The organism is Micromonospora sp. URMC 105 (assembly GCF_051386295.1).
Lineage (GTDB): Bacteria > Actinomycetota > Actinomycetes > Mycobacteriales > Micromonosporaceae > Micromonospora.
In genome coordinates, this window is sequence record NZ_JBPQTL010000032.1 from 1 (window position 1) to 55,134 (window position 55,134).

Annotated in this window: 55 protein-coding genes, 3 tRNA genes and 1 pseudogene (1 of these 59 only partly in view); 25 read left to right on the forward strand and 34 right to left on the reverse strand. The window is 73.4% G+C overall.

Translation table 11 applies throughout. The annotated features are described in order from the left end of the window. Nucleotides 1-722, forward strand: a 722-nt coding sequence (locus ACSNN7_RS13220) for a hypothetical protein (protein WP_436681038.1), incomplete at its 5' end; no start/stop codon positions are given. A gap of 132 nt (nucleotides 723-854) precedes the next feature. Continuing rightward, complete coding sequence (gene purD / locus ACSNN7_RS13225; RefSeq protein ID WP_436681039.1) at nucleotides 855-2,108, forward strand: phosphoribosylamine--glycine ligase; 1,254 nt, start codon at nucleotides 855-857, stop codon at nucleotides 2,106-2,108. Nucleotides 2,109-2,130: 22 nt separating this feature from the next. Here purD and ACSNN7_RS13230 read toward each other — a convergent pair. From ACSNN7_RS13230 to ACSNN7_RS13250, 5 genes and pseudogenes are all read right to left on the reverse strand, one after another. Then, nucleotides 2,131-3,478 (reverse strand): annotated as a pseudogene (locus ACSNN7_RS13230) (MFS transporter). A gap of 346 nt (nucleotides 3,479-3,824) precedes the next feature. After that, nucleotides 3,825-5,000 carry a serine hydrolase domain-containing protein gene (locus ACSNN7_RS13235; protein WP_436681040.1) on the reverse strand — a complete coding sequence of 392 codons (1,176 nt, stop codon included), beginning with the start codon at nucleotides 4,998-5,000 and terminating at the stop codon, nucleotides 3,825-3,827. Nucleotides 5,001-5,086: 86 nt separating this feature from the next. Continuing rightward, complete coding sequence (locus tag ACSNN7_RS13240; protein ID WP_436681041.1) at nucleotides 5,087-6,649, reverse strand: AMP-binding protein; 1,563 nt, start codon at nucleotides 6,647-6,649, stop codon at nucleotides 5,087-5,089. Nucleotides 6,650-6,813: 164 nt separating this feature from the next. Further along, nucleotides 6,814-8,028, reverse strand: a complete 1,215-nt coding sequence (locus ACSNN7_RS13245) for an acyl-CoA dehydrogenase family protein (protein ID WP_436681042.1) — start codon at nucleotides 8,026-8,028, stop codon at nucleotides 6,814-6,816. A 1-nt stretch (nucleotide 8,029) separates the two neighbouring features. After that, the gene (locus tag ACSNN7_RS13250; RefSeq protein WP_436681043.1) at nucleotides 8,030-8,482 is read right to left on the reverse strand and encodes an SCP2 sterol-binding domain-containing protein; all 453 of its coding nucleotides are present in this window, start codon (nucleotides 8,480-8,482) and stop codon (nucleotides 8,030-8,032) included. A 78-nt stretch (nucleotides 8,483-8,560) separates the two neighbouring features. Here ACSNN7_RS13250 and ACSNN7_RS13255 point away from each other — a divergent pair, with 78 nt between their 5' ends. Beyond that, on the forward strand, nucleotides 8,561-9,199 hold the full coding sequence (locus ACSNN7_RS13255) for a TetR/AcrR family transcriptional regulator (protein ID WP_436681044.1): 639 nt from the start codon (nucleotides 8,561-8,563) through the stop codon (nucleotides 9,197-9,199). A 133-nt stretch (nucleotides 9,200-9,332) separates the two neighbouring features. Here the strand turns inward: ACSNN7_RS13255 and ACSNN7_RS13260 are convergent, their stop codons facing one another. The 7 genes from ACSNN7_RS13260 to ACSNN7_RS13290 all read right to left on the reverse strand — a co-directional run bounded on the left by ACSNN7_RS13260 (nucleotide 9,333) and on the right by ACSNN7_RS13290 (nucleotide 16,501). Next, nucleotides 9,333-9,950 carry a DedA family protein gene (locus ACSNN7_RS13260; RefSeq protein ID WP_436681045.1) on the reverse strand — a complete coding sequence of 206 codons (618 nt, stop codon included), beginning with the start codon at nucleotides 9,948-9,950 and terminating at the stop codon, nucleotides 9,333-9,335. 48 nt (nucleotides 9,951-9,998) lie between these two features. Next, nucleotides 9,999-11,309, reverse strand: coding sequence for an adenylosuccinate synthetase (locus tag ACSNN7_RS13265; RefSeq protein WP_436681046.1), 1,311 nt, complete (start codon nucleotides 11,307-11,309; stop codon nucleotides 9,999-10,001). Beyond that, nucleotides 11,306-12,265, reverse strand: coding sequence for a hypothetical protein (locus ACSNN7_RS13270; RefSeq protein ID WP_436681047.1), 960 nt, complete (start codon nucleotides 12,263-12,265; stop codon nucleotides 11,306-11,308). The genes ACSNN7_RS13265 and ACSNN7_RS13270 overlap by 4 nt, the downstream gene beginning before the upstream one ends. A gap of 8 nt (nucleotides 12,266-12,273) precedes the next feature. Further along, nucleotides 12,274-13,242: a serine/threonine protein kinase gene (locus tag ACSNN7_RS13275; RefSeq protein ID WP_436681048.1), complete on the reverse strand. Its 969-nt coding sequence runs from the start codon at nucleotides 13,240-13,242 to the stop codon at nucleotides 12,274-12,276. Next, nucleotides 13,239-13,991, reverse strand: coding sequence for an NUDIX hydrolase (locus tag ACSNN7_RS13280; protein ID WP_436681049.1), 753 nt, complete (start codon nucleotides 13,989-13,991; stop codon nucleotides 13,239-13,241). Before ACSNN7_RS13280 ends, ACSNN7_RS13275 begins: the two co-directional genes overlap by 4 nt. A gap of 81 nt (nucleotides 13,992-14,072) precedes the next feature. Beyond that, a complete protein-coding gene (locus tag ACSNN7_RS13285) occupies nucleotides 14,073-15,131 on the reverse strand; it encodes a MaoC/PaaZ C-terminal domain-containing protein (RefSeq protein WP_436681050.1) in 1,059 nt (352 codons plus the stop codon). Continuing rightward, the gene (locus ACSNN7_RS13290) at nucleotides 15,131-16,501 is read right to left on the reverse strand and encodes a 3-oxoacyl-ACP reductase (protein ID WP_436681051.1); all 1,371 of its coding nucleotides are present in this window, start codon (nucleotides 16,499-16,501) and stop codon (nucleotides 15,131-15,133) included. The genes ACSNN7_RS13285 and ACSNN7_RS13290 overlap by 1 nt, the downstream gene beginning before the upstream one ends. A 56-nt stretch (nucleotides 16,502-16,557) precedes the next feature. Between ACSNN7_RS13290 and ACSNN7_RS13295 the strand changes: the two genes are divergently transcribed. Both ACSNN7_RS13295 and purB read left to right on the forward strand, forming a co-directional pair. Then, entirely contained in the window at nucleotides 16,558-17,850 is a 1,293-nt protein-coding gene (locus tag ACSNN7_RS13295; protein WP_436681052.1) for an acetyl-CoA C-acetyltransferase, read from the forward strand. 88 nt (nucleotides 17,851-17,938) lie between these two features. Further along, a complete protein-coding gene (gene purB, locus ACSNN7_RS13300) occupies nucleotides 17,939-19,363 on the forward strand; it encodes an adenylosuccinate lyase (RefSeq protein WP_436681053.1) in 1,425 nt (474 codons plus the stop codon). 94 nt (nucleotides 19,364-19,457) lie between these two features. On the opposite strand, the gene ACSNN7_RS13305 is transcribed toward purB, so the two are convergent. After that, nucleotides 19,458-20,024, reverse strand: coding sequence for a YbjQ family protein (locus ACSNN7_RS13305; protein ID WP_436681054.1), 567 nt, complete (start codon nucleotides 20,022-20,024; stop codon nucleotides 19,458-19,460). A gap of 23 nt (nucleotides 20,025-20,047) precedes the next feature. Further along, nucleotides 20,048-20,731: a S1 family peptidase gene (locus tag ACSNN7_RS13310; RefSeq protein ID WP_436681055.1), complete on the reverse strand. Its 684-nt coding sequence runs from the start codon at nucleotides 20,729-20,731 to the stop codon at nucleotides 20,048-20,050. Nucleotides 20,732-21,195: 464 nt separating this feature from the next. Between ACSNN7_RS13310 and purS the strand changes: the two genes are divergently transcribed. From purS to ACSNN7_RS13330, 4 genes are all read left to right on the forward strand, one after another. After that, nucleotides 21,196-21,459 carry a phosphoribosylformylglycinamidine synthase subunit PurS gene (purS, locus tag ACSNN7_RS13315; RefSeq protein ID WP_088959474.1) on the forward strand — a complete coding sequence of 88 codons (264 nt, stop codon included), beginning with the start codon at nucleotides 21,196-21,198 and terminating at the stop codon, nucleotides 21,457-21,459. Beyond that, a complete protein-coding gene (gene purQ / locus ACSNN7_RS13320; protein ID WP_436681057.1) occupies nucleotides 21,456-22,139 on the forward strand; it encodes a phosphoribosylformylglycinamidine synthase subunit PurQ in 684 nt (227 codons plus the stop codon). Before purS ends, purQ begins: the two co-directional genes overlap by 4 nt. A 70-nt stretch (nucleotides 22,140-22,209) precedes the next feature. Continuing rightward, nucleotides 22,210-24,963 carry a phosphoribosylformylglycinamidine synthase subunit PurL gene (gene purL / locus ACSNN7_RS13325; protein ID WP_436681058.1) on the forward strand — a complete coding sequence of 918 codons (2,754 nt, stop codon included), beginning with the start codon at nucleotides 22,210-22,212 and terminating at the stop codon, nucleotides 24,961-24,963. Between the two features lie 4 nt (nucleotides 24,964-24,967). After that, nucleotides 24,968-25,723: a 2-phosphosulfolactate phosphatase gene (locus ACSNN7_RS13330; protein ID WP_436681059.1), complete on the forward strand. Its 756-nt coding sequence runs from the start codon at nucleotides 24,968-24,970 to the stop codon at nucleotides 25,721-25,723. Between the two features lie 62 nt (nucleotides 25,724-25,785). Here ACSNN7_RS13330 and ACSNN7_RS13335 read toward each other — a convergent pair whose 3' ends face one another. Continuing rightward, on the reverse strand, nucleotides 25,786-27,741 hold the full coding sequence (locus ACSNN7_RS13335; RefSeq protein ID WP_436681060.1) for a carboxypeptidase-like regulatory domain-containing protein: 1,956 nt from the start codon (nucleotides 27,739-27,741) through the stop codon (nucleotides 25,786-25,788). Between the two features lie 152 nt (nucleotides 27,742-27,893). Here ACSNN7_RS13335 and ACSNN7_RS13340 point away from each other — a divergent pair, with 152 nt between their 5' ends. The 5 genes from ACSNN7_RS13340 (at nucleotide 27,894) to amcA (ending at nucleotide 32,606) form a co-directional block, all read left to right on the forward strand. Then, nucleotides 27,894-28,247, forward strand: a complete 354-nt coding sequence (locus ACSNN7_RS13340; protein ID WP_436681061.1) for a sterol carrier family protein — start codon at nucleotides 27,894-27,896, stop codon at nucleotides 28,245-28,247. Nucleotides 28,248-28,417: 170 nt separating this feature from the next. Continuing rightward, nucleotides 28,418-29,956, forward strand: coding sequence for an amidophosphoribosyltransferase (gene purF / locus ACSNN7_RS13345; protein ID WP_436681062.1), 1,539 nt, complete (start codon nucleotides 28,418-28,420; stop codon nucleotides 29,954-29,956). 58 nt (nucleotides 29,957-30,014) lie between these two features. Further along, the gene (gene purM / locus ACSNN7_RS13350) at nucleotides 30,015-31,169 is read left to right on the forward strand and encodes a phosphoribosylformylglycinamidine cyclo-ligase (protein WP_334456329.1); all 1,155 of its coding nucleotides are present in this window, start codon (nucleotides 30,015-30,017) and stop codon (nucleotides 31,167-31,169) included. Between the two features lie 128 nt (nucleotides 31,170-31,297). Next, nucleotides 31,298-32,401, forward strand: a complete 1,104-nt coding sequence (gene amcB / locus ACSNN7_RS13355) for a cyclophane-forming radical SAM peptide maturase AmcB (RefSeq protein ID WP_436681090.1) — start codon at nucleotides 31,298-31,300, stop codon at nucleotides 32,399-32,401. After that, nucleotides 32,370-32,606, forward strand: coding sequence for a multiple cyclophane-containing RiPP AmcA (gene amcA / locus ACSNN7_RS13360; RefSeq protein WP_436681063.1), 237 nt, complete (start codon nucleotides 32,370-32,372; stop codon nucleotides 32,604-32,606). Before amcB ends, amcA begins: the two co-directional genes overlap by 32 nt. 141 nt (nucleotides 32,607-32,747) lie before the next feature. Here amcA and ACSNN7_RS13365 read toward each other — a convergent pair whose 3' ends face one another. Both ACSNN7_RS13365 and ACSNN7_RS13370 read right to left on the reverse strand, forming a co-directional pair. Further along, nucleotides 32,748-32,963, reverse strand: coding sequence for a DUF3073 domain-containing protein (locus ACSNN7_RS13365; protein WP_088976875.1), 216 nt, complete (start codon nucleotides 32,961-32,963; stop codon nucleotides 32,748-32,750). A 292-nt stretch (nucleotides 32,964-33,255) separates the two neighbouring features. Next, nucleotides 33,256-34,338 (reverse strand): Glu/Leu/Phe/Val family dehydrogenase, encoded by a 1,083-nt coding sequence (locus ACSNN7_RS13370; RefSeq protein WP_436681064.1) that lies wholly within the window; start codon nucleotides 34,336-34,338, stop codon nucleotides 33,256-33,258. Nucleotides 34,339-34,512: 174 nt separating this feature from the next. Here ACSNN7_RS13370 and ACSNN7_RS13375 point away from each other — a divergent pair, with 174 nt between their 5' ends. Further along, entirely contained in the window at nucleotides 34,513-35,352 is an 840-nt protein-coding gene (locus tag ACSNN7_RS13375) for a hypothetical protein (protein WP_436681065.1), read from the forward strand. 252 nt (nucleotides 35,353-35,604) lie between these two features. After that, nucleotides 35,605-35,814 (forward strand): BldC family transcriptional regulator, encoded by a 210-nt coding sequence (locus tag ACSNN7_RS13380; RefSeq protein ID WP_007073996.1) that lies wholly within the window; start codon nucleotides 35,605-35,607, stop codon nucleotides 35,812-35,814. 97 nt (nucleotides 35,815-35,911) lie between these two features. On the opposite strand, the gene ACSNN7_RS13385 is transcribed toward ACSNN7_RS13380, so the two are convergent. Then, nucleotides 35,912-36,292, reverse strand: a complete 381-nt coding sequence (locus ACSNN7_RS13385; protein ID WP_436681066.1) for a PPOX class F420-dependent oxidoreductase — start codon at nucleotides 36,290-36,292, stop codon at nucleotides 35,912-35,914. A gap of 54 nt (nucleotides 36,293-36,346) precedes the next feature. On the opposite strand from ACSNN7_RS13385, the gene ACSNN7_RS13390 reads away from it, so the two are divergent. Continuing rightward, nucleotides 36,347-37,126: a class I SAM-dependent methyltransferase gene (locus ACSNN7_RS13390; RefSeq protein WP_436681067.1), complete on the forward strand. Its 780-nt coding sequence runs from the start codon at nucleotides 36,347-36,349 to the stop codon at nucleotides 37,124-37,126. 40 nt (nucleotides 37,127-37,166) lie between these two features. Here the strand turns inward: ACSNN7_RS13390 and ACSNN7_RS13395 are convergent, their stop codons facing one another. After that, entirely contained in the window at nucleotides 37,167-37,472 is a 306-nt protein-coding gene (locus tag ACSNN7_RS13395; RefSeq protein WP_436681068.1) for a hypothetical protein, read from the reverse strand. A gap of 159 nt (nucleotides 37,473-37,631) precedes the next feature. Between ACSNN7_RS13395 and ACSNN7_RS13400 the strand changes: the two genes are divergently transcribed. Together ACSNN7_RS13400 and ACSNN7_RS13405 are read left to right on the forward strand one after the other, a co-directional pair. Next, the gene (locus tag ACSNN7_RS13400) at nucleotides 37,632-38,510 is read left to right on the forward strand and encodes a 3-hydroxyacyl-CoA dehydrogenase family protein (RefSeq protein WP_436681069.1); all 879 of its coding nucleotides are present in this window, start codon (nucleotides 37,632-37,634) and stop codon (nucleotides 38,508-38,510) included. Further along, nucleotides 38,507-39,250 carry an enoyl-CoA hydratase/isomerase family protein gene (locus tag ACSNN7_RS13405; protein WP_436681070.1) on the forward strand — a complete coding sequence of 248 codons (744 nt, stop codon included), beginning with the start codon at nucleotides 38,507-38,509 and terminating at the stop codon, nucleotides 39,248-39,250. The genes ACSNN7_RS13400 and ACSNN7_RS13405 overlap by 4 nt, the downstream gene beginning before the upstream one ends. Nucleotides 39,251-39,306: 56 nt before the next feature. On the opposite strand, the gene ACSNN7_RS13410 is transcribed toward ACSNN7_RS13405, so the two are convergent. Continuing rightward, nucleotides 39,307-40,662, reverse strand: coding sequence for an ABC transporter substrate-binding protein (locus tag ACSNN7_RS13410; protein ID WP_436681071.1), 1,356 nt, complete (start codon nucleotides 40,660-40,662; stop codon nucleotides 39,307-39,309). Nucleotides 40,663-40,828: 166 nt separating this feature from the next. On the opposite strand from ACSNN7_RS13410, the gene ACSNN7_RS13415 reads away from it, so the two are divergent. Beyond that, on the forward strand, nucleotides 40,829-41,218 hold the full coding sequence (locus ACSNN7_RS13415; protein WP_436681072.1) for a hypothetical protein: 390 nt from the start codon (nucleotides 40,829-40,831) through the stop codon (nucleotides 41,216-41,218). Between the two features lie 39 nt (nucleotides 41,219-41,257). Here the strand turns inward: ACSNN7_RS13415 and ACSNN7_RS13420 are convergent, their stop codons facing one another. Beyond that, nucleotides 41,258-41,671, reverse strand: coding sequence for a hypothetical protein (locus ACSNN7_RS13420; protein WP_436681073.1), 414 nt, complete (start codon nucleotides 41,669-41,671; stop codon nucleotides 41,258-41,260). Nucleotides 41,672-41,790: 119 nt separating this feature from the next. Between ACSNN7_RS13420 and ACSNN7_RS13425 the strand changes: the two genes are divergently transcribed. Then, entirely contained in the window at nucleotides 41,791-42,495 is a 705-nt protein-coding gene (locus ACSNN7_RS13425; RefSeq protein ID WP_436681074.1) for a DUF2786 domain-containing protein, read from the forward strand. Nucleotides 42,496-42,528: 33 nt separating this feature from the next. On the opposite strand, the gene ACSNN7_RS13430 is transcribed toward ACSNN7_RS13425, so the two are convergent. Then, nucleotides 42,529-43,044, reverse strand: coding sequence for an SRPBCC family protein (locus ACSNN7_RS13430; RefSeq protein ID WP_436681075.1), 516 nt, complete (start codon nucleotides 43,042-43,044; stop codon nucleotides 42,529-42,531). A 172-nt stretch (nucleotides 43,045-43,216) separates the two neighbouring features. Between ACSNN7_RS13430 and ACSNN7_RS13435 the strand changes: the two genes are divergently transcribed. Further along, on the forward strand, nucleotides 43,217-44,173 hold the full coding sequence (locus ACSNN7_RS13435) for a hypothetical protein (RefSeq protein ID WP_436681076.1): 957 nt from the start codon (nucleotides 43,217-43,219) through the stop codon (nucleotides 44,171-44,173). 36 nt (nucleotides 44,174-44,209) lie between these two features. Here the strand turns inward: ACSNN7_RS13435 and ACSNN7_RS13440 are convergent, their stop codons facing one another. Further along, nucleotides 44,210-44,905 carry a cation diffusion facilitator family transporter gene (locus ACSNN7_RS13440; protein WP_436681077.1) on the reverse strand — a complete coding sequence of 232 codons (696 nt, stop codon included), beginning with the start codon at nucleotides 44,903-44,905 and terminating at the stop codon, nucleotides 44,210-44,212. Further along, a complete protein-coding gene (locus ACSNN7_RS13445; protein ID WP_436681078.1) occupies nucleotides 44,902-45,261 on the reverse strand; it encodes an ArsR/SmtB family transcription factor in 360 nt (119 codons plus the stop codon). Before ACSNN7_RS13445 ends, ACSNN7_RS13440 begins: the two co-directional genes overlap by 4 nt. A 110-nt stretch (nucleotides 45,262-45,371) precedes the next feature. Here ACSNN7_RS13445 and ACSNN7_RS13450 point away from each other — a divergent pair, with 110 nt between their 5' ends. Continuing rightward, nucleotides 45,372-45,707, forward strand: a complete 336-nt coding sequence (locus ACSNN7_RS13450; RefSeq protein ID WP_436681079.1) for a hypothetical protein — start codon at nucleotides 45,372-45,374, stop codon at nucleotides 45,705-45,707. Between the two features lie 77 nt (nucleotides 45,708-45,784). Here the strand turns inward: ACSNN7_RS13450 and ACSNN7_RS13455 are convergent, their stop codons facing one another. From ACSNN7_RS13455 to ACSNN7_RS13500, 10 genes are all read right to left on the reverse strand, one after another. Beyond that, a complete protein-coding gene (locus ACSNN7_RS13455) occupies nucleotides 45,785-46,558 on the reverse strand; it encodes a hypothetical protein (RefSeq protein ID WP_436681080.1) in 774 nt (257 codons plus the stop codon). Beyond that, a complete protein-coding gene (locus ACSNN7_RS13460) occupies nucleotides 46,543-47,109 on the reverse strand; it encodes an RNA polymerase sigma factor (RefSeq protein ID WP_436681081.1) in 567 nt (188 codons plus the stop codon). The genes ACSNN7_RS13455 and ACSNN7_RS13460 overlap by 16 nt, the downstream gene beginning before the upstream one ends. A 217-nt stretch (nucleotides 47,110-47,326) precedes the next feature. Then, nucleotides 47,327-47,400, reverse strand: a tRNA-Phe gene (locus ACSNN7_RS13465). A 102-nt stretch (nucleotides 47,401-47,502) separates the two neighbouring features. Further along, nucleotides 47,503-47,579, reverse strand: a tRNA-Asp gene (locus ACSNN7_RS13470). 33 nt (nucleotides 47,580-47,612) lie between these two features. Continuing rightward, a tRNA-Glu gene (locus ACSNN7_RS13475) sits at nucleotides 47,613-47,685 on the reverse strand. A 154-nt stretch (nucleotides 47,686-47,839) separates the two neighbouring features. Then, complete coding sequence (locus ACSNN7_RS13480) at nucleotides 47,840-48,622, reverse strand: polysaccharide deacetylase family protein (RefSeq protein WP_436681082.1); 783 nt, start codon at nucleotides 48,620-48,622, stop codon at nucleotides 47,840-47,842. Between the two features lie 74 nt (nucleotides 48,623-48,696). Continuing rightward, on the reverse strand, nucleotides 48,697-49,638 hold the full coding sequence (locus ACSNN7_RS13485; protein ID WP_436681083.1) for a MerR family transcriptional regulator: 942 nt from the start codon (nucleotides 49,636-49,638) through the stop codon (nucleotides 48,697-48,699). Beyond that, nucleotides 49,628-50,233, reverse strand: a complete 606-nt coding sequence (idi, locus tag ACSNN7_RS13490) for an isopentenyl-diphosphate Delta-isomerase (RefSeq protein WP_436681084.1) — start codon at nucleotides 50,231-50,233, stop codon at nucleotides 49,628-49,630. Before idi ends, ACSNN7_RS13485 begins: the two co-directional genes overlap by 11 nt. 76 nt (nucleotides 50,234-50,309) lie before the next feature. Further along, nucleotides 50,310-51,791, reverse strand: coding sequence for a phytoene desaturase family protein (crtI, locus tag ACSNN7_RS13495; protein ID WP_436681086.1), 1,482 nt, complete (start codon nucleotides 51,789-51,791; stop codon nucleotides 50,310-50,312). 28 nt (nucleotides 51,792-51,819) lie between these two features. Continuing rightward, nucleotides 51,820-52,974, reverse strand: coding sequence for a polyprenyl synthetase family protein (locus ACSNN7_RS13500; RefSeq protein WP_436681087.1), 1,155 nt, complete (start codon nucleotides 52,972-52,974; stop codon nucleotides 51,820-51,822). Nucleotides 52,975-53,039: 65 nt separating this feature from the next. Between ACSNN7_RS13500 and ACSNN7_RS13505 the strand changes: the two genes are divergently transcribed. After that, nucleotides 53,040-53,957, forward strand: coding sequence for a phytoene/squalene synthase family protein (locus ACSNN7_RS13505; protein WP_436681088.1), 918 nt, complete (start codon nucleotides 53,040-53,042; stop codon nucleotides 53,955-53,957). Beyond that, on the forward strand, nucleotides 53,954-55,134 hold the 5' portion of the coding sequence (locus ACSNN7_RS13510) for a cryptochrome/photolyase family protein (RefSeq protein WP_436681089.1). It continues 142 nt past the right edge of the window; only the first 1,181 of its 1,323 coding nucleotides appear in the window; the start codon lies at nucleotides 53,954-53,956; the stop codon falls past the right edge of the window. The genes ACSNN7_RS13505 and ACSNN7_RS13510 overlap by 4 nt, the downstream gene beginning before the upstream one ends.

The following is a 55,134-nucleotide window of genomic DNA, read 5'->3' on the forward strand; positions in this document are numbered from 1 at the left end:
GGGCGGCGGTCACCAGCCTCGGCGCCGGCGCGTTCGCCGTCCTCGACACCGCTGCCGAACTGCATCGCATCGGGGGGCTCCGGCCGAACCCGGCCGTCCACGTGTCGGTGCCGGTGGAGCGTCCGCGCCCCCAGCGCCCCACGGACCCGGATCTCGTCGTGCACCAGCTCACCGTCGACCGGGGCGACATCTGTCGGGTCGCCGGGGTGCCCGCCACCACCCCGCTGCGGACGCTCGCCGACGTCATCCTCCGGGCGGACCGCTATGCCGCCGTGAGCGCGCTGGACTCCGCGCTGCACCGGCAACTCGTCACCGATGCCGACCTCTCGTCGATCCCCGCCCTCATCGCAGGCCGCCGGGGTGCCATCGTGGCTCGGAGCCACCTCGCGGAGGCGGACGGACGGGCGCAGTCGCCGCTGGAGACCCGGACCCGGCTGCGCTGTGTCGACGGTGGGGTCCCGCCCGACGCGCTGCAGTTGGAGGTACGCGACCACGACGGCTACCTGCTCGGCATCGGCGACCTCGGCTGGCGGGCTGCACGGCTGATCGCCGAGGCGGACGGCCGCGACCCGCACCGCACCCCGCAGGCGCTCTACGAGGACCGGGCGAGACAGAACCGCCTGATCAACGCCGGCTGGCGGATCCTCCGCTTCACCTGGGCCGACACCCTCCGCCCCGACTACATCCCGTACACGATCAAGGCCGCCCTCCGCACCCGCTGACCCACCCCGACGGCCGGCCTCGGCCAAGGGTCTCCGTTGTTGACCAAGAAGTTCTGGTCTGCGGAAGCCGAATTTGAGACGCAAACTTCTTGATCAACAGGGGTGGGGGGAGGGTCGGTAGGATGCGGGGTCGTGCGGGTTCTTCTTGTGGGTGGTGGCGGGCGGGAGCATGCGCTCGCGCTGGGGCTGGCTGACGATCCGTCCGTCGAGGCGGTGATCGCGGCGCCGGGGAATCCGGGGATCGCTGCCGTCGCCGAGCTGCGCGACGTGGCGGCCGCCGATCCGGGGGCCGTGGCGGCGCTCGCGGTCGAGGTGCAGGCCGACCTGGTGGTGATCGGGCCGGAGGCCCCGCTGGTGGCGGGCGTCGCCGACGCGGTGCGGGCCAAGGGCATCGCGGTGTTCGGGCCGTCCGCCGAGGCCGCCCGGCTGGAGGGTTCCAAGACCTTCGCCAAGGAGATCATGACCGCGGCCGGGGTGCCGACCGCGCGGGCGTACACCTGCACGGACGCGGAGAGCACCGCGAAGGCGCTCGACGACTTCGGGGCACCGTACGTGGTGAAGAACGACGGGCTGGCCGCCGGCAAGGGCGTGGTCGTCACCGACGACCGGGACGCCGCGCTGGCCCACGCCCGCGACTGCGGCCGGGTGGTGATCGAGGAGTACCTCGACGGTCCGGAGGTCTCGCTCTTCGTGGTCACCGACGGGGAGGCGGCGGTGCCGCTGCTCCCGGCGCAGGACTTCAAGCGGATCGGCGACGGCGACACCGGCCCGAACACCGGCGGCATGGGGGCGTACGCCCCGCTGCCCTGGGCGCCGGCCGGCCTGGTCGACGAGGTGATGGCCGACGTGGTGCACCCGACGCTGACCGAGCTGCGCCGCCGGGGCACCCCGTTCGCCGGGCTGCTCTACGTCGGGCTGGCGCTGACCGCCGCCGGTCCCCGGGTGATCGAGTTCAACGCCCGCTTCGGTGATCCCGAGACCCAGGTGGTCCTCGCCCTGCTGGAGACCCCGCTGGCCGGGCTGCTGCACGCCGCGGCGACCGGCACGCTGGCCGCGCACCCGCCCCTGCGCTGGCGCGACGGTGCCGCCGTCACCGTCGTGGTCGCCGCCGAGGGCTACCCGGCGTCGCCGCGTACCGGTGATGTGATCACCGGCGCGGACCGCGCCGGGATCATCCACGCCGGCACCCGGCGGGGCGCCGACGGCGCGTTGCTCTCCGCCGGAGGCCGGGTCCTCTGCGGTACGGCCACCGGCCCCGACCTGGCCGCCGCGCGGGACGCCGCCTACGCCCTGGTGAGCGGCGTCGAGCTGGCCGGTTCGCAGCACCGTACCGACATCGCCGCCGCCGCGGTCGACGGCCGGATCACCGTTCCTGCCGGCGGCTGACCGGCCCGGCCCGGCACCCAGGTCAGGAAGCGGCCCCCGACTCGCCGGGTGGGTCGCGGTGGGCCGCGGGGGCCCACTGCTCGCCGAGCGGTACCGGCCCCCTCGGTCCGGCCGGTGGTGCCGCCCGGCGGCGCGGGCGGGTGCAGCGGCGGCGCGTTGAGCAGCCGCAGCACCGGCAGCGGGGCGGCGACCAGGGCCGCCACCAGCAGCGCACCGGCGAGCACCAGGAAGGCCGGTCGCAGCCCCACGCCCTCCGCCAGCGGACCGGCGAGCAGGTAGCCGGCCGGACCGGCGGCGTACGCCAGCGAGGTCATCACGCCCACGACCCTGCCCCGCAGCCGTTCCGGGGTGCGGGTCTGCATGGCGTAGTTGGAGAGCGGGTTGACCGGCCCGTACGCGAGTCCGACGAGGGCGGCGCAGCCGAGCATCACCGGGTACGGCGGCAGCGCGGCGAGCCCGACCAGCGCGCCGCCGGTGACCACCAGTGCGGCGGCCATGAGGGCCCGGCGGTTCAGCAGGCGGCCCACCCAGCCGGAGCCGAGCGCGCCGACGATGGTCCCGGCGCTCATCGCCATCAGCACGGCGCCCAGCCGGGCGGGTTGCCCCTCGGCGACGAACCACGCCGGCAGCAGCACCCCCTCGACGGGCAGGTAGAGCGCCACCAGCACCATGGTGATCAGGCCGATCGCCCGCAGCAGCGGGTCCCGCCACACGAAGCGCAGCCCCTCGGTGGTGCCGGCGAGCAGCCCGGCGGGTGGGCGTTCCGGCCGGCCCGCCCCGGGGAGCCGGACGGCGGCGACGAGCAGGACGGCGAGCAGGAAGCCACCGGCGGTGACCCAGAGCGTCGGGCCGGGACCGATTGCCGCGATGAGCACGCCGCCGACGCCCGGTCCGATCAGGAAGGCGACGCCCCAGACCGCCTCGTGCACGCCGTTGGCCCGTTCGATGGGCCACCGGGCGGCCTGCGCGGCGGCCGGGAGCAGTGTCTCCCGGGCGGTCAGCCCGGCCGGGTCGAAGACCGCGCCGAGCGCGGCGAGCAGCACGATCCAGGCGAGGTTCAGCCCGAGCAGCGCGTCGACCACGGGGATCGCGGCCACCGACAGCGCGGAGAGGGTGTCGGAGATCAGGGCGGTGCGCCGCCGCCCGAGCAGGTCGACGACCGTCCCTGAGATCAGGCTGGACAGCAGCAGGGGCAGCCCGGTGGCGGCCGCGACCACGCCGGCGGCGGTGGCGCTGCCGGTGCGTTCCAGCACCAGCCAGGGCAGGGCGACCAAGGCGACGCCGTTGCCGATGCCGGAGAGGAGGGTGGCGGCCTCGACCAGGAGCAGCGGCGTGCGACGCCGGCGCTCGACCGCACCGGAGCCACCCATGATCGTCAGCCTAGGTCAACCCGCTCCGTCCCGACCGTCGGATCCGGCGGCGGGGTGAACTGGTCGGACCGGCAGCACCGCACCGGCCTCGCGGCCGCCGCGGTCGAGGGCGGGATCGCCGCTCCCGGCCGGCCGACCGGCGGGCCGGCCCGCCCGTCGGCCGGGGAGCCCGCCCGTCGGCCGGGGAGCCCGCCCGTCGGCCGGGGAGCGCGCCCGTCGGCCGGGGAGCGCGCCCGTCGGCCGGGGAGCGCGCCCGTCGGTCGGGGAGCGCGCCCGCCGCCCGGCCCGCCCGTCACCCGGCCCGCGCGCCCGCCCGGGCGGGGAGGTCCCGCCCGACGGGGCGTCGTCAGAGCATCCCGAGCGCGGCGCCGATGACCGCCTGGGCGGTACGGCTCAACTCCTCACCCTTGGCGTCGGTCCCGGTGATCGAGTACTGCACCCGGAGCCGGCCGTCCCGGGTGGACGCCACCCCGGTCAGGTAGCCGAACCGGGATCCCGTCTTGATCCACAGAAGTTCGCCGCCGGGCAGCGGGAACGCGGTGAGCCCGGCGCTGTACCGGGCCGGACCGCCGGCGACGTCAGGGACCGCGGGCAGGGTGAACATCTCGGCCAGCTGGGCCGGCGGCACGACCCGGCCGGCGAAGAGTGCGGTCATGAACGTGTCCAGGTCGACCAGGTTGGAGATGACGTTGCCGGAGGCCGGGGTGAAGGTCTGGCTCCACGTCGTCGCGTCCACCAGTTCGGTGGCCCCGTCGCGCACGACGGCCTGGTAGCCGTGGGCGTGCGGCCCGAGGATGCGCGGGTCGTCGCCGGGTGCGTAGGTGTCGCGCAGGCGCAGCGGGCCGGCGATGCGTCGTTCCAGCTCACGCGCGTACGAGTGGCCGGTGACCTTCTCCACCAGCAGGCCCGCCACGATGTAGCCCATGTTCGTGTAGTGCTGCCTGGTCCCGGGCTCGAACTCGCGGGGGTTGCGCAGGCCGAGCCGCACGATCTGCTCCGGCGTCCACCGGTCGTACCGGTGGGCGAGCTGCCACTCGATCCCCTCCGGCATCCTCGGGCTGGGGATGCCGTTGGTGTGGTCGAGCAGCTGGCGGACGGTGACGGTCGGGTAGTCGGCGGGCAGCAGTCCGGGCAGGTGACGCTGCACCGGATCGGCCAGGTCGATGCGGCCCTCGGCGGCCAGTTGCAGCACCAGCGCGGCGGTGAAGACCTTGGTGACGCTGCCGATCCGGAACCGGGCGTGCGGCGGGACGGGGGCCTGGCTACGCAGGTCCCGTACTCCGCTGACGCCGGTCCAGCAGCCCTCGGGCGTGGAGATGCGCACCTGCGCGCTGGTCGCGTCGGCGTTCGGTAACCCGGTGATCGACCCGCGCAGCGGGGACGGATCGAGGGTGCCGGGCCGGCAGGTGGCTCCCGCCCGGCCGGCGGTGCTGCCCGGAGCGGCTGCGGCGGGGGTGGCGACGGTCAGCGCAAGGCCGAGCGCCGCGACGACGAGGACGGTACGACTGTTCGTGATCTTCATGGGTCGAGCCTGCCGCCCCGGCGGTGCCGGGAGCATCGGGGAGAACCCCCCGGCGTACCCGGGACGGTGGCTCGGGGTACCCCCGGTCAGCCGTAGTAGCGGCGCAGTTCCCGGCTCAGCACCTTGCCGGTGGCGTTGCGCGGCAGGTACTTCACGAAGATCACGTCCCGGGGTACGGAGAACCGGGCCAGGTAGTGCCGGACGTACTCGCGGACCGCCTCGGGGTCGAGCACCTCGCCGGGGTGCAGGCCGAGGAAGGCGGCGAGCCGCTGGCCGTAGTCCGGGTCGGGTACGCCGATCACGGCGGCCTCGCGGACCTGGGGGAGGCGGGCCAGCAGATCCTCCACCTCGGACGGGAAGACGTTCTCCCCGCCGGAGACGATCATGTCGTCGGCGCGGCCGTCGACGAAGAGCAGCCCGTCGGCGTTGACCCGGCCGAGGTCGCCGGTGTCGAGCAGGCCGTCGTGGGTCTCCCGGCGCGCCCCGGAGGTGTAGCCCTCGAAGAGCATCTCGTTGCCCACGAAGATCCGCCCGACCCGTCCGTTGGGCACCGGCTCGCCGTCGTCGTCCAGGATCTCCAGCCGGGTGCCGTGCGGCGGCCGGCCGGCGGTGGTGGGCGCCTCACGCAGGTCGGCGGGGCCGGCGATGGAGGCCCAGGAGACCTCCGTCGAGCCGTACAGGTTGTAGACCACGTCGCCGTAGACGTCCATGAACCGCGGCGCCAGCCCGCCGGGCAGCGCCGAGCCGCTGACCGCGACCACCTTCAGCGGCGGCCGCGGGTCCGGCGGCGGCACGTCGAGCAGCCGCTGCACCATCACGGGTACGGCGAAGAGCGCCTGGCACTGGTGGGCCACGAGTGCGGCCAGCGTGGCGGCCGGCTCGAACCGGCGGTGCAGCACGATGGTGGCGCGCAGCGCGAAGGCGACCTGGAGGGCGGCGTATCCCCAGGTGTGGAAGAGCGGCGCGGCGATCATCACGGTGTCCCGGGCGTGCAGCGGGATGCGGTCGATGATGGACACCAGCGGGCCGAAACCGTTGGGAGTGGGGCGGCGGGCGCCCTTCGGCGCGCCGGTGGTGCCGGAGGTGAGAACGATCGTCCGGCCGTCGCGCTCGGGCGGTTGCAGGTCGCCGGGGAGCGCGCCGGCGATCAGCTCCTCGAGGCCGCGCTCGTCCACCCGGTGCACCTCGGCGGGGAGGCCGAGGAGCCGGTCGGCGAACTCGTCGTCGTGCACCAGCACCCGCAGCCGCTGCTCCTCGGTCACGGTGGCCAGTTGGGCGGCGGAGAGGCCGCTGTTGACCAGCACCGCGTCGGCGCCGAGCACGGTGGCGGCGACGACCGCCTCGATCAGCCCGTGATGGTTGCGGCAGAGCACCCCGACCCGGTCGCCGGCCTGCACGCCGAGCCCGGTCCGCATCGCCCGGGCCAGCCGTTCGGCCCGGTCGAGCAGCTCCTGATAGGTCAGTTCGACGCCCTGCTCGTCAACGACGGCGACCCGCCCCGGGTCCCGGGCGGCGGCCTGCCGCAGCTCGCCGGCGAGGCTCCAGCCCCACTTGCGCAGCGCCTGGAGCTGGGAGGCGACCCGGATCGGCCGGCCCGGGGTGAGCAGCCCTCGCCGGGTCAGCGTGGCCACGACGAACGGCAGGTCCATGGCGGCCTCCTCATGCGGGTGCGGTGACGGGCCCCGTGGGGGCCCGTCACCGGGACGTCACCTTTCGATCATGCACCGGATGCTTCCGGCAGCCCAACCGGTGTGAGCAGTTGCCGGCTGATGGACACCGGGCAGTGGCGGACGCCACCACCGACGGTGAATTCTCAGCGGATCTGCATGCCGGAGATGGCGCGGGAGATGACCAGCCGCTGGATCTCGGAGGTGCCCTCGAAGATGGTGTAGATCTTGGCGTCCCGGTACCACCGCTCGACCGGGTGGTCGCGCAGGAAGCCCGCGCCGCCGAGCAGCTGCACCGCCTTGTCGGTCACCGCGACGGCCACCTCGCTCGCCTTGAGCTTGGACATCGAGCCCTCGCCGGCGGTGAAGGGGCGGTTGTTGCGGCCCATCCAGGAGGCCCGCCAGACCAGTAGCCGGGCGGCGTCGATCTCCATCTTCATGTCGGCCAGCGCGAACGCGACCGCCTGGTTGGCGATGATCGGCCGTCCGAACTGGACGCGGTCCTTCGCGTAGTCCAGGGCGTACTCGTAGGCGGCCCGGGCCACGCCGAGCGCCTGCGCGCCGACGGTGGGCCGGGACAGCTCGAAGGTGCGCATCGCGGCCTGCCCGGAGGCCTTCTGCCCGGAGCGGGCCCGGTCGAGCCGCTCCAGCAGGGCGTCCCGGCCGCCGAGCAGGCAGCGCCCGGGCACGCGTACGTCGTCGAGGAAGACGTCGGCGGTGTGCGACGCGCGCAGCCCCAGCTTGCGCAGCTTGCGGGTCGCGTTGAGCCCGGCGGTCCCCGGCGGTACGACGAACGCGGCCTGCCCGCGCGAGCCCAGCTCCGGCTCGACCGAGGCGGTGACCACGTGCACCCCGGCGATCCCGCCGTTGGTGGCGTACGCCTTCTGCCCGCGCAGCACCCACTCGTCGGTGGCCTCGTCGTAGACCGCCCGGGTACGCATCGCGCCGACGTCGGAGCCGGCCTCCGGCTCGCTGGTGCAGAACGCCGCGACGGCGGGCTGGTCCACGTCGCCGAAGCACTGCGGCACCCATTCGACCAGCTGGTCGGGGGTGCCCGCGCCGTAGATGGCGGCGACTGCGAGGCCAGTGCCGAAGATGCTCAGGCCGATGCCCGCGTCACCCCAGAAGAGTTCCTCGCTGGCGATCGGCAGGGAGAGGCCGGTGGGGTCGGCCCAGCAGGTGGCGAGGAACTCGAAGCCGTAGAGGCCGACCTTCGCCGCTTCCTGGATGACCGGCCACGGGGTTTCCTCCCGGGCGTCCCACTCGGCCGCGGCCGGGCGCACGACCTCGGCGGCGAAGCCGTGCACCCAGTCGCGTAGATCCCGCTGTTCCTCGTTCAGGTCGAGCGAGAACTCGGCCATGTCAGGCCTTGGGGATGTCGAACAGGTTGGCGATGTTGGCGGCCAGGCCCAGGTCGCCCTTGGCCTTGAGCTTGCCGGTCATGAACATCATCACCGGGTTGGCGCCACCGGAGACGATCTTCAGGAACTCGACCGGACCCATGGTCAGGCTGAGCTTCGGGTCGTGCTGCGGGGTCTCGTTGACCGTGCAGGTGCCGTCGGCGATGGCGACCTCGTAGGTGTCGGTGCCACCGTCGGGCCGGCCGGTGATGTTCCAGTGGATGGCCGCGTTGGTGGAACCGGCCCGGTCGGCGCGGAACAGCTGCGGCATCCGGCCGAAGACCTCGCTGAGGATCTTGCCGCGCAGGTCGCCGGACATCACCTCGGCGATCTTGTCGTCGGGGGTGGACTTGACGAGCTGCGCGAACTCCTTGGGGCCGACGTTGGCGAAGTTGGCCGGGTCGAAGTCAGTCATGGGGGAATGCACCTCTCGGGCGGGCCGACTTTGGTTACTCGGGCGTAACCTTACGCACGAGTAGGTATGCTCGCAAGGGTGTCCAGCACACCCACCTTCAAGCGCCTCCCCCGGGCCGTACGCGAGCAGCAGATGCTCGACGCCGCGGTCAAGGTCTTCTCCCGGCGCGGCTTCCACGCCGCCAGCATGGACGAGATCGCCGAGGACGCCGGCATCTCCAAGCCGATGGTCTACGCCTACCTCGGCACCAAGGAGGAGCTCTTCGTCGCCTGCCTGCACCGCGAGGGCACCCGGATGATGCAGGCGATCGCCGGGGCGGCCGCACCGGACCTGCCCGCCGACGAACGGCTCTGGCGGGGGCTGCGCGCCTTCTTCGGTTTCGTCGGGGCGCACCGGGACGGCTGGGCGGTGCTCTACCGGCAGGCCCGGGGCTCGCAGCCGTTCGCCGGTGAGCTGGCCGCGATGCGCGCCCGGCTGGTCGAGGTCGTCGCCGGGATGCTCGGCCACGCACTGCGCGCCGAGGGGCGCGAGGTCGGCGAGACCGAGCTGGAAGTGGTCGCGTACGCCCTGGTCGGCGCGACCGAGTCGCTCGCGGACTGGCTCGCCGACCACCCGGAGGCCGACCCGGAGAAGACCGCCACCCGAATGATGAACGTGGCCTGGCTCGGCGCCGGCCAGCTCCTGCACGGCGCCACCTGGCGACCCCCGGCGAGCTGACGGCCGCGCCCCCGGTGGCCGGGCGGCCGTTCATGATCCAGTGACGATTTCCGGCGACCCCGACGGCGTGTCGTCGCGGATTCTGCGACTCGATCATGGAGGCGGCGCCCGGAAGCAGCCGGAAAGCAGCCGGTCAGCGATGGACGGCGGGGCGGCGGTGGGCGCGCCGGCGCAGCCGACGGACCACCTCCAGCAGGCCGGTCAACGCGAGGGAGAGGGCGACCCCGGCGAGCAGGCCCTTGACCGGATCGCGCTCGAAGGCGAGGCCGCCGAAGTAGCCCAGCAGGCTGCAGTAGGTCGCCCAGGTGCCGGCCGCGAGGCTGTCGAAGAGCAGGAAGCGGCGCAGCGGGTAGCGGACCGCACCCATGGTCAGGGTGACTGCGGTGCGACCGCCGGGGACGTACCGGGCGGTCATCAGGATCATCCCGCCGCGCTGCGCTACGGCCCGGCGGGCCCACGCGGAGCCGGCCCGGCGGCGGCTCTCCGCCGGGAGCCGGGCCAGCCGGTGGGACCCCCCGCCCCGGCCGATGCCGTAGGAGACGTGGTCACCGGCGAGCGCGCCGAGCGCGGCGATCACGATCACCGCGACCAGGTTCGGCTCCCCGGCGGCGGCGAGGACGCCGGCGGTGATCACCACGGTCTCGCCGGGGACCGCCGGGAAGAACGCGTCGACCGCGGTGACCGCGAAGATCACCAGGTACACCCACGGCGAGGTGACCGTGTGGTGGAGCAGGTCGAGCACGGACTCCATGCCCTCATGCTCCGGGCTCGGCCACCGCCCCCGGGCCGAGTCGGCGGATCAGGCCACCGGCGCTCGGTGGCCGGACCGGCCGGCGGACGGGGCCACGGTCCGGTGCCCGGCCCGCCCGGGTTGCTCGGCCAGCCAGCCGTGCGGCGTCTTGTCCTCGGCGGTGGGGCCGTGCGAGGTCAGCACCACCCGGGCACCCAGCTCCCCGGCCACCGCCGCCGCCCAGTCGGCGGGCGGGTCGTCGTAGACCGGCCGGGCCCGCAGCAGGCGGGCGGTGAGGGCCGCCTGCCGGTCCAGGTCGCCCGGCGGGCCGGGCAGCAGGCGGTCCACCCCGTCGTAGCGGCGGCACAGCCGCAGCCGGGGTCCGGCGAGGTCGAGGTGGGTGAGGGCGAGGCCGTCGACGCCACCCGCCGCGGCGAGGGCGTACCGGTGGGCCACGGCGTCGAAGTGCCCGAACCGGAAGCGGCCCTGCCACGGGTTGGTCGGGTTGTGCGGGTCGGTCAGCGGCAGCGTCCGGTCCTCGGTCACCAACGGCCCGGGCCCGTGCCGCGTGGTCACCACCCGTACGACGCCCAACCGCCGCGCCTGCCCGGCCAGGCCCGCCTCGGCCAGCAGCGCCTCGGCGTTGGCGAAGGTCGTGGTGCTCCAGGTGGTGTACGGGTGGAAGCCGTGCCACTCGTCCAGCAGCACCCCCTGCGCTCCCTCGAAGACGCAGGTCCCCGCCCGCAGCGCCCCGGCCAGCCAGGACCGGTCGACGATCGTCACCCGGGCGGCGAACCCGGTGAACGCGGGCAGGCAGTCCTCGACCGGCGGCGCGTCCAGCGGACCCAGCTCAGCGGTCAGCCGATCCCGCAGCGCGGTCAGCCGACGGCGGAGCAGGGCCGGGCGGCGGCAGTCGGCCACCCGGGGCGCCTCGTCCGGGTGGGCGAGGCCGTACCCGACGGCCTCGCCCACCCCCAGCCCGCAGGAGCCGTGCCGGTCGGCTCCCCGGGCGGTCTCCCGGACCCGGTTCGCGGCCCGGTGGTACGGGGTGGCCAGCAGCGCCTCCCCGTCGACCGTCAGCCGGTCGAGCGCGTCGGGCACCCCCACCGAGGTGAGGTGGTCGGCCTCGGCGGCCAGCGCCAGCGGGTCCACCACCACGTGCCGCGACAGGTGTGTACCGACGCCGGGCCGGAACGTCCCCGCGCCGAACTGCGCGTACGTGTGGTGTCGTCCGTCGCGCAGCACGACGTTGTGCGCCGCCTGCGCGCCCCCGTTGAAACGGACCACCGTGTGGACGGGCCGGGTCGCGCAGAGCCAGTCCACGACGGTGCCCTTGCCGGCGTCGCCGTAGCCGAGGTCGACCACCATCACGTGGTTCACAGCCGGGTGACCCCGCGACCGTCGGTGCGCGTGACCGGCAGCGCGGCCACCTCGGTCCGCCGCCCGCCGTCGAGCCGGGCCAGCGCCCTGGACACCGTGCCGGTGGCCGCCGAGCCCGCCCGGTCCAGGTCGCGCAGGCCCTCGTCCAGGTCGATGGCCTGCTCGCCGAGTCCGATGGTCAGCGCGATGGTCTCGCAGACCGCGTCCGGGTCGTCCAGCTCGACGGCGCGCTGCCCGAGCAGGCCCCGCCAGTGGTCGAGCACGGTGGCGTTGCCGGAGTAGTGGCTGCCGGTGGGGAGCAGGTAGTAGGTGTCCCAGCGGCGGGTCACCTCGTCGACGATCTGCCGCAGCCCGACGTCCTCGCGCAGGTCGTCACCGATCAGGCGGGCCACCTCGCGGGCCTTCACCCGGGGGTAGGCGAGCTCGTCGCCGATGATGAACAGGTAGCCGCGTCGGCCGCGCTTGTCCCAGCTGTCGGTGGCGGTGTGCCGGGCCATGAAGTACATCGCCAGCTCGTACGACTCGGTCATCTGCCCGCCGCCGCCACCCTCCAGCACGATCCGGCCGAGGTCGTCGTCCATCCGGTTGTCCGACTCGAACTGCCCGACCTGCAACGGCACCCGGTCGCAGGTGGCGTCGCCGATCGCGCCGAACATGATCTGCGGGTCGCGGGCGTAGCCCTGCCGCAGCAGCAGGCCGAGCAGCTGCGGCAGCTTGGTCTGGAGCACGCGCGGCACGTGCCCCATCGAGCCGGTCACGTCGAAGAGCACTGCGATCGGGGTCGACTGCGGGTGCTCGGCCGAGTCGCGGCTCTCCCGTACGGCGCCGCGGGGGTCGAGCGCGGGGTGCACGGTGCGCGCCCCGCTGTCGCTGTAGGAGAAGGCGCTGGCGCCGGTGGCCCGGCGGTAGCGGTCCGCGGCGTCGTACACGTCGGTGGACCAGATTCCACTGCCCATGACAGCTCCTAACGGTTGAGGGTGAAGGGGCGGAAGGTGCGCGGCCCGTACTGCCGTTCCAGCACCTGGTCCAGCTCGCCCAGCAGCCGCCAGGCGTCGTCGGGCCGGGCGTTCAGGGCGGGGCGCCGGCACCCGGCGGCGAAGTCGAGCAGCGCCCGCGGTGCCCGGTCGCCCATCAGTTCGGTCATGCAGCGGGTGGCCATCGCGATGTCGGTGCCCGGGCCGCACGGTCGCCTCGCGACGACCTCCGGCGGATACCAGTCCTCGTGGTCGGGCACCAGGGCCGGGACGGCGCCGCCGTCGACCACCGAGAAGCACCAGTCGACGAGCACCACGCCGTGCGCGTCCGGCTCGATCAGGACGTGCCGGGGCAGCACCGCGCCGTGCACCACGCCCGCCCGGTGGGCCAGGCCGAGCGCCACCAGCAGCCGCCGCCACATCCACGCCACGTCGCGGCCGTCCAGGCCGTCGGGGTACGCCCGGCGGACCTCGTCGAGGCTGCGCAGGCCGGGCGCGGTGGCCAGCACGGTGACCTGCCGTTCGGCGCCGGTCGCCGGGTCGCGGGCCACCAGCGAGTCGACCAGGCGGGGCACGTACGGCAAATGGCGCGGGTCGCCCCGCTCCTCGAGCGCCCGCAGGGCGTGCGCCTCACGGGCCATCAGGTCGTTGTCGGCCGGGCTGCGGGGCAGCTTGAGCAGCCGGTCCGCCCCGACGTCGTACAGGTCGGCGAGGTCGCCGACGTGAGCGAGGCGGGTGAGCCGGTAGTCGCCGAGCGCGCCTCGGGCCCGCCACCGGGTGGTGACCCGGGCCAGCGCGTCGGCGGCCTCGGCGCGTACCCGCGGGTCGGCCGCGCCCAGCCGGTCGGGGTGCAGGGCCGCGACCAGCTGCCGGTAGCGGCGGGCCGGCTCGGTCCTGCCGAACAGCTCCTCGTCGGTGCGGGCCGCCGCGACCAGCCGGACCGCCTCGTCGGTCCTCACCGGACCGTCTCCTCGCGGGCGGGGCGCAGCAGCGCCGGGTGCAGCAGCCGGGCGTCGCCGGCCCGGTAGAGCTTGGCGCGGGGCCCGCCCCGGGCGCCGCCCCGCTCGGTGCTGGCGCCGGTGCTCTCCACGAACCCCGGCACGGAGAGCACCTTGCGGTGGAAGTTGCCGGCGTGCAGCGGGTGCCCCCACACCGTCTCGTAGACGGCACGCAGCTCGCTGATGGTGAACTCGCCGTCGAGGAAGCGGGTGGCCAGCGGGGTGTACTCCAGCTTGGCGCGGGCCCGTTCCAGCCCGTCGTCGATGATCCGGCCGTGGTCGAAGGCGAGCTGCCGGCTGGTCAGCGCGGTCACCGGCAGCCAGATCGCCTCGTCGGCGTCGGTGCCGGCGGCCGGGTCGGGCAGGTCGGGTGCGAATGCGAGGTGGGCGACGGAGACGACGCGCATCCGCGGGTCGCGGTCGACGGCGCCGTAGCTGGCGAGCTGTTCCAGGTGTACGCGGCGCAGCCGTTCGCCGCCGAGCCCGGTCTCCTCGGCCAGCTCCCGGCGCGCGCCGGTGGCCAGGTCCTCCTCGGGGCGGACGAACCCGCCGGGCAGCGCCCAGTGGCCCTCGTACGGCGGTTGGCCCCGTCGGATGAGCAGCAGGTGCAGCTCGCCGCCGCGGATGGTCAGCGCGACCACGTCGACGGTGACGGCGATCGAGGGGTAGGCCGAGGGGTCGTACGCGGCGAGGAAGTCCTGCTCGTTCACGGCGTCTCTCTCATTTCGAGAACAACTCAATGTGAGAACAACCTAGCGCACGAAAGGGTGGAAGCCAACCCCTCGCGTCGTTCAGCGGATGGTGCCCACCAGGTGCGGACGGCCGGTCCGAGCGTCGTTCAGGGCGAAGTCCCAGGCCGGGGTGGCACTGAACGCCACGGTGCCGGGCAGCGGCACCGGCAGCTTGAACGACACGTCCACCGTGTACGCCTCCGGCAGCCGGCTCTCCAGCGCCGCCAGGCAGCGCGCCTTGCTCCACATCCCGTGCGCGATCGGGCGGGGGAAGCCGAGCAGCCGTGCCCCCAGCCGGGAGGTGTGGATCGGGTTGTGGTCGCCGGAGACGCGGGCGTAGTCCGTACCGACCCGGGGCTCGACGCGCCAGCGGGCGGAGGCGGCCGGCGGCGCGGGCCGCTCACCCCGGTCGCGCCGCGCACCGCCGCCGGGCGTGCGCTCCTTGCCCAGGTACGTCGAGACGCCGCGCCAGACCTCCTCGCCGCCGACCGACCCGACCAGTACGACGTCGATCTGCCGTCCCCGCTCGTGCGGTCGCAGGTTCTCCGCGTACGTGACGAAGTCCAGCGTCTCGCCGGCCTCGATCGGGCGGTGCACGGTGATCCGGTTGCCCACGTGCACCACGCCGGTCAGCGCGATCGGGAACTCCGGCGTGGTCATCAGCCGCAGCGACAGCGGAAAACCCATCACGTGCGGGTACGTCGCCGGCAGCCGGTCGGCCAGCCGGAACCCGCAGACCCGGTCGTAGTCGGCCAGGTGCGCCCGGTCGACGCTGCTCCCGGCGACGGCCAGTTCGACCTGCGGCGGGGCGTCCGGGCGGCGGGACCGGCCGATGACCGGCACCGCGTCGCGCAGCGCCCGGCGGTAGAGCGCGCCGGGCGCCGGCATCCGGGGCAGCTCGACCCGCGCCCGGCCCGCCGGTGCGGCGTGCCCGGACAGGTCCGTGGTCGCGTACGCGGACAGGTCGTGGGTGGCTTCCAGGCTCACGTCGTGGTCGGCCGAGGCGGCCCGGACGGCGGCCAGGTCCGCCGCCGAGATCACCTCGGTCGGCCCGTCGATGAGGTCTCCGACGGAGAGGTGCTCCGCCCGGCCGTCCTCCGGCCGCTTCTTCCTCGCCATCACGCCCCCAACAGGCTCTGGCCGCAGACCCGGACCACGTTGCCGCTGACCGCGCCGGACGCCGGCCAGGCCAGCCAGCCGATCGTCTCGGCCACGTCCACCGGCAGCCCGCCCTGGGCCATGCTGTTCATCCGGCGGCCCGCCTCGCGCAGCGCCAGCGGTACGCGGGCGGTCAGCCGGGTCTCGATGAAGCCGGGGGCGACCGCGTTGACGCTGATCCCGCGCCCGTGCAGCTCCGGGGCCAGCGACTCGACCAGCCCGATCACGCCGGCCTTGCTGGTGGCGTAGTTGGTCTGCCCCCGGTTGCCGGCGATACCGGCGATCGAAGAGACCGCCACGATCCGGCCACCGGCCGGGATCAGCTCGCGTTCCAGCAGCACGTCGTTGATCCGCTCCTGGCTGGAGAGGTTGACGTCGAGCACCTGGTCCCACCGGTCGGCGTCCATCCGGCCGAGCGTCTTGTCCCGGGTGATGCCCGCGTTGTGCACCACCACGTCGACCCGGCCGTGCCGGCCGGCGAGGTGCTCGGCGAGCCGGGTGGGGGCGTCCGGGGTGGTCAGGTCGAGCTGGACGGCACTGCCGCCGATCTCGTTGGCCACCGCGGCCAGCTCGTCGCCGGCCGCCGGGATGTCCAGCGCCACGACCTGGGCGCCGTCGCGGGCCAGCACCTTCGCCAGCGCCGCGCCGATGCCCCGGGCCGCCCCGGTGACCAGGACGACCTGACCGTCGAGCGGGCGGTCCCAGTCCGCCGGCGGCTGGGCGGTGCCGGCCCCGACCCGGACGACCTGCCCCGAGACGTACGCGGACCGGCCGGACAGGAGGAATCGGAGGGTCGATTCGAGGCTGGTCAGGGTGCCGGCGTCACCCTCCCTGGTGACGTACACGAGCTGGGCGGTGACGCCGCGGCCGAACTCCTTGCCGATGCTGCGGGTCAGGCCCTCCAGGGCGCGCTGGGCGGTGGCCTCACGCGGCGAGCCGCACTCGGCCGGCGGGGTACCCAGCACGATCACCCGGCCGCTGGGCAGCACCGAGCGGGCCTGCGGGTGGAAGAAGTCGTAGAGCTGGCGCAGCCCGGTGGAGTCGGTGATGCCGGTGGCGTCGTAGACCAGTGCCCCGTACCGCTGGGGGGTGCCGTCGGTGGCGGTGGTGCCGGCCACCGGATCGCGCACCTCCACCCCGGCGAAGGTCAGGATCTTGCCGACCGGCTCGCCGAGCCGGCTGCCGGTGGCCGCGCCGAGCAGCGCCGGCCCGGGCAGGAGCGGATCGCCGGGGGTGTGCCGGCGCAGTCGCGGCGGGTCGGGCAGCCCGAGGCGCTTGACCAGCGCGCGGCCGGCCCCCGATTGGACGAAGCTCGCGTACCTGTCGGTCATAGGCGTAGCCTACTGGCCAGTAGGTTGTGGGCAAGTCCTGAAACGGAGGCGGGATCGTGCAGAGCATCCGGCGGGTCGCGGTCATCGGCGGCAACCGCATCCCCTTCGCCCGGTCCAACTCCCGCTACGCGAACGCGTCCAACGCGGACATGCTGGGCGCGGCGCTGGACGGGTTGGTGGCCCGGTTCGGCCTGGCCGGGCAGCGGGTCGGCGAGGTGGTGGCCGGCGCGGTGCTCAAGCACGCGAAGGACTTCAACCTCACCCGCGAGGTGGTGCTCGGCTCGAAACTCGACCCGCACACCCCCGCGTACGACATCCAGCAGGCCTGCGGCACCGGCCTGGAGGCGGCCATCCTGGTCGCCAACAAGATCGCCCTCGGGCAGATCGACGTGGGCATCGCCGGTGGCGTCGACACCACCTCCGACGCGCCCCTGGCCGTCAACGAGGACATGCGCCGCACGCTGCTCAAGCTCAACTCCGCCCGGACCCTCGGCGAGCGGCTGAAGATCGCCGCCAAGCTGCGGCCGCACCAGCCGTTCAAGCCGGAGATCCCGCGCAACGCCGAGCCGCGTACCGGGCTGTCGATGGGCGAGCACGCCGCGCAGACGGCGCTGCGCTGGCAGATCGACCGGCAGGCGCAGGACGAGCTGGCGCTCCGGTCGCACCAGCGGCTCGCCGCCGCGTACGAGCGGGGCTTCTTCGACGACCTGATGACGCCGTACCTCGGGCTGACCCGGGATGCGAACCTCCGCCCGGACACCACGCTGGAGAAGCTCGGCTCGCTCAAGCCGGTCTTCGGCGCGAAGGGCTCCGACGCCGACCAGGCGACCATGACCGCCGGCAACTCCTCCCCGCTCACCGACGGCGCGTCGACCGTGCTGCTCGCCTCGGAGGAGTGGGCGCGCGAGCACCACCTGCCGGTGCTGGCCTGGTTCTCCTGGTCGGAGGTCGCCGCGGTCGACTTCGTGCACGGCGACGAGGGGCTGCTGATGGCCCCCGCGTACGCGGTGCCCCGGATGCTCGCCCGGGCCGGGCTGACCCTGCAGGACTTCGACTACTACGAGATCCACGAGGCGTTCGCCTCGCAGGTGCTGGCCACCCTGGCCGCCTGGGAGTCGCCGGAGTTCTGCAAGGACCGGCTGGGGCTGGACGCCCCGCTCGGCTCGATCGACCGCGACAAGCTCAACGTCAACGGCTCCTCGCTCGCCGCCGGGCACCCGTTCGCCGCCACCGGCGGCCGGATCGTCGCCACCCTGGCCAAGCTGCTCGACGGCAAGGGCGGCGGCCGGGGGCTGATCTCCATCTGCGCGGCCGGCGGGCAGGGCGTCACGGCGATCCTGGAGCGCTGAGCGTCGCACTACGGCGGGACGCGGGGTGCCGCGCGGCGTCCTCGGCCCGGTCCGGGCGCTGCTGTCGGCGTACGAGAGAATGAGGTACGTGACGACGATCCCGAACGTGCTCGCCAACCGGTACGCCTCGCCCGAGCTGGTCGCCCTCTGGTCCCCGGAGGAGAAGGTACGGCTGGAGCGGCGGCTCTGGCTCGCCGTGCTGAAGGCCCAGCGTGACCTCGGCGTGGCCGTGCCGGACGGGGTGGTCGAGGCGTACGAGCGGGTGATCGACGACATCGACCTGGCCTCGATCGCCGAGCGGGAGCGGGTCACCCGGCACGACGTGAAGGCCCGGATCGAGGAGTTCAGCGCGCTCGCCGGGCACGAGCACGTGCACAAGGGGATGACCTCTCGGGACCTCACCGAGAACGTCGAGCAGCTCCAGGTGCGCCGCTCGCTGGAGCTGATCCGGGACCGCGTGGTCGCGGCCCTGGCCCGGCTGGCCTGGCTCGCGCACGAGCACTCCGGGCTGGTGATGACCGGGCGATCGCACAACGTCGCCGCGCAGGCCACCACGCTGGGCAAGCGCTTCGCGTCGGCCGCCGAGGAACTGCTGATCGCGTACGAGCGGCTGGAAGACCTGATCAACTGGTACCCGCTGCGCGGGATCAAGGGCCCGGTCGGTACCGCCGCCGACCAGCTCGACCTCTTCGACGGCGACGCGGAGAAGGTGGCCGAGCTGGAGCGCCGGGTGGCCGGGCACCTCGGGTTCAGCCGGGTGCTGGACAGCGTCGGGCAGGTCTACCCGCGCTCGATCGACGTGGCGGTGCTCGCGGCGCTCTCCCAGGTCGCCGCCGCGCCGTCCTCGCTGGCCACCACGATCCGGCTGATGGTCGGCCAGGAGCTGGCCACCGAGGGCTTCAAGCCCGGCCAGGTGGGCTCCAGCGCGATGCCGCACAAGATGAACACCCGCTCGTCGGAGCGGGTGAACGGCTTTGCCGTGATCATCCGGGGTTACCTGTCGATGGTCGGCGAGCTGGCCGGCGACCAGTGGAACGAGGGGGACGTCTCCTGCTCGGTGGTCCGCCGGGTCGCCCTGCCGGACGCGTTCTTCGCCGCCGACGGGCTCTTCCAGACCTTCCTCACCGTGCTGGACGAGTTCGGGGCGTACCCGGCGGTGATCAACCGGGAGCTGGAGCGGTTCCTGCCCTTCCTCGCCACCACCAAGATCCTCGTCGCGGCGGTCCGCCGGGGCGTCGGCCGGGAGGTGGCGCACGAGGTGATCAAGGAGCACGCGGTCGGGGTGGCGCTCGCCATGCGCGAGAAGGGCGCCGCCGAGAACGACCTCTTCGACCGGCTCGCCGCCGACGGCCGCCTGGGCCTGACCCGCGCCGAGATCGACGCCCTGGTGGCCGACCCGGCTACCTTCACCGGCGCCGCCCAGGCTCAGGTCGAGGCGATCACCAAGCGCATCACGGCGGTCGTGACCGCCCACCCCGAGGCCGCCACCTACTCCCCGCCGCCCATCCTCTGACCCCTGACACAGGCCCCCGTCTGCGGCGGGTCGGGGCGTCCCGGCCGGACGAGATCCCGACCCGTCGCAGACGGGTGTGGCTGAGGCGCCGGCTTCAGGTCTTGCGGGTGGGGGTGTCGGCGGCGGAGGAGAGGTTGGGCGCGCTCGCCGGCTCCGCGATGCCGCCGGGGGCCTCGGCGAAGCCGGGCTCGTGGGCGGTCTCCGCCGCGACCAGCGGCTGGTCGCTCGGCATGACGTCGGGCACCTTGGGTACGACGATCACCGCCGTGCCGTACGCGCAGATCTCCATCCACATCTCGCCGCAGTCGCGGCTGTCGAAGCGCATCCCCACCACGGCGTTCGCGCCGAGCCGGAGGGCCTCCTCGCCGAGCCGGGCCACCGAGTCGGTGCGCCACCGGGTGAGGTTGTCCGGGGCCATCGGGTCGTACGCGCCACCGCGCAGGTTCTTGACCCCCTCGCGGTACGGGTTCCGGGTCCGCGCCATCGATGAGACCACTTCGCCGAGGATCTGGCGGATCTCGTAGCCAGGCAGTTGATCCGTCGTCACGACCAGCACGATTCCGATGCTGTCAGTCCGCGCCCGGGCCGTTCGCGAGCCGTGTTCACCTGATCGGATGCTGCAAAACGTGGCGGCGCGGACGGCGGGGGATCGCCCGGCCATCCGCGCCCCCACGGCGCTAACCGTCAGACACCGGCCACCGAGGTGATCCAGGCCCGGTTGTACGCGACGCTGCCGTAGTTCTGGATGCTCTGGCCGTCGGCGGTGGAGGCCACGCCGACCTGCCGGCCGTTGTAGAACTGCGGGCCGCCGGAGTCGCCGCGCCAGGCGTTGCCGCTGATCTCGCTGCTCCGGATCGCCTGCCCGCCGTACGCGTCGGTGGCGCTGTTGCTGGTCACCTGGACCGTGGCGGTCTTGAGCTGGCTGGAGGCCGAGCAGCCGCTGTAGCAGGTCTGGCCCCAGCCGTAGATCGAGTTGGTGGAGCCGATCGGCGGGTTGCTGGTGGCCAGCGTCACCGTGCTGGTGGTGACCGGGCTGGACAGCCGCATCAGCGCGAGGTCGTAGCGGCTGTAGGTGGCGCTGACGGTGCGGGTCACGCCGCCCGAGGAGCGGTAGACGCTGCCGATCCGGACGGACATCGAGCCGTTGATGCAGTGCCGCGCGGTGAGCACCCACTGCGACGAGATCACGCTGCCGGAGCAGGTGAACGAGCCGTTGCTGAACACCGCGGCGGCCCACGGGGCGGAGGAGACGGTGTTGCCACCGATGATCGGCTGGGGGCCGGCGGGGGCGGCGGTGGCACCGGACGAGGCGGCGAGGACGCCGGCGAGCGCGGTGGTCAGGACCGCGAGCAGGGGGCGGATACGCATGTCGGGGGACTCCTTGTGGGCAGGCCCGGGGTCGCCGGGCCGAGTCGGCCCCGGCGGGTGAGGGGGTGACCCGCCGGGGGCGTCGAAAGCATCGACATCTGCCGATGTACGGTAGGCCGCCCGCGCTCCGTTCACAAGAGTTAATAGAGATTAATGGATGTGACGACCCAGCGTCACGACATGCTCGTCCCTGTTTGTCGGGAACCGGTCATCCTCACCGGCATCCCCGGAGATTCCCCTGCTCACCGGGGTGGTGGCGACGCGCCGCGAGCGCGGCAGGCAACGAAACCGCATCGGCGCGGCAACGAACGCGCATCGGCCCTCCGCGCGGACCGGTGGTTATGTTGATCAGTGCCCTGAACTGCCCCCGGCCGGTGCGTCCGGAGCCGAATCTGCCAGGTACGCTGGCTGCGCTCGCCCGTAGTGGGCCGGCACCCAACTGCGTACACAGTCAGGAGTGCCCAGTGCCTCGCGTCGTCGTCGACGTCATGCTCAAGCCCGAGATCCTCGATCCTCAGGGCCAGGCCGTCGCAAACGCGCTGCCGCGGCTCGGCGTCAGTGACGTCGCCTCTGTCCGGATCGGCAGGCGGATCGAGATCGAGTTCACCGGCGAACCGGACCTGGACCGGGCCCGGGAGATCGCCGACAAGCTGCTCGCCAACCCCGTCATCGAGGACTTCACCGTCCGGGTGGTCGAGGCGGACGAGACCGTGGACGCGCACCCGTGACCGCCCGCGTCGGTGTGGTGACCTTCCCCGGGTCGCTCGACGACGGGGACGCCGCCCGGGCCGTCCGGATCGCCGGCGCCGAGCCGGTCCGGCTCTGGCACGGTGACGCGGAGCTGCACGGGGTGGACGCCGTCGTCCTCCCGGGTGGCTTCTCCTACGGCGACTACCTGCGCTGCGGCGCCATCGCCCGGTTCGCCCCGGTGATGGAGCGGATCGTGGACGCGGCCCAGGGCGGCCTGCCGGTGCTCGGCATCTGCAACGGCTTCCAGATCCTCTGCGAGGCCCACCTGCTGCCGGGCGCGCTCACCCGCAACCAGCACCTGCACTTCCGCAACCGGGACCAGGTCCTGCGCGTGGAGTCGACCGGCACCGCCTGGACGAACGCCTTCCAGGCCGGCCAGGAAATCCTGATCCCGGTCAAGAACGGCGAGGGCTGCTACGTCGCGGACACCGCGACGCTGGACGAGCTGGAAGGCGAGGGGCGCGTCGTCGCCCGCTACGTCGGTGGCAACCCCAACGGGTCGCAGCGCGACATCGCCGCGATCACCAACCCCGCCGGCAACGTGGTCGGCATCATGCCGCACCCCGAGCACGCGGTGGAGGCGCTCACCGGCCCCTCCCTGGACGGCCTCGGCTTCTTCACCTCGGTGCTCAAGCACCTGGTGGGGACGCCGGCGTGACCGTGCGCGGCGGGATCATCGGTCGGCTCCACCGCCCGACGGGCGGCCACGAGCGCAGCGAGGAGACGTCATGACCACCCATCCGGACCCGGCCGTACGGGAGACCCCGGACGCCTTCCCGGCCGCCCCGGCGGAGCCGCGCGCGGCCACCGTGGTGCCGCAGGGCGGCCCGGTCGACGCGGCGCCGGCCGCCGACTGGACCACCGGCGTGGACACCGTGTCGCAGGCCGCCGGCACCCCCGAGGAGCTCCAGCCGTACGCCGAGCTGGGTCTGCGTGACGACGAGTACGACCGGATCCGCGACATCCTCGGCCGGCGCCCCACCCAGGCCGAGCTGGCCATGTACTCGATCATGTGGAGCGAGCACTGCTCCTACAAGTCGAGCAAGGTGCACCTGCGCCAGTTCGGCGAGAAGGCCCCGCCGAGCGACCGGCTGCTCGCCGGCATCGGGGAGAACGCCGGCGTGGTCCAGGTCTCCGACGAGCTGGCGGTGACCTTCAAGGTCGAGTCGCACAACCACCCGAGCTTCGTCGAGCCGTACCAGGGCGCGGCGACCGGCGTCGGCGGCATCGTCCGGGACATCCTCGCCATGGGCGCCCGTCCGGTCGCCGTGATGGACCCGCTGCGCTTCGGCGCGGCCGACCACCCGGACACCGCCCGGGTGCTGCCCGGCGTGGTCGCCGGCGTCGGCGGCTACGGCAACTGCCTGGGCCTGCCCAACATCGGCGGCGAGGTCGTCTTCGACCCCTGCTACCAGGGCAACCCGCTGGTCAACGCGCTCTGCCTCGGCGTACTGCCGGTCGACCGGCTGCAGAAGAAGGACGCCACCGGCCCCGGCAACATCGTGGTGCTGATGGGCGCCAAGACCGGCCGCGACGGCATCGGCGGCGTCTCCGTGCTGGCCAGCGCCACCTTCGACGAGGGCAGCGAGCAGCGCCGCCCGTCCGTGCAGGTGGGTGACCCGTTCACCGAGAAGCTGCTGATCGAGGCCTGCCTGGAGCTGTACGACGCCGAGCTGGTCGTCGGCATCCAGGACCTGGGCGGCGCGGGCCTGACCTGCGCGCTCACCGAGACCGCCGCCTCGGCCGGCACCGGCATGCGGGTGTGGCTGGAGCGGGTGCCGCTGCGCGAGCCCTCGATGGAGCCGCACGAGATCCTGGCCAGCGAGTCCCAGGAGCGGATGCTGCTGGTCGTCACCCCGGAGAAGCTGGAGGCGGTGCTCAAGACCGCCGACAAGTGGGGCGTGCTGGCCACCGCGATCGGTGAGGTCACCGCGCCCTCCGCCGACGGGCAGCCCGGCCGGCTGCTGGTCACCTGGAACGACCACGTCGTGGTCGACGTGCCCCCGGGCTCGCTGGTCGACGACGGCCCGGTCTACGCCCGCCCGATGCGCGAGCCGGCCGACCTGATCCTGCTCCAGGCCGACCGGGCCGAGACGCTGCCCCGGCCGAGCACGCCGGAGGCGCTGCGGGAGACCCTGCTCCGCATGATCGCGTCGCCGAACCTGGCCGACAAGACCTGGGTCACCGAGCAGTACGACCGCTACGTGCTGGGCAACACCGTGCTCGCCCAGCCGGAGGACTCCGGCGTGATCCGGATCGACGAGCGCACCGGCCTCGGTGTGGCCCTGTCGGTGGACGGCAACGGCCGGTACGCCCGCCTCGACCCGTACAACGGGACGAAGCTGGCGCTGGCCGAGGCGTACCGGAACGTGGCGGTGACCGGCGCGAAGCCGATCGCCGTGACCAACTGCCTCAACTTCGGCTCGCCGGAGGACCCGGGCGTGATGTGGCAGTTCGCCGAGGCCGTGCGTGGCCTGGCCGACGGCTGCCTCGAACTGGGCATCCCGGTGACCGGCGGCAACGTCAGCTTCTACAACCAGACCGGCGCCGCCGCGATCCACCCGACCCCGGTGGTCGGCGTGCTCGGCGTGCTGGACAACGTCGCCGACCGGGTGCCGATGGGCTTCGTCCCGCGCGGCGGCAGCGACCACGACCAGCTCTTCCTGCTCGGTGACACGCACGTCGAGCTCTCCGGCTCGGAGTGGGCCTGGGTGACGCACGAGCACCTGGGCGGCATGCCGCCGCAGGTCGACCTGGCCCGCGAGCGGGTGCTGGCCGAGCTGATGGCGGAGGCGGCCCGGGTGGGTCACCTCAGCTCCGCGCACGACCTCTCCGACGGTGGTCTCGCCCAGAGCCTGGTCGAGTCGTGCCTGCGGCGTGGGGTCGGCGCCCGGATCGCCGTGCCGGAGCGGTTCGCCGACGGGTCGCTGCCGTTCGTCTTCCTGTTCAGCGAGTCGGCCGGCCGGGTGCTGGTCTCGGTGCCGCGTGGTCACGAGAAGGCGTTCACCGCCCTCTGCGGTGAGCGTGGCGTGCCGTGGGAGCTGATCGGCGTGACCGACCCGGCGAGCCGCGCCCTGGAGGTGCACGGCCAGTTCCGGATCGGCCTGGACGAGCTCCGTCAGGCGCACACCGCCACCCTGCCCCGGCTCTTCGGCGGCCCGGAGGCCGCCCAGGTCGAGGTCGAGGCGACGCGGACCGGCACCACCACCGTCGCGCCGGCCACCGCCGCGCAGCCGGTGGACGTGCCGACCGCCGAGGATGCCGAGGCCGAGCCGGCCGCCACCGACGCGCAGCCGGAGCCGGCCGCCGTCGACGGGTCGCCCCGGCCCGAGGCCACCGTCGACGAGGCCACCGGTGCCGAGGCGGCGGAGCAGGAGCGTCCGACCACGGAGGTCACCGCAGATGCGACGGCTTCCGACGCTCCGGCGGCCCCGTCCGGCCCGGGCGACGACGAGCAGTCCGCCGCGTCCGACAAGCGCTGAGGCGGTGGCGGCGGCCGTCCATGCCCAACCTGGCGCCGGCGCCCGGTTCGACTGGGGGCTGACCGGGGCGGCCGAACTCGGCCGGGTCTGCGCCGTACTGGTGGTGGTGGACGTGCTCTCGTTCACCACCGCCGTCGAGGTGGCGGTCGGCCGGGGCATGCGGGTGCACCCGTTCCCCTGGGGTGAGCAGGCGGCGGAATACGCGCGGCGGGTCGGCGCGGTCGCCGCGGTGGGCCGCCGGCAGACCACCCCGGAGCACCCGTGGTCGCTCTCACCGGCGGCGTTGAGCACCGCGCCGGTCGTGACCGACCTGGTGCTGCCGTCGCCGAACGGCTCCGCGATCAGCGCCGCCGCCAGCGCCACCGGCATGCCGGTGGTAGCGGCGTGCCTGCGCAACGCCCGCGCCGTCGGGCGTTGGCTGCGCCACCAGGGGTACGGCTCGGCCGACGCCCCGGTCGGCGTGGTGGCCGCCGGTGAACGCTGGCCGGACGGCTCGCTGCGCCCGTCGGTGGAGGACCAGCTGGGCGCGGCCAGCGTGCTGGACGCCATCTCCGACGTACCGGGTGGGCTCTCCGTGGAGGCGGCGATGGCGCTCGCCGCGCTGGCCAGCACCCCCGACGTTCCGGCGGCGGTGCGCGGTTGCGTCTCCGGCCGGGAGTTGATCGAGGGCGGCTTCGCCGGCGACGTGGAGGTCGCCGTACAGATCGGCGTCTCCGCGGTGGTGCCGGTGCTGCGTCAGGGCGTCTTCTCCGCCGGTTGAGCAGACCTGCGAAAAGGGCCGCCCGGTGATCCGGGCGGCCCTTTTCCTGTCGCTCGTGCGGGTCAGTCGTCCAGCCAGTCCAGGCGGCGCCCGCCGCGCTCCTGCTGCGGCGGCGCCGCGTCCGGTCGGGCCCGGCCCGCCTGGGCCTGGTCGCCGTAGTAGCCGCCGCCCTGCTGCTGGTCGTAGCCGCGGTCGTCGTAACCGCCGCTGCGCTGCTGCGGCGGCTCCTGGTCGTAGCCGCCCGGCTGGCCGTAGCCGCCCTGCTGGGGTGCGCCGTACCCGCCGCCGCCCTGCTGGTCGTACCCGCCGCCCTGCTGGTCGTACCCGCCCTGCTGGGGAGCGCCGTATCCGCCGCCGCCCTGCTGGTCGTAGCCGCCCGGGGCAGCCGGGGCAGCGCCGTAGCCGTTGTCGTAGCCCTGCTGCGGCGCGCCGGCGTCGTAGCCGCCCTGCCCGCCGTAGCCGTTGCCGCCGCCGTAGCCGCCGGCCGGTTCCTGGCCCCGGCCGTACGGTGCCGGGTCGGGCTCGCCGTAGCCGTGTCCCTGCTCGGGCTGGTAGGTGCTGGTCGGGTACGGGTCGGCGGCCGGGGCGTACGCGCCCGTGCTCTCCCCGGTGTACCGGCCGGTGGGCTCGTCGTAGCGCTCGCCGTAGCCGCCGCCCGGGTTTCCGGCGGCGTAGCCGGGCCCGCCGGCCGGGGCGTCGTAGTCCCGGCTGCCGTAGCCGCCGCCGGAGGAGGGTGCGGCACCGTAGCCGCCCTGCTGGCCGTACCCGCCCGGGGCGGGCTCGTCGCCGTAGCCGTTGCCGGCCCAGCCGCCCGGCGCGGCGCCCGCGGCGCCGTACGCCTGCGGCGGAGCGCCGTACGGGTCCGGCGGGACGTCGTCCACGACCGGGCGGTGCATCATCGTCGGCGCGTCGCTGAGCGAGGTGCCGCCGACCATGGTCGGGTCGGGTCCGGCCGCGCCGACCCGGTTGACCACGCGGGTCTGGTCGTCGGCCCCTCGGAAGGCGCCCCGCGCGCCGGGCACCGCGCCCGCGGCGGCGGCACCGGCCGGGGCGTCGTCGTCCTCCTCGTCGGCGTTCTTGCGCCGCATCCAGAGCAGCACGATCGTGCCGACGCCGGCCGCGACGAGCAGGCCGCCGAGCAGGATGATGATGAAGGAGCCGGCCCCGCCGCCGTCGTCGGACGCGGCCTGGGACTGCCCGGGAGCAGCCGCCTCGACGCTCTCGTCGGCGGCCTCGTCGGTCGCCTCCTCGGTGGGCGGCGGCTCCTCGGTCGCCGACGGCGTCGCGCTCGGGGAGACCTCCACCTTGAGCGCGAGGGAGATCCGCTGGCCGCTCAGGCTGTCCCCGGCGCTCGCGTTGAGCGTCTTGGTCGCCTGGATGTTGTCCTTGGTGGCGCCGAGGTCGATCCGGCCGGGGCTGATCGGCTGCGAGCTGGAGCCGGTGAAGCGGTAGTTGCCGCTGCCGTCGCTGGTGGTCTGGTACTGGTGGTTCTGCGAGTCGCGCAGCATCACGATCGCGTTCGGGACGGCGTCGCCGTTGGCGGCCACCACCACCTTGCCGGAGATCGACTTGACCGTCTGGTCCTGCGGCGGAGTGGTCGGCGGGGCCGCCTTGGCCTTCACGGTCACGCTCAGCGGCTTGGAATCGGAGCCGCCCTCACCCTCGACGCGCACGGTCGCCCGGGTTCCGTTGGCCGCCGGCGCGTCGCCACTGGCCGAGAGGGTCAGCGTCACGCGCTGCGGCCCGGGAACCAGACCGAAGCTGACCTCCCCGCAGCCGCCGCAGCTGACGCCCTGCGGAAGACCGGTGACGCTGACGTTCGCCGTCGTCTCGCCGTCGTCCGGATTGACCTGGACACTGATGCGGCTGCTGCGACCGGCGTCGATGGTGACCGAGTCGTCCGAAGAGGTGATCTTGGCTGCGGACGCCGGTGTGGCGGGGACGGTGAGCAGGGCGCCGGTAACCAGCGCTACGACCACACCGGCCCGCTGCTTCCAGGCACGTCGGTGTGTTGACACGTCCACCGCCTTCCGGACTGATTCCCCGGGCCGGGCGGGCCCGGGATCATCACGGTACGAATACGCCGTCGGCAACTATGCCTTGTCTGACCGGATCAGCGCGACCCAGGGCCAGCGTCAGGGCGGGTGTCGTCGAGTCGTATCGTCCCGTCGTGTCCTCTCCGCACATTAAGTCCGCCGCGGTCGCGGCAGCGTTGTCGGCGCTCGACGAGGGGCGTACGCCCGAACGGCCGGTGTACCGCGAGGCGGTCCGTGCCTTGTTGACCGCCCTCGCGGAGCGCGCCCCCGGCCGATCGGTGGAGGTGCGTGTCCCACCTTACGGTGCAGTTCAGTGCCTTCCGGGCCCCCGACACACCCGCGGCACGCCGCCGAACGTGGTGGAGATGGATCCGCCGACCTGGCTGGCGCTGGCCACCGGGCGGCTCTCCTGGACGCAGGCGGTCACCGAGGGTCGCGTACGGGTGAGTGGGAACCGAGCTGACCTCTCGGAGCATCTACCTGTCTAACAGCGGTTCCACGATCGCTTCGGTGACGCGCTGGAGCCAAATCGTGACTATCTGTATCGACTTCCATTCGCGTACACTGTCAGGCGACGACAGTGGTCCCGGCCGAGGAGTGCGAATCAGCGCCTCTGATTCCGCCAGGCCAGTCCAGACCAGCATGAGGGAGCGGCAGGGTGCCCCGAGGCGACGGCCGGCTGAGCCACGACCTTGATCCCCAACGACCCGGTCCGCAGGACGCCTGTGGCGTCTTCGGTGTCTGGGCCCCCGGCGAAGAGGTCGCCAACCTGACCTACTTCGGTCTCTACGCGCTCCAGCACCGGGGCCAGGAGGCCGCCGGCATCGCGGTGAGCGACGGGTCCGGCGTCGTGGTCTACAAGGATCTCGGCCTGGTGGCCCAGGTCTTCGACGAGCCGACGCTGGCCAGCCTGCGTGGCCACGTCGCGATCGGGCACGCCCGATACTCCACCACCGGCGGTTCGACCTGGGAGAACGCCCAGCCGACCATCCGGTCCACCACCTCCGGCACCACCATCGCGCTGGCCCACAACGGCAACCTGGTCAACACCGCCGAGCTGCAGAAGGAGGTCGCCGAGCGGGGCCTGGTCGCCGACGGCGCCACCAACGACACCTCGCTGGTGACCATGCTGCTGGCCGGCCGGCCGGACCTGTCCGTGGAGGCCGCCGCGCTGGAGGTGCTGCCGCAGCTGCGGGGCGCGTTCAGCTTCGTCTTCATGGACGAGTCGACGCTCTACGCGGCCCGCGACCCGCACGGCGTACGGCCGCTGGTGCTCGGCCGGCTGGAGCGCGGCTGGGTGGTCGCCAGCGAGACGGCGGCGCTGGACATCGTCGGCGCCAGCGTGGTCCGCGAGGTCGAGCCGGGCGAGCTGATCGCGATCGACGCCGACGGGCTGCGCTCGGCCCGGTTCGCCGCGCCGGAGCCGAAGGGCTGCCTCTTCGAGTACGTCTACATCGCCCGCCCGGACGCCACCATCGCCGGGCGCAACGTGCACTCGGCCCGGGTGCAGATCGGCCGCCAGCTCGCCAAGGAGCACCCGGTCGAGGCCGACCTGGTGATCCCGGTGCCGGAGTCGGGCACCCCGGCCGCGATCGGGTACGCCGAGGAGTCCGGCATCACCTACGGCGCCGGCCTGATGAAGAACCCGTACGTCGGGCGCACCTTCATCCAGCCGTCGCAGACCCTGCGTCAGCTCGGCATCCGGCTCAAGCTCAACCCGCTGCGCGAGAACGTGCGGGGCAAGCGCCTGGTGGTGGTCGACGACTCCATCGTGCGCGGCAACACCCAGCGGGCCATCGTGCGGATGCTGCGCGAGGCGGGCGCGCTGGAGGTCCACGTCCGGATCTCCTCGCCGCCGGTCAACTGGCCGTGCTTCTACGGCATCGACTTCGCCACCCGGGCCGAGCTGCTGGCCAACGGGCTGGACAACGAGGGCATCCGGCGTTCGATCGGCGCCGACACCCTCGGGTACGTCTCGCTGCCCGGTCTCATCGCCGCGACCGAGCAGCCCAAGACCCGGCTCTGCCGCGCCTGCTTCGACGGGGAGTACCCGATCGAGCTGCCGGCCGGGAACCTGATCGGCAAGCACGTGCTCGAAGGAGTGGGGCGGCGGGTCACGAACTCGCCCTCCGACGACCTCGGGCACACCGCCCCACCGCTCGTCGCCACTCCGGGCGGCGCGACCGTCCACCCGTAGCACCACCCGGCGCCGCCCGGCACCCCGAGCGGCACGGAGAACCACAAAGGGGAGAACCGTGACGCACGTGTCCGAGCGCAGCGGCGCAGGAAGCAGCCCGACGGGCGCCGGCGGCGACCGCCAGCCCTGGACGGCCGGCTCCGGCCGCACGGCGCGCAAACGCTCGGTCTCGTACGCGGACGCCGGTGTGTCGATCGAGGCGGGCGACCGCGCGGTCGAGCTGCTGAAGTCCAAGGTGAAGCAGACCCGGCGGCCGGAGGTCATGGGTGACCTCGGCGGCTTCGCCGGCCTGTTCCGGCTGGACACCAAGAAGTACAAGAACCCGATCCTGGCCTCGTCCACCGACGGCGTGGGCACCAAGCTGGTGATCGCGCAGCAGATGGACATCCACGACACGGTCGGCATCGACCTGGTCGCGATGGTCGTCGACGACCTGGTGGCCTGCGGCGCCGAGCCGCTGTTCCTGCTCGACTACATCGCCACCGGCGAGGTCGTGCCGGACAAGGTCGCCGAGATCGGGGCCGGCATCGCCGACGGCTGCCGGTACGCCGGCTGCGCCCTGCTCGGCGGCGAGACCGCCGAGCACCCGGGCGTGCTGCGCCCCGACGAGTACGACATCTCCGCGACCGGCGTCGGCGTGGTGGAGGAGAGCGACATCCTCAGCCCGGAGCGGGTCGAGGTGGGCGACGTGGTGATCGCCATGCGCTCCTCGGGCCTGCACTCCAACGGCTACTCGCTGGTGCGGCACGTGCTGCTCGGCGCGGGCCGGATGCGGCTCGACGTGGTGATCGAGGACTTCGGCCGGCAGCGGACCCTCGGCGAGGAGCTGCTCACCCCGACCAAGATCTACGCGCAGGACTGCCTCAAGCTGATCGCCGAGGCCGAGGTGCGGGCGCTGGCCCACGTCACCGGCGGCGGCATCCCGGGCAACCTGGTGCGGGTCCTGCCGGAGCACGTCGACGCGGTGGTCAACCGGTCCACCTGGAAGCCGCAGCCGATCTTCGACCTGATCCAGTCCAAGGGCCGGATCGAGGACCCGGAGATGGAGGCGACCTTCAACATGGGCGTCGGCATGTTCGCGATCGTCTCGGCGGAGGACGCCGACCGCGCGCTGGCCACCCTGACCGGACGCGGCGTCGACGCCTGGCAGGCCGGCGAGATCATCGAGGGCACCGGCAACGTGCAGATGATCGGCCAGCACACCCGCGGGTGATCACGCAGCGTTGATCATCCGGGCACCTGATCAGGGCTTCACCCGAGTGGCCATCGCCGCCTAGCCTGAAGGGCCTCAGGCACGGGGGAGGAGGGCCGATGGCTGCTCGGGCACAGTCCGTGACGGGAATGCGGGGCATCGCCGGAGTCCCCTCGTACGTGGTGATGCAGCCGACGACGCTCTGCAACCTGGACTGCGTCTACTGCTACCTGCCGTTCCGTGCCGCCGACCGGCGGATGCCGGTGGCGGTGGCCGAGGCGGTCGCCGCCTGCGTCAACCCGTGGGCGGCGAGCGGCCGGTTCTCGGTGGTGTGGCACGGCGGGGAGCCCCTCGCGGCCGGCCGGGAGCACCTGGCCGCCCTGATCGCGCCGTTCGGGCCCGAGGTGGAGCACCACGTCCAGACCAACGCGACGCTGATCGACGACGCCTGGTGCGCGTTCTTCGCCGAGCACGGGGTGCGGGTCAGCGTGAGCGTCGACGGCCCCCGGGAGCGCAACGGCGACCGGGTGACCCGGGCCGGCCGGCCGGCGTACGACCGGATCGTGCGTGGCGTGGAGACGCTGCGCCGGCACGGCCTGCCGTTCTCGGCGCTGGCCGTGGTGAGCCGGCCCGGCCCCGGCTACGCCACCGAGCTGTACGACTACTTCCTCGACCTCGGCTGCGACGTGCTCGGGGTCAACATCGAGGAGACCGAGGGGGTCAACGTCCGGGGCAACGCGCACGACGCGGCGGCGGTGACCGCCTTCTGGGCGGAGCTGGTGGCCGCCTGGCGCCGGGCGCCCCGCATCCACCTGCGCGAGGTGGAGTGGTCCCTGCGGTACGCGGCGGCGGTGCTGGACGGCGCGGCGGACGACCTGCTGCCGCGGCAGCTCGACCCGATCCCCACCATCGGCCACGACGGCTCGGTGACCGTGCTCTCGCCCGAGCTGGCCGGCTTCACCGATCCCCGGTACGGCGACTTCAGCAGCGGCAACGTGCTGGTGACCCCGCTGGCCGAGATCCTGGCCGGTGCGCCGGGCACGCCCTGGGTCGGCGAGTTCCTGACCGGGGTCGAGGCCTGCCGGTCGTCGTGCGCGTACTTCGGCTTCTGTGGCGGCGGGCACGCGGCCAACCGCTACTTCGAGCAGGGGCGCTTCGACGGTACGGAGACCGAGCACTGCCGCAACAGCAAGATCCGCCTACTGGAGGGAGTGTTGGAGCATGCCCGAGACCACGAGTCACCGGCAGCCTGAGCACGTCGGGAGAGCCGTCACCGAGCCGGTCGTCGACCGGGTCAGGCAGGCCGCCCCGGGGTTGACCGCCCTGCTCCACGAGGCCGAGGCCGCGCGCCGGTCACGGGCGGAGGTGTCGGGCTCCGACGGCGCCGGCGCGGTCTGCGCATGGAACCACTTCGAGAACATCCCGACGTTCTACAACTGGAACAACCGCCCGCGCTGACCGGCCGAGATCAGGGACCCTGCCGGCCGGCCGGAGAGCGTTCCGGTGGGGCGAGGTCCCTGATCGTCGGTATGGCGCCGCTTTGTCGGGCACATGCGTGAGCACGCGGGGAGTTACCGCGTGCTCAGATGCGACCGGAGGTCAGCGGGTCGGAGGAACCCAGGTGTCCGGGTCGTCGTCCGCGTGATCCTCATCATCGTCGTCGACATACTCTTTGTAGTCGTCGTCGAAGTTGTGCTCAGACTTACCAGCACCCGCCAGTTCGCGCTGCAAGGCGGTGAGGTCGGTGTTCGGGGAGTGGTACTTCAACTCCCGGGCCACCTTCGTCTGCTTGGCCTTAGCACGGCCGCGCCCCATGGCTCGACCCCCTCGCACAGAATGCGGGGCAGCCCGAAGGCGGGCCCCGATGACGTCAGGCATCTCTCGTGGCTCTTACGGTACATGGGGATGCCACCGTTCGGCACCTCGGGTTACCGTCAGTCGGCCCTGCGCGTCGCAGCGATCCGACCGTCACCGAGTGTACCCGGTAAGGAGTGGATGCCGGGGCTGGCCGTGACACCGGACAAACCGCCGCGAAACTTCCCGAATGCAGCTTACTCGGGGGCGTCCCCGGAGCGCGGGCCGGTGCCCGCACCCCGGGGAGCCACCGTCAGCGCAGGTGGATGGTGCGCAGCCGGCCCACGTCGGCCATCCGGCGCTCGGCCAGCCGGTCGGCGGCCACCGCCGGCGGCACGCCCTCGTCGTCGGCGAGCCGCAGGATCTCCCGCGTGGTGTCGTAGATCTTCGTGGCGCGCAGCTTGGCCCGCTCGAAGTTGAAGCCCTCGATCTCGTCGGCGACCTGGATCACGCCGCCGGCGTTCACCACGTAGTCGGGGGTGTAGAGGACGCCCCGGTCCGCGAGCAGCTTCTCGATGCCCGGGTGGGCGAGCTGGTTGTTGGCCGCCCCGGTGACCACCTTGGCGCGCAGCGCCGGCACGGTGTCGTCGTTGAGGGCGCCGCCCAGCGCGCACGGGGCGTACACGTCGATGTCGGCGGCGACGAGCGCCGAGGCGTCGTCGACCAGCTCGACCTGCGGGTGGGTGGCGCGCGCCCACTCGAGGGCCTTCGGGTTGACGTCGGTCGCCACGACCTCGGCACCGTCGTCGAGCAGGTGCGTGATGAGGTACTTGCCGACCTTGCCCAGGCCGGCCACGCCGACCCGCTTGCCGGCCAGCGTCGGGGCGCCCCAGACGTGCTCGGCGGCGGCGCGCATGCCCTGGAACACACCCCAGGCGGTGAGGATCGAGGAGTCGCCGGCGCCGCCGTGCTCCACGCTGCGGCCGGTGACGTAGCGGGTCTCCCGGGCGATCACGTCCATGTCGGCGACGTAGGTGCCGACGTCGCAGGCGGTGTAGTAGCGGCCGGCCAGCGACTCGACGAAGCGGCCGTACGCGCGCAGCAGCGCCTCGCTCTTGATCTGCTCCGGGTCACCCCAGATGACCGCCTTGCCGCCGCCCAGGTCCAGCCCGGCCAGGGCGTTCTTGTACGCCATGCCGCGGGACAGGTCGAGCACGTCCGCCAGCGCCGCCTCCTCGCTGGCGTACGGGTAGAACCGGGTGCCGCCGAGCGCGGGGCCCAGCGCGGTCGAGTAGATGCCGATGATCGCCTTGAGGCCGGTCTGCTTGTCCTGGCAGAACACGACCTGTTCGTGACCGGTCGATCCCGGGTCGTCGGTGCTCGCGAATACGCCCATGGCTTGCTCCTGTGTCGGTGTGCGCCCTTGTGGGACGCGGCCCTGGTGGACGCCGGCGGGATGCTGCCGGTCCTGCTGAGCCTAATATCGGTCCACGCCGCACTGCCGTCCACGTCGCGCCTGTCGCCCGGCGCTGACGGCGCCGGGGCCCCGTCTCGTGGGAGGATCGCGACCGTGCCGTCGCTCTTCGCTGCTTACCTGCGCGTCTACGAGCCGTTGACCGCCTTCGACCGGGACCGCCAGGCGTACTGGCGGCGCTACGTGCGGGAGGGGCGGGCGGTCGCCCCGCTGGAGGGCCCCGGGCGGCAGCGCACCTCGGTGATCGAGGCGCTCGGCGCGGGCTGGACCCGGCTGCCGGACCCGCCGGACGAGGCGTACGTGCTGGAGGCCGACGACACGCTGCTGGTCTGCCCGTGGAACCTGCGGATCCGGGTGGCCGAGGCGGCGCTCAGCGCGCGCGACGGGGTGCCGTCGGTGCTCGCCGACGCGTTCGTCCCGCCGGTGCTGGCCGGGCAGGCCAAGGCGGTCGTCGACGACTGGCGCAGCGGGGCGCGGGTGCTGGAGCACGGGGTGCCGCGGCTGCACGAGCAGATCGCCACCTGGGGCGTACCGCTGCGGTGGTTCGTGCTCTTCGAGCCGGCCGAGCGGGAACTGGTCACCCACCCGGCGCGGCGGGCGCTGCGCTACCGCACGGAGATCTCGAAGGCCCGTCGCCGGTCCTCCCGGGCGTTGTCGGTGCTGCGCAAGTCGGTCGGCGAGGCACCGATCACCGAGGCGGTCGAGGAGGCCGCCCGCTGGCTGGAGGAGTTCCACCCGCGCTCGGTGGTGGAGCTGGACTACGGCGGCCTGGTGCAACTGCTCTCCGACGAGACGCTGGCCGCGGACGACTCGACGGAGCTGGTCGCGGCCGGCCTGGCGGGGCTCTCCCGGGGCGAGGCGGAGGAGGCCTCGGCGGCGTACGACCGGCTGGTGGCCCGCTGGCGTGCGGTGCAGCTGCTGGAGCGGTGCAACTGACCACGAATCCACCCAGGAATGCTGTCGGATACGAGACGATCTCGTAGTTGACGCATCACGAACCGTGATCATGAGTCCGAATAAGGTACTTTCTGCCGTGTAAAAGTCAGATAAATCGGGCATGGTTCATCCGTCCGTCTAGGGACCTTCGGCCGTTCGGCCCATGTCGGACATCGGGGACTAGCCGGACCATGGGAGACGCGTCGGCCGGCGGGACCCCGGCCGATGTCTATACATGTGGAGGAGTGACCGATGGCATCGCGAACGCACGAACCAGAGCCGCTACTCACGCCGGCCGAGGTGGCGTCGATGTTCCGTGTCGACCCGAAGACGGTGACCCGGTGGGCCAAGGCGGGGAAGCTCAGCGCGATCCGAACCCTGGGTGGCCACCGTCGGTACCGCGAGTCGGAGGTTCGGGCCCTGCTTCAGGGGCAGATCCCGCAGCAGCGTCAGGGAGACTGACCGACCGACACCGAGAAGAATTCCGGTCTCAGGGGCGGGCGGACGTCGCGACAGCGACGATCCACCGCCCCTGAACCATGTCCGGGGCCGGCGACCCTCACTCCTGGACGGTCACCTGGATCCCGATCGTGCCCCGCTCGCCCCGCCGCAGCCGGCTGCCGAGCAGGGTCAGCCGGCCCAGCAGCCGGTACTTCCGCTTGATCAGGTCGCGGATCCGGCGGCTCTCCTCCGGCGAGGAGAGCACGGCGTGCCCGGGCACCGCCGCACCGAGCGGCCGGCCGCGCACGTCGCAGGGGGCCACCGTCACCGTGCCGTCGCGCCGGATCCGCTTCACCTTGCCCGAGTCCGCCGCCGTCCAGACCGCCAACGTGTCGCCGTCACGCACCGCCCAGACCGGGGTCGGCACCGCCCGGCCGTCCTTACGGAACGTCGTCAGCAGGACGTACTTCTCCGCCGCCAGGCGGTCCAGGTCGGTCACGCCGCCAAGGATACGACCGCGACAGGCCCGGGCCGCGCCGATAGCGTGAACCCCGTGACCGGCGAGGTGAGGATCGGCGACGTGTTCGGCGAGATGCTGCGCGACGCGTATGCGGTGCACACCGGGATCGGCCCCCGCCCGCTGGTGGGCGGGCGGCTGCCCCGGCCGGTCATCGAGATCATCGAGCGGGAGGACGGGCTGATCAACGGTGCGCCCGCCGCGCACTACCTCGACGGGCCGGAGCACTGGCAGCCGTACGACCACCGGGCCGTGGACCGGGTCCGGGGCGCGACGCTCGACATCGGCGTCGGGGGCGGGCGGATCGCGCTGCTGCTCCAGGAGCGCGGCGTACCGGTGACCGGACTGGACACCTCGGTCGGCGCGCTCCGGGTGTGCCGGCACCGGGGGGTGCGCGACCTGGTCCTCGGCACGGTCGACGAGCACGTCGCCGACGGCCGGCGGTACGACACGTTCCTGCTGCTCGGCAACAACCTGGGCCTGATCGAGGGGCGGCACCGGGCGGCGGCGTTCCTGGCCGCGCTGGCCGCGATGGCCGCACCCGGCGCGCAGATCGTCGCGCACGGCACCGACCCGTACGGCACGACGGACCCGGTGCACACCGGTTACCACGAGCTCAACCGGCAGCGGGGCCGGCTCGGCGGCCAGCTGCGGCTGCGGCTGCGCTACCGCGAGCTGGGCACCGACTGGTTCGACTACCTCGTCTGCTCGGCCGAGGAGCTGGCCGAACTGGTCCGGGGCACCGCCTGGCGGCTGACCGACGTGGACGACCGGGACGCCCCGTACTACCTGGCCACCCTGCGGCTGGCGGGCTGAGCGCGCCGCCGGGGCCCCGGACCGGGGCCCCGGCGGCGGCCTAGACCTGCACGGTCGGGGGCAGCTGCTCCGGCGGGAGCCCGCCGTCGCCGTCGACCACCTCGTCCGGGGTGCCGTCCTCGTCGATGTCGACCATCGTGATGTCGACCTTGCCGTCACCGTTCGTGTCGAACTGGAACAGGTCGGCCTTGCCGTCGCCGTCAGTGTCCACCACCCACACGTCGGTCTTCCCGTCGTTGTTGGTGTCCGCGCGGAGCAGGTCGACGCGCTCGTCGCCGCGCGTCTCCACGGTCTCCCCGACCTCGGTGGTGCCGGTGCCGTCCACGGTCTCCGGTGCCTGGCTCATGTGCCACGTCCTTCCCTTGGCGTCGAGGGCCGTCTGTACCCGTTCCGGCGATCCCCCACGCATGCCGCCCGATGCGTCGCTGCATAGGGTCGCACCCAGGAGCGAGCGGCACGGCGCGGCGGAGACCCCGCGCGTCGCCGCACGCAGCGAGGGAGCGTCATGAGTGGTCGTTTTGTCGTCGTCGGTGCCGGCACGATGGGCCTCGGGATCGCCTACGTCGCCGCCGGTGCGGGACACGCCGTCGAACTGGTCGAGGTGGACCGGGGCCGGTCGGAGGCCGCCGCCGCGCGCCTCGGTGAGCTGTGGGACCGGGCGGTGCAGCGCGGGAAGCTCGGTGCCGAACAGGCCGCCGGGCAGCGCGACCGGGTGACCCTGCGGGCGGCGCTGAGCGAGGTCGCGCCGGAGCCCGACGTGGTGGTGGAGGCGGTGCCCGAACGGCTCGACCTGAAGCGCGCCGTGCTGTGCGAGGCCGAGGGCCTGCGCCCGGCGCTGCTGGGCAGCAACACCTCCAGCATCCCGATCGCCGGGCTGGCCGAACCGCTGGCCCGGCCGGAGCGCTTCCTCGGGCTGCACTTCTTCAACCCGGTCTGGGCGATGGCCCTGCTGGAGGTCGTGGTCGGCCCGGCCACCGCCCCGGAGACCACCGACGCGGCCGTCGCGCTCGCCGGCCGGCTGGGCAAGGACCCCGTCGTCGTACGCGACATGCCCGGCTTCGCCACCTCCCGGCTCGGGGTCACCCTCGGCCTGGAGGCGATCCGGATGGTCGCCGACGAGGTGGCCGCCCCCGCCGACATCGACAAGGCGATGGTGCTCGGCTACCGGCACCCGGTCGGCCCGCTGGAACTGACCGACCTGGTCGGGCTGGACGTCCGGCTCGACATCGCCCGTACCCTCCAGGCCGCCTACGGTGACCGCTTCGCGCCACCGCCGCTGCTGGAGGAGATGGTCGCCGCCGGGAAGCTCGGCAAGAAGTCCGGCCAGGGCTTCTACCGCTGGGTGGATGGCCGTAGGGCCGACGCGGAAGGGGCGGGCCGGTGAGCGGGCTGCGGATCGAGGAACTGCCGGACCGGCTGGTGGTGACCCTGGACCGGCCGGAGAAGCGCAACGCCATCGACGCCGACCTGATCGGCGAGCTGCACGAGGTCTGTGCCGAACTGGAGGCCCGGCCCCGGCTGCTGCTGCTCACCGGCGGTGCGGAGGGGATCTTCGCCGGTGGGGCGGACATCGGCCAGCTGCGCGAACGCGGCCGGACCGACGCCCTCGCCGCGATCAACCAGGCGGCCTTCGCCCGGATCCGGGCGCTGCCGATGCCGAGCGTGGCGGCCGTGGACGGGCCGGCGCTGGGCGGTGGCGCCGAGCTGGCGTACGCCTGCGACCTGCGAGTGTGCACGGCTCGGGCGGTGTTCGGTCAGCCCGAGGTGCGGCTCGGCATCCTGGCCGGCGCCGGCGCGACCTACCGGCTGCCGGCGCTCATCGGCGAGGCCCGGGCCAAGGAGCTGCTCTTCACCGGCCGGCGAGTGGACGCCGAGGAGGCGCTGCGGATCGGCCTGGTCAACCGGGTGGTCGCCGAACCGGCCGAGCTGCTGCCCACCGCGCACGAGCTGATCGACGAGATGGCGAAGGCCTCCGCCCTGGCGCTGCGGCTGACCAAGCTGGCCGTGGACGCGCCGGCCGCCGCCCACCCTCACCTCGACCTGGTCAGCCAGGCGGTGCTCTTCGAGGACGAGGAGAAGCGGCGGCGGATGACCGAGTTCCTCGAGCGGCGCCGCTCCCGCTGACCCCGTACGCGCGACGGCCGCACCGGATGCTCCGGTGCGGCCGTCGTCGTCGGTGCTCAGTGCCGGATCGGCACCTCAGCGTCGTCCAGCGCCCGGATCAGCCCGGCGGACTCGGCGAAGCCGATCACCAGCACCGCCTCGGGGGCGTAGCTCTTGATCTCCTTCGCGGTGCCGGCGAAGTTGACCCCGTCGGCGCCCGCACCGTCGGCCGGCGGCTCGTAGGTCAGCAGCTTCACCCGGTCGCTGCCGAAGCCGGCTCGCTCCAGCTCGACGCGGACGGTCTCCTGGAGGCCCTCACCGTAGGAGTCCTTGCGGGCCACCACGACGATCTTGTGCGGACCGTCGCGCAGTATCACGTCGGCCAGCGCCCGGCCCTGGAGGCTGTCCGGCGGGGCGGTGCGGAAGTAGAGGCCCTTGTCGTCGGCCTTGCTCAGCCCCGAGTCGGTGTTCGACGGGGAGAACAGGATCAGCCCCGCGTCGACCACGTCCGGCAGCACCGCGCTGGAGATGCCGGAGGCACCGGCACCGATGATGACCTGCACCTTCTTGCGGATGTGCGAGGCGACCGTGGCCTTGGCGACCACCGGGCTGGTGCCGTCGTCGCCGTCGATCCAGACCACCGGCTCGCCGAGCACGCCGCCGGCGGCGTTGATCTCCTTGAGCGCCAGTGCCGCGCCCGCCGCGATCGGCGGGTTGGCCAGGGCCAGGTCACCGGTCTTCGGTAGCAGGCCGCCGAGGATCAGCGGGGAGCCGTCGCTGCGGTCGTTCTTGCCACCGCGCTGCTTCTTGGGCTTCGGCGGGGTCTTGGTGCTCGCCGCGGTCTCGAAGCCCGCACCGACGAACTCGGTCTTCGCGTCGTTTATCTTCTGGGCGTCGAAGTGCAGCGTCGCGTAGCTGGCGGTCGCCGGCTCGCCCTCGTCCGTGAATCCGGCCCGGGTCAGCGACGCGCCGCGGTACTCCACGTCCTGCCCGTCGCGGGCCAGGGCCAGGCAGCTCTTGGCGTCCGAGCAGCGCTGACCGTTGGTGGTCACGCCGACGATCTGCTTGGCGATGGCCGCCGGGGCGGTGCTGCCGGCGAGCTGTGCCGCCAACGCGCTGATCATCACCGCGTCGTAGGCCTCGGCGGAGTAGAGGAAGTCGGTCAGCTTGGGGTCGACCGCCCGTAGCCGTTCCTTGAAGTCATCTGTCAGCGGCGTCAGCGGGGTTGTGCCCTTCATGCCGTCGACCAGGTCGGCGCGCTCCTTCAGCTCGCCGGCGAAGGAGTTCAGCATGTTGCCGTCGGTGCCGTACAGACGCACCTGTTGGGTGGCAGTCTCTTCGGGCTTGTCGGTCGTCCCGCAGGCGCTGGTGACGAGCAGGAACGCCGCACCGGCCGCCAGGATGGCAGCGCGCGGGCCGCGTGTTACGAGCATGGTCGTCCTTACCTTCGGGGAGTTCCGCTGCGCACCATAGCGTGCCGGGGCGGCGGGTGGGAGCGTGGAGCCCACCGGCAGTCGTCGGCCAGCCGTCATAGACACGCTGCGTGACCGACGGGCTGTTCCGGGTCACCGCTTGACCCGCCCTCCTACTGTGCGGCAGGTGACCGAAGTACCTGACCAGACGCTTGACGACGCGACCGCCGTGCTCCGTTCGGCACTGGCCGGGGACGGTGACGCGGTGGTGGGTACGTTCGACGCCGTGGTCGACCGGTCCGGGCTTGCGGGGGCGTACGGGGTGGCCTGGTGCCTGGCCGCCACCATGGTCGGTGACCCGCCGCCGCCCGGCGCCTGCGCGCTGGACTTTCCCGGGATCGACGAGGCCGGTTACGACACCCGCTGGGTGGCCCGCTTCGTCAGCGCGTACGCCAACCACGACGAAGACACCGGCGAGGCGCTGTTCGGGGCGGCGGCCGCCGACGGGCTGCTGCCGGACTGTCTGCTCACCCTCGCCGGCTCGACCGTGGCCACCCTGCGCAGCCGGGCCGGTTGACGGCGCGGCGCCCGGACCGGGCGCCGCACCGGGTGCCGCCTAGTACGCGTGGTACGCCACCAGCGGCTCGTACTCGTAACGCAGGGTCTCGAAGCGGACCTGGAACCGGACCCCGTCGCGGACCTTGGTCGCCACTGGGATGAAGTCGGACTTCGACGGCAGGTACGTTCGGTAGTTGCACTGGTCCGTCTTGTCGATGAAGATCACGCACGCCTCGACGCCGAACTCGCTGGCGTTGCGGACGTTGATGTCCTTGCACCGCGTGCTGGTGCGGTACGGGCCGGCGTCGCCGCCCGAGCCGCCGGTCTGGAAGTACGAGCGGACCGCGCCGCCGTAGCAGGTGGCGTACGACTCACCCAGGTTGGTCTCGGGGGCGGCCTGGGCGGGGGAGCCGAGGACGAGCAGCGACAGCGCCGCCGTGGTTGCCGTCAGGCGGGCGACCGGGGATGCCATGCGGTTGCCTCCAGGGGGTGGGGGTGGACCCTGCGTTGCGGACAGGGAACCGAGCGTGGTGATGGTATCGGCGGTTCGTCCGCAGTGGACCATCTCGCCGGTGTGATAGCTCTGGTGACATGTCCGAGGCGATGCTGAGCAAGGTGCGCAAGTTGCTGGCCAAGGCCGAGGACCCGGCCTGCACGCCCGCCGAGTCGGCGGCCTTCACCGCCAAGGCCACCGAGCTGATCGCCCGCTACGGCGTCGACCGGGCGCTGCTGGCCGCCCGCGACCCGGCCACCGACCCGGTCGGCGACCGGGTGGTCGACGTCGTCGCCCCCTACGCGCGGGACAAGGCGGGGCTGCTCGCCGCCGTCGCCGACCCGCTGCGCTGCCGCTGCGTACGCCGCGCGCACGGCGACGGCTTCGCCCTGCACCTCTTCGGCTTCGCCAGCGACCTGGAACGGGTCGACCTGCTCTTCACCTCGCTGCTGGTGCAGGCCGCGCACGGGCTGTCCGGGACGGTCGTACCGGCCGGTGAGCACCCGGCCGCCTTCCGTCGCTCCTGGCTGGCCGGCTTCGCCCGGGTGGTCGGGGAGCGGCTGCGGGCGGCCGAGGCGGGTGCGGTGGCCGAGCGGGGTACCCCGTCGGTCGCGCTGGTCCTCGCCGACCGCTCCGACCGGGTGGCGCGCCGGGTGACCGAGGTCTACCCGCGGCTGCGGACCGCGGCACCGCGCCGGCTGGCCGGTACCGGCTTCGGCGCCGGAGCCGAGGCGGGCCGCCGGGCGGACCTCGGCGGTCGGGCGGTGGTCGACGGTGCGGGTGGCCGAGGGATCGCCCGGTGAACAACGCGGGCCGGGCGGCGGGACGGGGGTGGTTCAGCCGAGCCCGGCGTCGTACCGGACGAGCGTGCCCAGGTAGCGGCTGAGCAGCTCGTGCCAGCCGGCGGTGAGCGCCTCCCGGTAGCCCTCGGCGGCCTGGCCGTGCCGGTCGAAGTGCCGGTGCTCCACCTCGATCCGGGTGTGCCCCGAGCCGTCGGGCAGGAACAGCACCTCCACCTCGCTGGCCCGCGCGGGGTCGGGCACCGGTACCCGGTCCGGGCCGATCTGCCAGGTGAAGACGAGCCGCTTCGGCGGATCCCAGGTGAGCACCCGGCCCCAGTCGCTCCGGAAGCCGTACGGGCCGATCTCGTAGAGCATTCCGCCGGCCCTCGGCTCGATCCCCAGCTCGGCCAGCGCCTCCGGCCCCGACCAGGTGTATTCGCGAACCCACCAGTCGGCCAGCGACCCGGTGAACACCGCGAACGCCTGCTCGGCGGTGGCTGGGGCGAGGAGCGTGCTGCGGAGTGCGTACCGCTCGACGTCCTGCCGGACATCCGCCATCTCCTGTCCCATAGGCCCGGACCATACCGGCTGATGCCGCGCTGTGCAGCTTCGCGTACTGGTCCCCTTCCGGACAGTGGTCACGGACCCACGGTGTCGGATCGGCCACGGATGGCCACCGGGAAAGCGGGTAAGCGCGGCTGACGTGGTCCGGCGGCCGGGCTCGGGTGAGGGAGCGGGAAGCATGAGTGAGAGCGGGGCGGCGGCGCGCGGTCCGGACCGGACCGGCGAGGGCCCGGAGGTCGAGCCGGACGTGCTGCTCGACATCCCGAAGGTGTCCGTCGACTCGATCCGGCTGGCCGTGGACGGGCTCGACGCGGACGTGTCGCTCCGGGCCCGGCTGGCCAACCTGCTCCAGCTCGACGCGGGCGTACGGGTGCACCTGGAGCGGGTAGAGCTGGACGTCGAGGGCGTGCGCGCCGAGGCGGTGCTGAAGGTCCGGTTGGAGAAGGTGCTGGAGATCCTGGACCGCGCCTTGAGCACCATCGACCGCAACCCCCAGATCATCACCGCCCTGGCCAGCACCGGGAACCTCACGCTCAACGACGTCAACCGGGTGGCCGACCGGGTGACCGACCTGACCACGCCGGTCGTCGACGAGACCGGCCGGCCGGCGGGCCGGCTCGGGCAGGTGACCGGGCCGCAGGCACAGCAGGCTGGTCAGCAGGGCGGGCAGGGCGGCTCGGCGGCCGACCGGCCGGCAGGCGGAGAGCCTGCGGGCCCCGAGGGCGCGTCAGGTGGGCGGACCGCCGACCAGCCGGCGCCGACCGCGCCGGAGCGGCCCGCCGGGCCCCGTCCGGAGTCCCCGGCCGGTCCGTTCCCGGTCGGGTCGCCGCAGGAGCCGCCGCTGGGTGAGCGTCCGTCCGGTCAGGGCGCCGAGGGTGACTCGGGTACGACTGCGGGGGCCCGGACGCGCGGTGACGCCGAGGGCGGTGGGCGAGGCGGGGAGGAGACCGGCGAGGGCGGCCGGTCACCGGAGTCGCATGGCGGCGGGGGGCAGCAGCAGGGCGGGACCGCGCAGGCGGGCCAGCTCGCCGGGCAGGCGGGTGAGACGCTGCGGCAGGCCGGTCGGAGCGTCTGGGAGGCGATCCAGGGCGGCATGGCGCAGCGGCGCCAGGGACAGCAGCGCCGGGACCGGTGACGCGGGACCCGACTCCGCCGGTCTCATCGATGGAAGTCACGCCTTCCGGTCGCTGCAGCAGTCGTCGGCGCAGCCCGAGGCCGGGCCGACGGCATCGACGGCGGGCAGAGGTGCGCAGTCGTCGCAGTGTTCACCGCGCCAGGCTTCGACGCCTTCCTTGACGGCGACCCCGGCGATGACGAGCGCGGCGATCGGGTCGGCCCAGGACCAGCCCCAGACGGCGTTGAGGACCAGCCCGACGAGGAGGACCGCGGAGAGGTAGGTGCACAGCATGGTCTGTGTCGAGTCCGCCATGACGGTTGCCGAGCCGAGTTCCCGGCCGGTGCGCCGCTTGGCCCGTACCAGCAGCGGCATCACCAGCAGCGACGCCACGGCAAGGCCGATCCCCACCGGGCTGGCGTCGGCGTCGCCGCCGGCCAGCAGCGAGCGGACGGCATCGAAGGTCACCCAGGCGGCGAGGGCGAAGAACGAGGCACCGATGAGCCGCAGCGCCAGCCGTTCCCGATCCTCCGGCACCCGAGAGCGGAACTGCCAGATCAGCACGGCGGCGCTGGACACCTCGACGAACGAGTCCAGGCCGAAGCCGATCAGCGCCGCGGAGGAGGCCGCCGCGCCGGCGGCGATCGCGACCAGTCCCTCCAGCAGGTTGTAGCCGGCGGTGGCGTAGGCCAGCCAGAGGCTGCGCCGGGAGAGCAGCGCCCGACGCTCGGGCGTCAGCAGTGCCGCGCTCACACCGTCACCTCCGCCGGGGCGTCAGCCGGCGTCCCGTACGTCGGGCACAGGGCGACCGCCTCGCCGGTGGCGGCCAGGAGCTGCTCCGCCGAGCGCAGCAGGTCCAGCAGCTCCGGGCGGGTCAGGGCGTAGAACGACTGGCGACCCTCGGCCCGATAGTCGATCAGCCCGCAGTCCCGGAGACACGCCAGGTGCTTCGACACCGTCGACTGCGCCAACCTCAGCTCGCCGGTCAGGTCCACCACTCGAGCCTCCCCGGTGGCGATCCGGCGCAGGATGGCCAGCCGGGTCGAATCACCGAGGGACCGGAACAACGCCACCGCAGGAGCGAGCCCCGGTGCACAATCAATCGCCATGAGGTGATGATAGTCGGAGCTGGCGATTGATTGCACCGGGAGACGCCGCGCGTCGCCGGCCGGTGCGTCAGGCCGGGCCTGCGGGTTGACAGCGCCTCGATGATGGCCGCATGAGCCCGAGCGACACCGACCCGATCCTGCTGACCGGCCGTCTGGTGGTCGTGGTCCTGAGTCTCTTCGCGCTCGGGCTCGGCGGGTATGTCGTCGTGTCGCGACGGATTCCCCGGGGCTGGCTCCGCATCGGACGCCCGACGAAGACTCAGCGATCCCGGCCCGCCCGCCTCGGCGCTGGGCTCGTGCTGGTGGGCGTGAGTCTGCTGATCCAGCAGGCACCGTTTCTCATCCCGATGCCCTTCGCCCTCGGGGCCGCTCTGCTGGCGGCGGCACTGCTCCTCACCCCTGCGGCGGGATGGCTCCTCTGGCGCGAGGCCAGGCAGCGACAGTAACCGCATTCCGACCCGGTCCGGATCGAAAGAGGACCGGCTGCGGCGGCCCGCAGGCCGCCCCCCGCAGCCGGATCACGTCAGGGCAGCTCCGAGGGGCGGTAGCTGGTCGTTCCCTTGTCGGTGTGCACGGTCACCGTCAGGCGGTCGACCTCGCCGCCCTCAGGACCCGGCCACCAGGCCGCCCACCAGCCGGACTTCACGCTGGCCTGGAAGACCTTGCCGTTGTCGAGGCGCACGTCCACGCCGGTGACCCCCGGGCCCACCAGGCCCACGATGTTCGACCACTGGGCGTCGTCGTCACCCATCGAACTCATGGTCTGCAGGTCCACCGTGCCGGCGGGCAGGGCCGGCAGCGGGCCGTCGGCCAGGCCCATCGAGACGAGCTGCTCGTTGTCCGTTCCCGCGCTCATGCACTCGACGACGACGCCGCTGCTCTTCTTCATGATGAGCAGCGTCGCGAGCCCGCGCTGCTCGGCGAGGAGCACGTCCGCCGGATCGACCGCCGACGAGCTGCCCCCCACGCCGTTCTCGGCGCAGATCCGGGCCTGCGGCAGCACCTGCGCACCGGTGAGCGAACCGGGCGTGGGCGTCCAGGCCGCGGCCGCCTTCTCGGCCGTTCCCGGCAGCAGCGCGGGGACGGCCACCACCCCGAGGGCACCCGCGGCGACCGCGGCGAGGCCCATCACCAGCCGGCGCCGCGCCGGCCGGCGAGCCGATGCCGCCATGGTCTGGCCGGCCATCACCCGCTCGATGGAGGCCTTCGAACGGGTCCATTCCATCGCGGTGGGCTCACGCCCCCGGGCCGGGTCAAGCACGGCCAGCTGCTGCAGGTCCTTCATGCTCGGTTCCATGCCGGCTGCTCCTTGTAGTCATGAGTTCGGAAAGACGAAGGGGAGACGGATTCGGTCGTTTCCAGTGCGGCCCGCAACCGTTGCCGGGCCCTGCCGAGCCGCATGGCGAAGGTCGACCGGCGGCAGCCGAGCACGGTGGCCGCCTGCTCAGCGGTCAGTCCGTCGAACGCGACCAGGGCGAGGACCTCGCGGTCCGCGGGGCGCAGGACCCGCCAGGCGCGTTCCAGGTCGATGCGCACCGCGGCGCCCACGCTGTCGTCGGACCGCTCGCGGGCCTCCAGCGACACCAGGCGGACGTCCAGGGCCTGACGCCTCAGCCATCCCCGCAACTGGTTGGCCATGGTCTTGCGGGCCACCGCGAACAGCCACGGTCGAGCATCGTCGGGCATCTCGTCGAGCCGCCGCCAGGCGGTCAGGAAGACCGTCGAGACGATGTCCTCGGCCTCCGCGGCCGGGACCCTGCGCTCGACGAAGCGCAGCAGGTCGGCGTACGTCTCGACGTGCAGCGCACGGAAGCGCTCTTCCCGGCCACCCCCGTCGGCGTGGCTCATCTGGGTTCTCCTTGGTTGTCCATGCCCCCTACCTGTCCGGCTCGGCGGCAACTGTCACACCGTGATTTGCCGGCTGCTCAGAACCAGTGCGGAGGATCAGCAGGAAGGCGGCGAGTGGTACGACATCACCGACAACGGCTGGTGGAGGCGGCACAAAGCAAGATCCCCACCTGCGTTTCCGCTGGTGGGGATCTCTGTAGCCCGGCGAAAGGCTATGTGGCCAGGGGCGGGGTCGAACCGCCGACCTTCCGATTTTCAGTCGGACGCTCGTACCAACTGAGCTACCTGGCCGTGGTGCTCGGTTCATGCTACCCGCAAGGCGGGGTCTCCGCCGAAAGGGTCACATGCTCCGATACGCAGAACGCCGCGCAATGGTTCACGCGGCGTCAGCGCTGGCGGTCCTGACGGGACTTGAACCCGCGACCTCCGCCTTGACAGGGCGGCGAGCACTCCAACTGCTCCACAGGACCTTGCTGGTGTTGCATCCGGCGCGAGCCGGACCGTGCCCCCAACGGGATTCGAACCCGTGCTACCGCCTTGAAAGGGCGGCGTCCTGGGCCGCTAGACGATGAGGGCGGCCCCGCCATCATTGCACACTCGCAACTTAAGCGGACTTGCTCCCATCCGGCCCCGCCGGAGGCATGAGAAGCATATGCCATGCCCGGGCAGTGGACCAAACCGGTATGGCAAGTGGCGCTCCCGCCGACTGAATCGCAGGTCAGAGGGGGTGTCATCGGGGCGGGGCGACGCCGAAGCGCCGCTTCAGGTCCTTGATCACGTGCGGGCAGGCGGCCAGGGTGTGGCGGCGATCGCCCCCGCCGTCGTGCATCAGCACGATCGCGCCGGGTCGGGCGGCGCGGTGCACCCGCTTGGCGAGGGTCTCGGCGGTCGGCTTCGCCCAGTCCTGTGGGTCCACGCTCCAGTGCAGGGACCGCATGCCGAGCTGCCGCGCCACCGCCACCACCTCCGGGGTCCATCGGCCGCCCGGCTGGCGGTAGAACGGCACCTTGGCGCCCGGAACGACGGCCTGGATGGCCTGGTTGGTGCGAACCAGGTCGGCCCGGATGTCGGCCACCGGCCGCCGGCCCAGGTCGAAGTCGTGCTGCCAGCTGTGGTTGCAGAGCTGGTGACCCTCGCGGACGATCCGGACGACCAGCTCGGGGTGCTTCCGTACCTCGGTGCCGACCAGGCAGAAGGTGGCCTTGACCCGGGCGGCCCGCAGCTGGTCGAGGACCTTCGGCGTCCAGGCCGGGTCCGGGCCGTCGTCGAAGGTGATCGCCACCGCGCGTACCCCGGTGGCGCGCCGCAGGCCCGCGGGAAGCGTGGTGGGCTTCGGCCGCAGCCGGGGCTTGGGTTTCGTGGTCTGCCGCGGTGACGGGGCCGCCGGCGAGGGGCTCACCGCCGCCGTCGGGGCGGGCGCCGCGCCCTGCCGCCGGTCCTGTTGCGGTTCGCCGCAGCCGGTGAGGAGCAGGACCAGGCCGAGAGCGGCCGCCATGACGGGGCGTGCACGCATCGTCACTCCGAGGGGGGTCGGGTATGCGGACCGCCCCGACGGTAGTGGACGATCTCCCGATCCGGCAGGGGCGGTCAGTCCCCCGTCGACTGGTCCAGCGAGTCCCGGACGGCCAGCGACAGCGAGATCGCCTCGGACAGGTCGACCGGCCGGACCACCCCGGCGGGCAGCGTGTCGGCCCGCCAGCCCGGGCCGGCGGCCAGCACCAGCAGCGGTCGTCGGGGCACCGCGAGCAGGGCGGAGAGCTGCCCCGGGTCGGCGGTGGCCCGGGTGTGCGACCAGACCACCACCGCCGCCGGTCCGACCCGGTTCACCGCCTCGATCAGTGCCGCCACCGGCACCCGGGCACCCAGCATCCGGTACCCCACACCGGCCTCGGCGAGAGCGGCGGCCAGCGCCTCCAACGGCAGCGTGTGCTGCTCCTCGTCGGCGCAGGAGAGCAGGATCCGCGCCGGGCCGCCGGCCGTGCCGGGCCGGGCCACCGTGGCGAACGCCTCGGAGACGCACCGGGACATCAGGTGCTCGACCTCGATCAGCCCGGCGGTCACGGCGTGCCGTTCCCCGATGCCGACCAGCACCGGGCGGAGCAGGTTGTCCCAGGTGGCGACCACGCCGTCCTTGGCGACGGCGTTGGCGATCGTCTCGCTGATCGCCGCGGAGTCCAGCCGCATGGCGGCCCGGGCGAGGCCACGGGCGACCGGACCGGCCCGGCCGACCGGGATGGTCTGCCCGCCGCCGTCCCGAGCGGCCCCGGCGCGCAGCGGCACCTCGACCCCGGGCGCGACCCCGGGGCTCTGCTTCGCCCAGCGGGCCGCCTCGGCGGGGGTGATCCCCTCCGCGGTGAGCCGGCGCATGATCTCCAGGCGTGCGAGGTCGGCCGGCGTGTAGCGCCGGTGGTGACCCGGAACGTGCTGGCTGGGACCGAGGCCGTAGCGCTGGTGCCAGGTACGCAGCGTGGTGACCGCCACGCCCAGTCGGCGTGCGACGGCCCCCGCGCTCAGCGCCTCATCGGCCACCCGACCGCTCCGACGCGTCGTCCGCCGGTACGCCGGACGGGAGGGTGGTGCCGGCGGGGCCGCCGGTGCGCAGCAGCCGGCTCACCACCCCGGCCAGCCAGGGCGCGTACGCGCGGGGGTCCGCGTCGATCTCGGCCAGCAGCCGTACCGGGTCGACCCAGCGCAGCTCGGACACCTCGTCGGGGTCCGGCAGTACCGTGACGTCGGCCGGCACGTCGGCCCGCAGCACGTGGTCGTACTCGAACTCGACCCGGCCGGTGGCCGGGTCCTCGGCGTAGTAGAGGTAGACGCCGACCTCGGTCAGCGCGACCGGGGCCGCCCCCAGCTCCTCGGCGAGCCGCCGGTTGGCGGCCTCCACCAGTGACTCGGCCGGGAGCGGGTGCCCGCAGCAGGAGTTGGCCCAGCGCTGCGGGAACCGGGTCTTCACCGGGGCCCGCCGCTGCAGCAGCACCCGGCCGTCGGGGTCGACCAGCAGCACCGAGAAGGCACGGTGCAGCCGCCCCGGCGCCTGGTGCGCCGCGGCCACGGTGGCCTCGCCGAGCACGTTGCCCCGGTCGTCGACCAGCTCGACCAGGTGACCTTCCCGGGACGTCACCGGACTCGCCCCCCGTTCCCTGTCCACATCACGCTCGTGCTCGGTGTGCCGCCTCGCCGGGCCGCGCTCGGCCGGTTCACCGCCCGGCACCGGTGATCCGGTTGGCGGCCAGCTTGCCGGAGATCAGCACCATCGGCACACCCACCCCCGGCTGCGTGCCGGAGCCGGTGAAGACCACGTTGGACAGCTGCCGGTGCAGGTTCGACGGGCGGAACGGGCCCGTCTGGAAGAGGCTGTGCGCGGCGGCGAACGGCGTACCGGCGGCCATGCCCTGCTCCTCCCACTCGGCGGGGGTGATCGTACGCAGCACCTCGACGCCGGTGCCGAAGCCCACGTACCCGCGCTCCTCCAGCGTCGCCACGAGCTGGTCGGCGTAGCGGCGGCTCAGGTCGCCGCGCCACTCGAACGGTCCCCGCTCCAGGTTGGGTACCGGGGCCAGCACGTAGTAGGTGTGCCGTCCGGCCGGGGCGACCGACGGATCGGTCCGGCTCGGGTTGGTGACCAGCAGCGACGGGTCGGTCATCAGCTCGCCGCGCCGGATGACCTCGTCGAACGTGGCCTTCCACTTCCGTCCGAAGTGGATGTTGTGGTGGGCGATCTTCTCATATCCCTGGGTCGAGCCGACGTGCAGGACGACGCAGGAGGGCGAGTAGGTGAGCTTCCGCTGCCGCGCCGGGGGGAGCAGGTCGCGGTAGGCGACCGGCAGGTCGGGGTTGAGCACCACCACGTCGGCCGGGATCAGCTCGCCGTCGGCGGTCAGCACGCCGGTGGCCCGGCCGTTGGCGGTCTCCACCCGGGTCACGGTGGTGCCGTACCGGAACTGCACGCCGTGCTTCTCGGCGGCGCCGGCCATGCCGCGGGAGACCGCGTGGATGCCGCCGCGCGGGAAGTACACCCCGGCCACCGAGTCGAGGTACGCGATGACGCTGTAGATGGCCAGCGCGTCGTGCGGCGCGAGGCCGGCGTACATCGCCTGGAAGGAGAAGATCCGCTGGGTACGCGGGTCCCGGAAGAACTGGTTGATCTTCGTCTGGAGCCGCCGGAACGCGCCGTTGGTCAGCAGCTTCACCAGGTTGGCCGTGAGCAGGTCGGTCGGGGCGTCCAGGTTGCGGTCGATGAAGTCGGCCCGCTCCCAGTTCCACAGGTTGCGCGCGTAGTCCACGAAACGCAGGTAGCCGTCCGCCTCGCGGGGGCCGCAGACCCGGGCGATCTCGGCGGCCATCCGGGTGGTGTCGGTGATGACGTCCAGCGTCGAGCCGTCGGGGTAGTAGGCCCGGTAGGCGGGGTCGAGCGGGGTGAGATCCAGCCAGTCGTCGAGCTCCTCGCCGACCGCGCCCAGCGCCTCGGCGATCAGGTCGGGCATGGTGAGCACGGTGGGCCCGGTGTCGAACTCGTACCCGTCGACGCTGAGCCGGCCGGCCCGGCCGCCCGGCACCGGCTCGCGCTCCACCACGGTCACCTGCCGGCCGCTGCCGGCCAGGTGCAGCGCGCACGCCAGCCCGCCCAGGCCCGCGCCGACGACCACCACCCGGTCCGTACGTCCGTTCACGGTCCGCACGTGACCACCTCCTTCGCAAAGTTGCTCATCATGCCCGCCGGCTGGTGGCGGCGGTGGCGAGACCGGTCAGCGCGGTGCGCGCGGTCTCGTCGATCGACGTGGTGTCCAGCGCGGTCAGCGCCTCGGACACCCGGTCGGAGATCATCCGCTCGACCCGGGACACCGCCCCGGTGTCGGCGACGACCTCGGCCAGCCGGGCCACGTCCCGGGCGCCGGTGATCGTGCCGACGCGCTCCAGCGCCCGCCGCTGGCCGGGGGTGCCCAGTTGACGGGCCAGCATCAGCAGCGCGGTCGGCTTGCCGGTGCGCAGGTCGTCGCCGGCCGGCTTGCCGGTGGTCGCCGGGTCGCCGTAGACGCCGAGCAGGTCGTCGCGGAGCTGGAACGCCTCCCCGACGGCCAGGCCGTAGCGGGTGTACGCCGCGATGAGCGGCGCGTCGGCGGCGACCCCGGCCAGGCAGGCGCCGAAGAGCAGTGGCCGCTGGACGGTGTAGCTGGCGGTCTTGTAGCGGGCCACCCGCAGCGCCCGGTCCACCGACCAGTTCGCCGCGTCGTTCTCGCCCAGCACGTCGAGGTACTGCCCGGCGACCGTCTCGATCCGCATCTGGTCGTAGCAGCGCCGCACCTCGAACAGCCGGGCCGGCGCCACGGTGGCGTGGCTGAGCAGCCGGTCGGCCCAGACCAGGCAGAGATCGCCGATGAGCACCGCCACCGCCTCGCCGAACCGGCCGGGGTCGCCGGTGTACCCGGCGGCGACGTGCCGGGCGGTGGCAGCGCGGTGCGCGGTGGGCAGGCCGCGCCGGGTGTCGGAGCCGTCCATCACGTCGTCGTGCACCAGCGCGAAGGTGTGCAACAGCTCCAGGGCGGCGAACGCCGGCAGCACCGTCGGCAGCGGTTCCGCGCCGCCGACCACCCCGCGCCAGCCCCAGTACGCGAAGGTCGGCCGGACCCGCTTGCCGCCGGCCAGCACGCAGTCGCGCGCCGTCGCCGCGAAACCACCCATCGCTGCGTCGATCTCGGTGAGCGAGCCGACCTCGGCGGCCAGGAACGCTGCCAGGGTGTCGTCGACGCCCTTGATCAGCTCTTTCGTGAACGCGGCCAGCACGCCGCGGACCGGATCGTCCGTCGCTCCCGGCTGTGCCGGCGCGACGCGGAGCGCGTTACCCGCAACTGCGTCGTTGGCCATGTGGGCGAGCGTACCCTAGGGTTACGAGTTGCGTCGATTGCTGCGTCGAATTTCGAGGAGGGCCGGTGGACACCGATCTCACCGCGGCCTATGTCCGTTGCCAGGAGCTGCACAGACGACACGGACGTACCTACTATCTCGCCACCCGGCTGCTCCCCGCGTGGAAACGGCGGCACGTACACGCCCTGTACGGATTCACGCGCTACGCCGACGAGATCGTCGATCGCACCGAGGATCTGCCGCCCGCCGAGCGCGCCGCCCGGCTGGACGAGTGGTCGTCGCAGTTCGTCGCCGGCCTGCACGGCGAGCCGGTCGACGACCCGCTGCTCCCGGCCGTGCTGCACACCATCGCCGTCTTCGATCTCGACCGCGCCGACTTTGCGTCGTTTCTGCGCAGCATGGCGATGGACCTGACGGTGCTGTCGTACCCGACCTACGACGACCTGCTCGACTACATGGAGGGCTCGGCGGCGGTCATCGGCACCATGATGCTGCCGATCCTCGGCAGCTCCGACCCGGCGGCGGCCCGCGAGCCGGCCCGCCAGCTCGGCTTCGCCTTCCAGCTCACCAACTTCATCCGGGACGTCGCCGAGGACCTCGACCGGGGCCGCACCTACCTGCCCGACGAGGACCTGGCCAAGTTCGGCGTCACCCGCGACGACCTGCTCGCCGCGAAGGCGCGGGGCCGCACCACCGCCCGGATCCGCGATCTGATCGAGTACGAGGTGACCCGCGCCCAGGCGCACTACGAGGCCGCCGCGCCGGGCATCACCCTGCTCAGTCCCGCCTCGCAGGCGTGCATGCGGACCGCGTACGCGCTCTACGGCGGGATCCTCGACGAGGTCGCCGCCCAGGGCTTCGACGTGTTCGTCCGCCGGGCGCTGGTGCCGCAGCGACGCCGGATGGCGGTGGCCGCGCGGGCCCTGCTCACCCCGACCGGCACCCCGGTCGACGTACCCGGGCCACGCCTGGTCTCCCGGTGAGTGCACGCACGGCGGTCGTGCTCTTCACCCGTGACCTGCGGGTGCACGACCATCCGGCGCTCGCCACGGCCTGCGCGGCGTTCGACCGGGTGGTGCCGTTGTACGTGCTCGACCCGGCGCTGGCCGAGAAGTCGCCGAACCGCACCCGCTTCCTGCACCAGAGCCTGGCCGAGCTGCGCGAGGAGCTGCGCCGGCGCGGCGGGGACCTGGTGGTGCGCCGGGGCGACCCGGTGGCCGAGACCATCCGGTTGGCCCGGGAGGTGGGCGCGGAGGGTGTCGGGCTCTCCGCCGACGTCAGCCGCTACGCCCGCCGCCGCGAGCGCCGGCTCCGCGAGGAGTGCGAGCGGCACCGGCTCTTCCTGCGGCTCTTCCCCGGGCTGACGATCGTCGAGCCGGGGGCGTTGCGCCCGGGCGGCGGGGACCACTACCGAGTCTTCAGCCCGTACCACCGGGCGTGGGCGGCGGCCGACCGGCGTGAGGAGCTGGCCGCTCCCCGCCGGGTGACCCTGCCCGACGGCGTCTCGCCCGGCCGGCTCCCCGCGCTGCCGAAGGGCGAGTCGCCCGAGGCCGCGGTGGGCGGCGAGAGCGTCGGCCAGCGCCGGTTGACGCAGTGGCTGCCCACCCTCGGCCGGTACGACGACATCCACGACGACCTGGCCGGCGACGAGACCTCGCGGCTCAGTCCGTACCTGCGGTTCGGCTGCCTGTCGCCGCTGGCCGTGGCGAACCGGGCCGGCGGCACCGAGGGGCCGTTCGTCCGGCAGCTCTGCTGGCGGGACTTCTACTACCAGGTCACCGCCGCCTTCCCGGAGATCTCCACCAGCGCCTACCGGCGCGGCGCCACCGAGGAGTGGCGGTACGACGCCGACGCGCTGGCCGCCTGGACGGAGGGGCGCACCGGGATGCCCATCGTGGACGCCGGGATGCGGCAGATGCGCGCCGAGGGGTGGATGCACAACCGGGCCCGGCTGATCACCGCCGGCTACCTGACGAAGGTTCTCGGGCTGGACTGGCGCCCCGGCGTGGCCGTCTTCTTCCGCTGGCTGCTGGACGGGGACGTCGCCAACAACTCCGGCAACTGGCAGTGGGTGGCCGGCACCGGCAACGACAGCCGGCCGTACCGGAGCCTCAATCCGGTGCGGCAGGCCGAGCGGTACGACCCCGACGGCGGGTACGT

Excerpts from the sequence above, each read along its gene's own strand:
- ACSNN7_RS13240 (WP_436681041.1), bottom strand. The coding sequence starts at position 6,649 with ATGGACCTGCCGTTCGTCGTGGCCACGCTGACCCGGCGAGGGCTGCTC.
- ACSNN7_RS13425 (WP_436681074.1), top strand. The coding sequence starts at position 41,791 with ATGTCCGAGGCGATGCTGAGCAAGGTGCGCAAGTTGCTGGCCAAGGCC.
- ACSNN7_RS13400 (WP_436681069.1), top strand. The coding sequence starts at position 37,632 with ATGAGTGGTCGTTTTGTCGTCGTCGGTGCCGGCACGATGGGCCTCGGG.
- ACSNN7_RS13380 (WP_007073996.1), top strand. The coding sequence starts at position 35,605 with ATGGCATCGCGAACGCACGAACCAGAGCCGCTACTCACGCCGGCCGAG.
- purL (WP_436681058.1), top strand. The coding sequence starts at position 22,210 with ATGACCACCCATCCGGACCCGGCCGTACGGGAGACCCCGGACGCCTTC.
- ACSNN7_RS13365 (WP_088976875.1), bottom strand. The coding sequence starts at position 32,963 with ATGGGGCGCGGCCGTGCTAAGGCCAAGCAGACGAAGGTGGCCCGGGAG.
- ACSNN7_RS13290 (WP_436681051.1), bottom strand. The coding sequence starts at position 16,501 with ATGACCGACAGGTACGCGAGCTTCGTCCAATCGGGGGCCGGCCGCGCG.
- ACSNN7_RS13420 (WP_436681073.1), bottom strand. The coding sequence starts at position 41,671 with ATGGCATCCCCGGTCGCCCGCCTGACGGCAACCACGGCGGCGCTGTCG.
- ACSNN7_RS13270 (WP_436681047.1), bottom strand. The coding sequence starts at position 12,265 with ATGGGCAGTGGAATCTGGTCCACCGACGTGTACGACGCCGCGGACCGC.
- ACSNN7_RS13370 (WP_436681064.1), bottom strand. The coding sequence starts at position 34,338 with ATGGGCGTATTCGCGAGCACCGACGACCCGGGATCGACCGGTCACGAA.
- ACSNN7_RS13435 (WP_436681076.1), top strand. The coding sequence starts at position 43,217 with ATGAGTGAGAGCGGGGCGGCGGCGCGCGGTCCGGACCGGACCGGCGAG.
- ACSNN7_RS13500 (WP_436681087.1), bottom strand. The coding sequence starts at position 52,974 with ATGGCCAACGACGCAGTTGCGGGTAACGCGCTCCGCGTCGCGCCGGCA.
- ACSNN7_RS13245 (WP_436681042.1), bottom strand. The coding sequence starts at position 8,028 with ATGGCCGAGTTCTCGCTCGACCTGAACGAGGAACAGCGGGATCTACGC.
- ACSNN7_RS13310 (WP_436681055.1), bottom strand. The coding sequence starts at position 20,731 with ATGCGTATCCGCCCCCTGCTCGCGGTCCTGACCACCGCGCTCGCCGGC.
- ACSNN7_RS13410 (WP_436681071.1), bottom strand. The coding sequence starts at position 40,662 with ATGCTCGTAACACGCGGCCCGCGCGCTGCCATCCTGGCGGCCGGTGCG.
- ACSNN7_RS13445 (WP_436681078.1), bottom strand. The coding sequence starts at position 45,261 with ATGGCGATTGATTGTGCACCGGGGCTCGCTCCTGCGGTGGCGTTGTTC.
- ACSNN7_RS13250 (WP_436681043.1), bottom strand. The coding sequence starts at position 8,482 with ATGACTGACTTCGACCCGGCCAACTTCGCCAACGTCGGCCCCAAGGAG.
- ACSNN7_RS13480 (WP_436681082.1), bottom strand. The coding sequence starts at position 48,622 with ATGCGTGCACGCCCCGTCATGGCGGCCGCTCTCGGCCTGGTCCTGCTC.
- ACSNN7_RS13305 (WP_436681054.1), bottom strand. The coding sequence starts at position 20,024 with ATGGCCGGGCGATCCCCCGCCGTCCGCGCCGCCACGTTTTGCAGCATC.
- ACSNN7_RS13235 (WP_436681040.1), bottom strand. The coding sequence starts at position 5,000 with ATGAAGATCACGAACAGTCGTACCGTCCTCGTCGTCGCGGCGCTCGGC.
- ACSNN7_RS13395 (WP_436681068.1), bottom strand. The coding sequence starts at position 37,472 with ATGAGCCAGGCACCGGAGACCGTGGACGGCACCGGCACCACCGAGGTC.
- ACSNN7_RS13460 (WP_436681081.1), bottom strand. The coding sequence starts at position 47,109 with ATGAGCCACGCCGACGGGGGTGGCCGGGAAGAGCGCTTCCGTGCGCTG.
- ACSNN7_RS13450 (WP_436681079.1), top strand. The coding sequence starts at position 45,372 with ATGAGCCCGAGCGACACCGACCCGATCCTGCTGACCGGCCGTCTGGTG.
- amcA (WP_436681063.1), top strand. The coding sequence starts at position 32,370 with ATGCCCGAGACCACGAGTCACCGGCAGCCTGAGCACGTCGGGAGAGCC.
- ACSNN7_RS13285 (WP_436681050.1), bottom strand. The coding sequence starts at position 15,131 with ATGGCGAGGAAGAAGCGGCCGGAGGACGGCCGGGCGGAGCACCTCTCC.
- ACSNN7_RS13455 (WP_436681080.1), bottom strand. The coding sequence starts at position 46,558 with ATGGAACCGAGCATGAAGGACCTGCAGCAGCTGGCCGTGCTTGACCCG.
- ACSNN7_RS13260 (WP_436681045.1), bottom strand. The coding sequence starts at position 9,950 with ATGGAGTCCGTGCTCGACCTGCTCCACCACACGGTCACCTCGCCGTGG.
- amcB (WP_436681090.1), top strand. The coding sequence starts at position 31,298 with ATGCGGGGCATCGCCGGAGTCCCCTCGTACGTGGTGATGCAGCCGACG.
- ACSNN7_RS13430 (WP_436681075.1), bottom strand. The coding sequence starts at position 43,044 with ATGGGACAGGAGATGGCGGATGTCCGGCAGGACGTCGAGCGGTACGCA.